This window comes from Nonomuraea sp. NPDC052129 (assembly GCF_040680095.1).
In the GTDB taxonomy this organism is placed as follows: domain Bacteria; phylum Actinomycetota; class Actinomycetes; order Streptosporangiales; family Streptosporangiaceae; genus Nonomuraea.
The window spans coordinates 1-56948 of the sequence record NZ_JBFAVX010000023.1 but is presented as its reverse complement, the minus strand read 5'-3'; the positions used below and the strand labels follow the sequence as shown (position 1 = coordinate 56948).

The 56948-nt window shown below is 68.7% G+C and carries 55 protein-coding genes and 1 tRNA gene (1 of these 56 running past the window's edge); 30 read left to right on the top strand and 26 right to left on the bottom strand.

Translation table 11 applies throughout. The annotated features are described in order from the left end of the window. Positions 1 to 979 carry the 3' end of a CDP-glycerol glycerophosphotransferase family protein gene (locus AB0L53_RS38115; RefSeq protein WP_364004871.1) on the top strand. The gene continues 1874 nt to the left of window position 1, outside the view, so the window shows 979 of its 2853 coding nt (coding positions 1875-2853); its start codon lies off the left edge, out of view; its stop codon occupies positions 977 to 979. Positions 980 to 1435: 456 nt separating this feature from the next. Here the strand turns inward: AB0L53_RS38115 and AB0L53_RS38110 are convergent, their stop codons facing one another. From AB0L53_RS38110 to AB0L53_RS38095, 4 genes are all read right to left on the bottom strand, one after another. Further along, on the bottom strand, positions 1436 to 3133 hold the full coding sequence (locus AB0L53_RS38110) for a transposase (RefSeq protein ID WP_364004868.1): 1698 nt from the start codon (positions 3131 to 3133) through the stop codon (positions 1436 to 1438). A gap of 114 nt (positions 3134 to 3247) precedes the next feature. Then, a complete protein-coding gene (locus tag AB0L53_RS38105; protein ID WP_364004865.1) occupies positions 3248 to 3625 on the bottom strand; it encodes a hypothetical protein in 378 nt (125 codons plus the stop codon). After that, positions 3622 to 4719 carry an XRE family transcriptional regulator gene (locus tag AB0L53_RS38100; RefSeq protein WP_364004862.1) on the bottom strand — a complete coding sequence of 366 codons (1098 nt, stop codon included), beginning with the start codon at positions 4717 to 4719 and terminating at the stop codon, positions 3622 to 3624. The genes AB0L53_RS38105 and AB0L53_RS38100 overlap by 4 nt, the downstream gene beginning before the upstream one ends. Positions 4720 to 4899: 180 nt before the next feature. Then, on the bottom strand, positions 4900 to 5562 hold the full coding sequence (locus AB0L53_RS38095; protein ID WP_364004859.1) for a class I SAM-dependent methyltransferase: 663 nt from the start codon (positions 5560 to 5562) through the stop codon (positions 4900 to 4902). A gap of 216 nt (positions 5563 to 5778) precedes the next feature. On the opposite strand from AB0L53_RS38095, the gene AB0L53_RS38090 reads away from it, so the two are divergent. Further along, positions 5779 to 9048: an ATP-dependent DNA helicase gene (locus AB0L53_RS38090; protein ID WP_364004856.1), complete on the top strand. Its 3270-nt coding sequence runs from the start codon at positions 5779 to 5781 to the stop codon at positions 9046 to 9048. Beyond that, entirely contained in the window at positions 9042 to 12296 is a 3255-nt protein-coding gene (locus AB0L53_RS38085; RefSeq protein ID WP_364004853.1) for an ATP-dependent DNA helicase, read from the top strand. The genes AB0L53_RS38090 and AB0L53_RS38085 overlap by 7 nt, the downstream gene beginning before the upstream one ends. Positions 12297 to 12450: 154 nt before the next feature. Here the strand turns inward: AB0L53_RS38085 and AB0L53_RS38080 are convergent, their stop codons facing one another. The 4 genes from AB0L53_RS38080 to AB0L53_RS38065 are packed head-to-tail and all read right to left on the bottom strand — an operon-like array spanning position 12451 to position 18019. Beyond that, entirely contained in the window at positions 12451 to 13560 is a 1110-nt protein-coding gene (locus tag AB0L53_RS38080; protein WP_364004850.1) for a type III PLP-dependent enzyme, read from the bottom strand. Continuing rightward, on the bottom strand, positions 13557 to 15266 hold the full coding sequence (locus AB0L53_RS38075; protein ID WP_364004847.1) for an IucA/IucC family protein: 1710 nt from the start codon (positions 15264 to 15266) through the stop codon (positions 13557 to 13559). The genes AB0L53_RS38080 and AB0L53_RS38075 overlap by 4 nt, the downstream gene beginning before the upstream one ends. Further along, complete coding sequence (locus tag AB0L53_RS38070) at positions 15267 to 16883, bottom strand: IucA/IucC family protein (protein WP_364004844.1); 1617 nt, start codon at positions 16881 to 16883, stop codon at positions 15267 to 15269. After that, entirely contained in the window at positions 16880 to 18019 is a 1140-nt protein-coding gene (locus tag AB0L53_RS38065) for a siderophore biosynthesis protein (RefSeq protein ID WP_364004841.1), read from the bottom strand. The genes AB0L53_RS38070 and AB0L53_RS38065 overlap by 4 nt, the downstream gene beginning before the upstream one ends. Before the next feature lie 136 nt (positions 18020 to 18155). On the opposite strand from AB0L53_RS38065, the gene nudC reads away from it, so the two are divergent. Then, entirely contained in the window at positions 18156 to 19130 is a 975-nt protein-coding gene (nudC, locus tag AB0L53_RS38060) for an NAD(+) diphosphatase (RefSeq protein ID WP_364004838.1), read from the top strand. A gap of 62 nt (positions 19131 to 19192) precedes the next feature. Continuing rightward, entirely contained in the window at positions 19193 to 19492 is a 300-nt protein-coding gene (locus tag AB0L53_RS38055) for a hypothetical protein (protein WP_364004835.1), read from the top strand. Positions 19493 to 19589: 97 nt separating this feature from the next. Here the strand turns inward: AB0L53_RS38055 and AB0L53_RS38050 are convergent, their stop codons facing one another. Next, entirely contained in the window at positions 19590 to 19838 is a 249-nt protein-coding gene (locus tag AB0L53_RS38050) for a glutaredoxin domain-containing protein (protein WP_357944454.1), read from the bottom strand. A gap of 65 nt (positions 19839 to 19903) precedes the next feature. Continuing rightward, positions 19904 to 20806, bottom strand: a complete 903-nt coding sequence (locus tag AB0L53_RS38045) for an alpha/beta hydrolase (RefSeq protein WP_364004831.1) — start codon at positions 20804 to 20806, stop codon at positions 19904 to 19906. Positions 20807 to 20958: 152 nt separating this feature from the next. On the opposite strand from AB0L53_RS38045, the gene AB0L53_RS38040 reads away from it, so the two are divergent. The 5 genes from AB0L53_RS38040 (at position 20959) to AB0L53_RS38020 (ending at position 25212) form a co-directional block, all read left to right on the top strand. Next, positions 20959 to 23040, top strand: a complete 2082-nt coding sequence (locus tag AB0L53_RS38040) for an ATP-dependent DNA helicase UvrD2 (RefSeq protein ID WP_364005204.1) — start codon at positions 20959 to 20961, stop codon at positions 23038 to 23040. Positions 23041 to 23330: 290 nt separating this feature from the next. After that, positions 23331 to 24215: an acyl-CoA thioesterase II gene (locus AB0L53_RS38035; RefSeq protein WP_364004828.1), complete on the top strand. Its 885-nt coding sequence runs from the start codon at positions 23331 to 23333 to the stop codon at positions 24213 to 24215. Positions 24216 to 24313: 98 nt separating this feature from the next. After that, on the top strand, positions 24314 to 24577 hold the full coding sequence (locus tag AB0L53_RS38030) for a hypothetical protein (RefSeq protein WP_364004825.1): 264 nt from the start codon (positions 24314 to 24316) through the stop codon (positions 24575 to 24577). Between the two features lie 126 nt (positions 24578 to 24703). Then, on the top strand, positions 24704 to 24973 hold the full coding sequence (locus AB0L53_RS38025) for a WhiB family transcriptional regulator (protein ID WP_364004822.1): 270 nt from the start codon (positions 24704 to 24706) through the stop codon (positions 24971 to 24973). A 44-nt stretch (positions 24974 to 25017) separates the two neighbouring features. After that, entirely contained in the window at positions 25018 to 25212 is a 195-nt protein-coding gene (locus tag AB0L53_RS38020; RefSeq protein WP_364004819.1) for a hypothetical protein, read from the top strand. A gap of 197 nt (positions 25213 to 25409) precedes the next feature. On the opposite strand, the gene AB0L53_RS38015 is transcribed toward AB0L53_RS38020, so the two are convergent. Beyond that, positions 25410 to 26219, bottom strand: a complete 810-nt coding sequence (locus AB0L53_RS38015) for a hypothetical protein (protein WP_364004816.1) — start codon at positions 26217 to 26219, stop codon at positions 25410 to 25412. A gap of 240 nt (positions 26220 to 26459) precedes the next feature. Further along, complete coding sequence (locus AB0L53_RS38010; RefSeq protein WP_364004814.1) at positions 26460 to 27059, bottom strand: hypothetical protein; 600 nt, start codon at positions 27057 to 27059, stop codon at positions 26460 to 26462. A 70-nt stretch (positions 27060 to 27129) separates the two neighbouring features. Here AB0L53_RS38010 and AB0L53_RS38005 point away from each other — a divergent pair, with 70 nt between their 5' ends. After that, positions 27130 to 27765 (top strand): TetR/AcrR family transcriptional regulator, encoded by a 636-nt coding sequence (locus AB0L53_RS38005; RefSeq protein ID WP_364004811.1) that lies wholly within the window; start codon positions 27130 to 27132, stop codon positions 27763 to 27765. 81 nt (positions 27766 to 27846) lie between these two features. Further along, a complete protein-coding gene (locus AB0L53_RS38000) occupies positions 27847 to 28476 on the top strand; it encodes an enolase C-terminal domain-like protein (protein WP_364005201.1) in 630 nt (209 codons plus the stop codon). A 186-nt stretch (positions 28477 to 28662) separates the two neighbouring features. Here the strand turns inward: AB0L53_RS38000 and AB0L53_RS37995 are convergent, their stop codons facing one another. Both AB0L53_RS37995 and AB0L53_RS37990 read right to left on the bottom strand, forming a co-directional pair. Then, the gene (locus AB0L53_RS37995; RefSeq protein ID WP_364004808.1) at positions 28663 to 30012 is read right to left on the bottom strand and encodes an AarF/UbiB family protein; all 1350 of its coding nucleotides are present in this window, start codon (positions 30010 to 30012) and stop codon (positions 28663 to 28665) included. A 46-nt stretch (positions 30013 to 30058) separates the two neighbouring features. Beyond that, on the bottom strand, positions 30059 to 31375 hold the full coding sequence (locus AB0L53_RS37990; protein ID WP_364004805.1) for a thiamine biosynthesis protein ThiF: 1317 nt from the start codon (positions 31373 to 31375) through the stop codon (positions 30059 to 30061). 286 nt (positions 31376 to 31661) lie between these two features. Between AB0L53_RS37990 and AB0L53_RS37985 the strand changes: the two genes are divergently transcribed. From AB0L53_RS37985 to AB0L53_RS37975, 3 genes are all read left to right on the top strand, one after another. Then, the gene (locus AB0L53_RS37985; RefSeq protein WP_364004803.1) at positions 31662 to 32468 is read left to right on the top strand and encodes an enoyl-CoA hydratase-related protein; all 807 of its coding nucleotides are present in this window, start codon (positions 31662 to 31664) and stop codon (positions 32466 to 32468) included. Positions 32469 to 32536: 68 nt separating this feature from the next. Further along, complete coding sequence (locus AB0L53_RS37980; RefSeq protein ID WP_225300554.1) at positions 32537 to 33052, top strand: M48 family metallopeptidase; 516 nt, start codon at positions 32537 to 32539, stop codon at positions 33050 to 33052. Then, positions 33049 to 33633 (top strand): DUF2064 domain-containing protein, encoded by a 585-nt coding sequence (locus AB0L53_RS37975; protein WP_364004800.1) that lies wholly within the window; start codon positions 33049 to 33051, stop codon positions 33631 to 33633. Before AB0L53_RS37980 ends, AB0L53_RS37975 begins: the two co-directional genes overlap by 4 nt. 22 nt (positions 33634 to 33655) lie before the next feature. Here AB0L53_RS37975 and AB0L53_RS37970 read toward each other — a convergent pair whose 3' ends face one another. The 3 genes from AB0L53_RS37970 to AB0L53_RS37960 are packed head-to-tail and all read right to left on the bottom strand — an operon-like array spanning position 33656 to position 36491. Continuing rightward, entirely contained in the window at positions 33656 to 34645 is a 990-nt protein-coding gene (locus AB0L53_RS37970) for an endonuclease/exonuclease/phosphatase family protein (protein ID WP_364004797.1), read from the bottom strand. A gap of 35 nt (positions 34646 to 34680) precedes the next feature. Then, a complete protein-coding gene (locus AB0L53_RS37965) occupies positions 34681 to 35241 on the bottom strand; it encodes an NUDIX domain-containing protein (RefSeq protein ID WP_364004794.1) in 561 nt (186 codons plus the stop codon). Next, positions 35238 to 36491: a zinc-dependent metalloprotease gene (locus AB0L53_RS37960; RefSeq protein ID WP_364004791.1), complete on the bottom strand. Its 1254-nt coding sequence runs from the start codon at positions 36489 to 36491 to the stop codon at positions 35238 to 35240. Before AB0L53_RS37960 ends, AB0L53_RS37965 begins: the two co-directional genes overlap by 4 nt. Before the next feature lie 79 nt (positions 36492 to 36570). Between AB0L53_RS37960 and AB0L53_RS37955 the strand changes: the two genes are divergently transcribed. From AB0L53_RS37955 to AB0L53_RS37910, 10 genes are all read left to right on the top strand, one after another. Next, positions 36571 to 37644: an NAD-dependent epimerase/dehydratase family protein gene (locus AB0L53_RS37955; protein ID WP_357944621.1), complete on the top strand. Its 1074-nt coding sequence runs from the start codon at positions 36571 to 36573 to the stop codon at positions 37642 to 37644. Between the two features lie 17 nt (positions 37645 to 37661). Beyond that, the gene (locus AB0L53_RS37950; protein ID WP_358551504.1) at positions 37662 to 38087 is read left to right on the top strand and encodes a molybdenum cofactor biosynthesis protein MoaE; all 426 of its coding nucleotides are present in this window, start codon (positions 37662 to 37664) and stop codon (positions 38085 to 38087) included. Between the two features lie 10 nt (positions 38088 to 38097). Continuing rightward, positions 38098 to 39144 carry a PDZ domain-containing protein gene (locus AB0L53_RS37945; RefSeq protein ID WP_364004788.1) on the top strand — a complete coding sequence of 349 codons (1047 nt, stop codon included), beginning with the start codon at positions 38098 to 38100 and terminating at the stop codon, positions 39142 to 39144. 132 nt (positions 39145 to 39276) lie between these two features. Further along, positions 39277 to 42237 carry a UPF0182 family protein gene (locus AB0L53_RS37940; protein WP_364004786.1) on the top strand — a complete coding sequence of 987 codons (2961 nt, stop codon included), beginning with the start codon at positions 39277 to 39279 and terminating at the stop codon, positions 42235 to 42237. Between the two features lie 54 nt (positions 42238 to 42291). Next, a tRNA-Met gene (locus AB0L53_RS37935) sits at positions 42292 to 42368 on the top strand. A gap of 328 nt (positions 42369 to 42696) precedes the next feature. After that, a complete protein-coding gene (locus tag AB0L53_RS37930; RefSeq protein WP_364005197.1) occupies positions 42697 to 42849 on the top strand; it encodes a pentapeptide repeat-containing protein in 153 nt (50 codons plus the stop codon). Positions 42850 to 43286: 437 nt separating this feature from the next. Beyond that, positions 43287 to 43739 carry a hypothetical protein gene (locus AB0L53_RS37925; protein WP_364004783.1) on the top strand — a complete coding sequence of 151 codons (453 nt, stop codon included), beginning with the start codon at positions 43287 to 43289 and terminating at the stop codon, positions 43737 to 43739. Positions 43740 to 43930: 191 nt separating this feature from the next. After that, positions 43931 to 44200 carry a hypothetical protein gene (locus AB0L53_RS37920; protein WP_364004780.1) on the top strand — a complete coding sequence of 90 codons (270 nt, stop codon included), beginning with the start codon at positions 43931 to 43933 and terminating at the stop codon, positions 44198 to 44200. Positions 44201 to 44341: 141 nt separating this feature from the next. Then, a complete protein-coding gene (locus AB0L53_RS37915) occupies positions 44342 to 44572 on the top strand; it encodes a hypothetical protein (protein ID WP_364004778.1) in 231 nt (76 codons plus the stop codon). A gap of 135 nt (positions 44573 to 44707) precedes the next feature. Beyond that, positions 44708 to 44911, top strand: coding sequence for a hypothetical protein (locus tag AB0L53_RS37910; protein WP_364004775.1), 204 nt, complete (start codon positions 44708 to 44710; stop codon positions 44909 to 44911). A 70-nt stretch (positions 44912 to 44981) separates the two neighbouring features. Here the strand turns inward: AB0L53_RS37910 and AB0L53_RS37905 are convergent, their stop codons facing one another. The 4 genes from AB0L53_RS37905 to AB0L53_RS37890 all read right to left on the bottom strand — a co-directional run bounded on the left by AB0L53_RS37905 (position 44982) and on the right by AB0L53_RS37890 (position 48073). After that, positions 44982 to 45458 (bottom strand): hypothetical protein, encoded by a 477-nt coding sequence (locus tag AB0L53_RS37905; protein WP_364004773.1) that lies wholly within the window; start codon positions 45456 to 45458, stop codon positions 44982 to 44984. 88 nt (positions 45459 to 45546) lie between these two features. Next, positions 45547 to 45954: a cupin domain-containing protein gene (locus tag AB0L53_RS37900; RefSeq protein WP_364004770.1), complete on the bottom strand. Its 408-nt coding sequence runs from the start codon at positions 45952 to 45954 to the stop codon at positions 45547 to 45549. Positions 45955 to 45988: 34 nt separating this feature from the next. Then, a complete protein-coding gene (locus AB0L53_RS37895) occupies positions 45989 to 47404 on the bottom strand; it encodes an FAD-binding oxidoreductase (RefSeq protein WP_364004767.1) in 1416 nt (471 codons plus the stop codon). A 93-nt stretch (positions 47405 to 47497) separates the two neighbouring features. Further along, positions 47498 to 48073, bottom strand: coding sequence for an XRE family transcriptional regulator (locus AB0L53_RS37890; RefSeq protein WP_364004764.1), 576 nt, complete (start codon positions 48071 to 48073; stop codon positions 47498 to 47500). A gap of 252 nt (positions 48074 to 48325) precedes the next feature. Here AB0L53_RS37890 and AB0L53_RS37885 point away from each other — a divergent pair, with 252 nt between their 5' ends. Then, the gene (locus AB0L53_RS37885) at positions 48326 to 48526 is read left to right on the top strand and encodes a hypothetical protein (RefSeq protein WP_364004761.1); all 201 of its coding nucleotides are present in this window, start codon (positions 48326 to 48328) and stop codon (positions 48524 to 48526) included. A 40-nt stretch (positions 48527 to 48566) separates the two neighbouring features. Further along, positions 48567 to 49214 (top strand): class I SAM-dependent methyltransferase, encoded by a 648-nt coding sequence (locus AB0L53_RS37880; protein ID WP_364004758.1) that lies wholly within the window; start codon positions 48567 to 48569, stop codon positions 49212 to 49214. 45 nt (positions 49215 to 49259) lie between these two features. On the opposite strand, the gene AB0L53_RS37875 is transcribed toward AB0L53_RS37880, so the two are convergent. Next, entirely contained in the window at positions 49260 to 50309 is a 1050-nt protein-coding gene (locus AB0L53_RS37875; RefSeq protein WP_364004755.1) for a cellulose binding domain-containing protein, read from the bottom strand. Between the two features lie 175 nt (positions 50310 to 50484). Between AB0L53_RS37875 and AB0L53_RS37870 the strand changes: the two genes are divergently transcribed. The 3 genes from AB0L53_RS37870 to AB0L53_RS37860 all read left to right on the top strand — a co-directional run bounded on the left by AB0L53_RS37870 (position 50485) and on the right by AB0L53_RS37860 (position 54236). Then, the gene (locus AB0L53_RS37870; RefSeq protein WP_364004752.1) at positions 50485 to 50952 is read left to right on the top strand and encodes a group II truncated hemoglobin; all 468 of its coding nucleotides are present in this window, start codon (positions 50485 to 50487) and stop codon (positions 50950 to 50952) included. A 62-nt stretch (positions 50953 to 51014) separates the two neighbouring features. Next, entirely contained in the window at positions 51015 to 53507 is a 2493-nt protein-coding gene (locus tag AB0L53_RS37865) for a DUF4118 domain-containing protein (RefSeq protein ID WP_364004749.1), read from the top strand. Between the two features lie 60 nt (positions 53508 to 53567). Continuing rightward, positions 53568 to 54236, top strand: a complete 669-nt coding sequence (locus AB0L53_RS37860; RefSeq protein WP_357944547.1) for a response regulator — start codon at positions 53568 to 53570, stop codon at positions 54234 to 54236. A gap of 3 nt (positions 54237 to 54239) precedes the next feature. Here the strand turns inward: AB0L53_RS37860 and AB0L53_RS37855 are convergent, their stop codons facing one another. The 4 genes from AB0L53_RS37855 to AB0L53_RS37840 all read right to left on the bottom strand — a co-directional run bounded on the left by AB0L53_RS37855 (position 54240) and on the right by AB0L53_RS37840 (position 56412). Continuing rightward, positions 54240 to 54461: a hypothetical protein gene (locus tag AB0L53_RS37855; protein WP_357944550.1), complete on the bottom strand. Its 222-nt coding sequence runs from the start codon at positions 54459 to 54461 to the stop codon at positions 54240 to 54242. A 5-nt stretch (positions 54462 to 54466) separates the two neighbouring features. Beyond that, positions 54467 to 54592 carry a hypothetical protein gene (locus AB0L53_RS37850; RefSeq protein WP_358551477.1) on the bottom strand — a complete coding sequence of 42 codons (126 nt, stop codon included), beginning with the start codon at positions 54590 to 54592 and terminating at the stop codon, positions 54467 to 54469. A 146-nt stretch (positions 54593 to 54738) separates the two neighbouring features. Next, the gene (locus AB0L53_RS37845; protein WP_364005194.1) at positions 54739 to 55572 is read right to left on the bottom strand and encodes a putative protein N(5)-glutamine methyltransferase; all 834 of its coding nucleotides are present in this window, start codon (positions 55570 to 55572) and stop codon (positions 54739 to 54741) included. 435 nt (positions 55573 to 56007) lie between these two features. After that, complete coding sequence (locus tag AB0L53_RS37840) at positions 56008 to 56412, bottom strand: hypothetical protein (RefSeq protein ID WP_364004744.1); 405 nt, start codon at positions 56410 to 56412, stop codon at positions 56008 to 56010. Between the last annotated feature and the right edge of the window lie 536 nt (positions 56413 to 56948).

Below are 56948 nucleotides of genomic sequence, written 5' to 3'. Positions count from 1 at the left end.
GGTGCGGCGGGGGGATGACCGCGAGCACATCTGGATCGTCAAGGACGGCGCGTTCACGCCGCCTCCGGGCACGACCTCGGTACGCGCCGGCAGCCGCGAGCACCACGCTGCGCTCGCCCGGTCCCGATTTATCGTGACAAATGCGTTCCTGCCGGTTTGGTTCCGCTCACGCGAGGACCAGGTCGTCCTGCAGACCTGGAACGGCACGCCGGCCAAGCGCATCGGCAACGACCAGCCGCACATGACCCGCGACCCCCGCCCGCCGATCTGGCACCGGCAGGCGGCCGAGGTACGCGGCTGGGACGTGCTGCTGTCGCAGTCGCCCTGGGCCACGCCGGTGCTGCGGCGCGCGTTCGGCTACCAGGGGGAGATCCTGGAGAGCGGGCTGCCGCGCAACGACGTGCTGACCTCGCCGGACCGCGACTCGCTGGCGGCCGCGGTCCGGGAGCGGCTGGGCCTGGTCGAGGGCAAGCGCGTGGTGCTGTACGCGCCGACGTGGCGAGACTATGACCGCAAGAACGCGATGGTGAAGCTCGACCTGGCGAAGGCCCGCGAGGCGCTGGGCGCCGACCACGAACTCCTGGTCAGAGCCCACCCCATGCAAGCCATGCCCGCCGTCCCCGACATCGCCCACGACGTCACGACTTATCCCGATATGGCGGATTTGCTGCTCGTGACGGACGTGCTGGTCACGGACTACTCCTCGGTCATGTTCGACTTCGCCGCCACCGGCCGCCCGATCGTCTTCTACGGGTATGACCTGGCGAAATACTCATCGAAGCGCGGTCTCTACATCGACCTCCCGGAGCAGGCCCCAGGGCCGGTGCTGTCGACGTCGGCGGAGGTGATCGACGCACTACGCTCGATCGACTCGGTGGCCGCGGCCCACGCGGACCGCTACGACGCCTTCCGCGCCACCTTCGCCCCTAGGGACGACGGCAAGGCAACCGCCCGAGTCGTGGACCACCTGTTCTCGTAGACAGCTGGCCACCCACCCGTCTGGGTGGGTGGCCGTCGAGAACCCAGGATCGGTCTCTATCGCGGCAGGTCGATTTGATACCGGATGAAGCCCCGGTTTGCGGCCGCCTTGTCGTAAAAGGCGCCGCGCGGTGGTGCTCGACTCGTGGGTGTTCCATTGACGTGCTCCTCGCCCTGAAGAGGCGAAGATTCCCGTGCTGCTTACGCAGCAGTCCATGCCGCGTAAGCAGCACGGGCTGTGGAACGGGACGCTTGACGCTTCACTGACCCGCCTACCGGCAAGTCTCCACGTCCTGTCACCGCCCGTCCGGCGGCCTCGTCGTACCGATGAATCCAGGAAGTGATCTCACGGCCAGCTTGGTTATCGCTTGCCAGTTCGATCACAGAAACCTTACCGTACGTGATTGGGACGTCGCAAACAGTTCCAATCGCTGCACGTTCGCGCCTCAGAGGTCACTCACGCGCGGGTCAACACCATCCCGCCTGAAGACGGGAGCACTGGCCCGCATCTCGGTAGACGCGATCGCAACCACGATCCCGGGCCCAGTCGACCACGCTCTCGATCAACGATGGCGTGGATGGTGCGCGCCCCGGTGGACCGGTGGGTGCGGGTAGCATGCTGGCCGAGCAGGCCACGGGAGACGATCCGCTCGGCCGCTGCCCAGTCCCGGTCACAGGACAGGCCGCAGGCCGGGCAGTAAGCCCACCTCCAGCCCCGCTCGCCGAGCCGGTCCGGGGCCGGGCAATGCTGGAGCACCGACGTGCCATCCCCGCACCGGGGGCAGTACCGGGAGGTCCCACGCGCCGCGACGGTGACCACCGCGATGGCGTACTTGGCCGCCAGATGCCGGATCGCCTCGACGATCCGCCCGCGCACCTGCCCCGACAGTCGCGCGTTCCAGCCCCCTCGGCGTCCGCGCGCCTCCAGGGTGGCCAGATCCTCCACATAGATGACCGTCGCCCCCGCGGCGCTGGCCTGATCGACCGCCCACCGCGCCGCCGACCAGGTCAGTGCCTTGTTCAGGTTGCGGATACGGGCGCACAGCCGCTCATGCTCAACACCGATGCGCTGGCAGGCCGTACGCAACGCGAGGTAGCGGGGATCAGCAGGCGTGATCCCAGCTAGGAGCCTTTGCAGGTGCCGGTGCTTGGCGGCCAGGTGTTCACGCTCGCCGCGCAGCCGGTGCAGCTTGGCCGACACACCGCTCGCATCGTAGACCAGCGGCCGCCCATCACTCATCACCCGGCCATCGGCCACATCGGCCAGACGCCCCGCCACGCCGACCAGCAACCCGTTGAGGCCCCAGTCGAACCCGCACCCGACCCGATGACCGGTAGCGGGCGCGAAGCCGACCGGGATCTGGAACGGCAGATCGACCCGCACCCGCCCCTTGACCACCCGCACCGTGGGAGCGCACAACGCCGCCTCCGCCGGCACCGTCGGCGGCAACGCCAACGGCAGCTCATGCCAGGCCCAGTCCCGACCGGACGCGGGGAATTCGACCAGGGGAAGCTTTACCCGCAGCCGGGCACTGTGGTGGCCGGTGCGCTCCAGGGTGAGCAGTTGCCGGTCGGCCGCCGCCAGCACCACCTGCGCCGCAACGTTCGGCGGCTCCTCCAACTCGGTCAGATCGGCCGGGAACGCGCCATGCTCGTCGCGATACGCGCGAACCTGCCGGGTCCGGTTCCGGATGTCCGCCGCGCTCACCCCGTCCGGCAGCAGCGCACGCAGCGCCTCCCACTCGGCGCCCGTACGCGCACCCGTATTCCGCGGCCAGGTGGCCACGATCGCCGCCACCAGACGGCGCCGATGCAACGCCAGCCGCAACAGACGGGCGGCCTGCTCCTGCGCGCACCGCATCACCCGATCACCGACGTACACGCCCGAGGGCGGGCTCACACCCCAGCCGAGCCTGCGCAGCGCCATCCAGCCCTTCGACGGCAACACCCGCCCGTCCAGCCCCACCCCGGACCCCAAAGCGTCCAGATCAGCCGCATTCCACCGGGCCACCACCAGACAGACGGTCACATCGCGTGCCAGACCGGTCAACCAGGCCACCCGCCGCACCAGCAGCGCCTGCGCGACGACCTCACCGCTCGCCTCCACCACCGCCGCATAGGCGGTGCAGGAGGCTGTCGCGGTGAGCCTACTCACCCACCGCCCCCATCAGGTCATGGGTGACCAGGCGGCATCGACACGTGTACCGCACGGTCTGGAGCCCAACCTGCACCCTGCCCACCCCTGCCACCACGATATGTGACTGTAACGCTACCAAGAGTTGACGTCTTTGGGTAGAACGCGTGAGCGATACGCATCCGCCGGATACCGATCCATCCCGCCGATCACGTTCCACCGGCACAGCACGAACGACGAGCCCAGAGCAGAATCCCAGGTTTTCATAGCGAATATGAAGAACGGTTCATACCCTGCCGTCCAGGGTCGCGCCGAGGCGTGCAAACGCGTGCAAACGCGTGTCCGCCTGGAATTCCCCATGCCCTGTCGTATCTCTTCGCGCGCCACATGAGTCGTGAGACAGGTGGAGCCCAGCAGTAGATCTCGCAGCACATCGAAACGTTCGGCGCGGCAGAAATGGCTGAGACAGGTTGCGTCGAACACCAAAGGGGGATCGGGCTCGTCGCCGTTCATGGCTCCAGGTCCGGGTAATCGCGGGCAGGAAGGTCGGCCGCCGAGACCTGGCCGCGCATCATCTCAACCGCGCGGGATGTCGTGATGAGCCCGTTCTTGAACGACTGCAGTACGGCGTGCGCGTAGCGCGGCGGCACGAGAACCGCCTCGAGGTCCGGCTGTGGAGCCCAATCGACTGCTTCCATCAGCTCCGCTCGCGTCGGATTGCGTTGACGCAGTGTCTTGGCGGTGTCCCTGTCGATGAGGCCGGCCTCGGTCGCCTGACGAAGGGTCAACGACCACGATGTGTGGTACTTCGCGGCGAAGGTGATCAACACATCCCGCTTCGTGGTCGGCCCGGCGGGGAGGCGCTCGGTGAACGCGTCGATCGGCAGCAGTAATTCCGCGGAGAAGGAATCTATGATCGACTCCCTTTCGGCGCGCGAGCTGTGGACACCGATGTCCGAGGAATATTCGTCGCCGATTATCAGATGCCCGAGTTCGTGGGCCGCCGTCGCGCGGCGGCGCCCCGGATCGCCGTTGCTGCTGACGACCGCCACGGCGATATCGTCTTCGACCAAGGAGGCTCCGTCACCGGGCGTCTCGACTATGGCCACCAGCTGTCCGAGTCGCTCGCATACGGCCATCATCGAGTCGATGGGATCAAGCCCGAGGTTGAGCCGCCCGCGTGCCCACGAGGCCGCAGAACGCGCGCCCAGAGTGTCCTCCACGGTCTCGGGATATCGCTCGATGCGTGGAGCGGCCAATTCTCCGAGTTCTATGAGCTGTTGGACGTCGGACAGCCAAGTGGATAGGGCGATCTCCAACCGGTAGGACTGTCGGGTGGCGTCGGTCACAGTGTCGTCGGCCAACTCCGTGCGACGGGATACGACCGTTGGGGGAGAGCTGAGAAAGTAGCTCAACGGGACCTTGAGGATGGCCGAAAGCTTGGCCAGTTCTAGCGCGTCGATCCGACGAACGCCTGTCTCGATCTTGGCGATCATTGTGCGGTCGAGATTCATGGCCGAAGCGATCTGCTCCTGGGACATGTCAGCCGCGAGCCGGCATTCGCGGACGCGGTCACCCACGCCTGTCCACTGTCCGCCATCCTTCATAGTGCGATAATCGCACGCACGGCCATCGCTCAGCAGATCGTTTGGAGACGTAGGGGTAATCGTTATCTCAAGAGCGCATTGTCCGGATCTGGCATATGTGCAGATCGCGCGGCTCTGGGGCGCTATGCGCTATGGGGTGGAGGTCTCCAGCTGCCGGGGGGGCTGGCCCCGGATCGAGAGCTACTTGCGCAGTTCGACAAGAAGAGACAAGGGCGTCTCCTTGATGTTGAACGTCTGGAAGTTCGTGTGGGCGACGATGGCCGTGAACTGCTTCTTGTCGTACGCCCGCCGGGGAAGGACCGAGCGGAGCACGTAGCGGATGATGGCGGCGTTGACCGGGCCGACGCCCATGCGGGCGACGTCCTCGTCGACCGCCTTCTTGGAGACGTCGCGGCGCAGATCGTTGATGTAGACGGAGCCGCCGGGGCGTAGGACGCGGTGCATCTCGCGTAAGGCGCCGACCGGGTCGGAGAAGTTCTTGAAGGCGGCGCAGCAGGCGATGAAGTCGAAGCTCTCGTCGTCGAACGGCATGGCCGCGGCGTTTCCGTGGCGGAAGTCGACCTGGACGCCTGCCTCGGCGGCCTTCTGGCGGGCGATCTGGACGAAGGAGGTGCTGACGTCGAGGCCGGTGACCTGGTAGTTGCCGGTTCGGGCAAGTTTGATGGCGAGGTAGCCAGGGCCGGGGGCCACCTCCAGGATGTCGCCGCCGGCCGGGGCGTACTCCAGCACCAATTGGGCCTGCTCCGCGAACCTCGTCCGGTCCTTGCCGGTGTTCTTCGCGTACCAGCGGGCGATCGTGCCTTCCATGCCGATGCCCTTGTAGCCCTTGTCGGTTCTGGTCATGGCCTGTCGTTCCTCTCTGCCGGGCACTGCCGTTGTGGTACAAGTCACGATATATCGCATTGGAAGCAAGTCAAGATATGTCGCGAAAGTCGGCATCGGGTCGGTGCGGCGTGTCGATGGGTGCGGTGACATTTACGCCGGTAGCGTTGGCCGATCGCGTGGTAGAGAGGTCAACTCGGCACGATCTACCCCTGTGGTCTGGTGGAATCTAGTGTTGTGAGTGCTCAGACCTGGCGGTTGGTGCGGCGTGGGAGCGGGGGACCTGTTGCGGCCCCTGTGCTCGATGAGCACCAGCGTGCCGTGGTTCAGCACCGGAGCGGGCCGCTGCTCGTGCTTGCCGGTCCCGGCACCGGCAAGACCACGACGATCGTCGAGAGCGTGGTCGACCGGATCGAGCGGCGCGGGGTGGATCCCGAACGCGTCCTCATCCTGACATATAGCCGCAAAGCGGCCGGTGAGCTGCGTGAACGGGTCACCGGGCGGTTGCGCCGCACGACCAGGACGCCGCTGGCGCTCACATTCCACAGTTACGCCTACGCGCTGCTGCGGCGGGAGGCGGTGCTGGCGGGTGAGACGCCCCCGCGGCTGCTCACCGGGCCCGAGCAACTGCTGGAGATCCGGCGGCTGCTGCACGGCGAGCTGGAGGACGGCGCGCGCGAGTGGCCGGTCGCGTTGCGCGAGCCGCTCAAGACGCGCGGGTTCGCGGAGGAGCTGCGCGACTTCCTGTCGCGCGCGGGCGAGCGCGGGCTCGGCGGCCCACGGCTGCAGGAGCTCGGCAGGCAGTACGGCAGGCCGGACTGGGTGGCGGCCGGCCGGTTCCTTGAGCGGTACGAAGTGCGGTTCGACCTCGATCCCGAACCGTCGCTCGACTACGCCGAGCTGATCAGGGCGGCGGCGGGCGTGCTCGCCGACCCGGAGGTGCGCCGCAGGGAGCGGGCGGCGCACGACGTGGTCTTCGTGGACGAATACCAGGACACCGACCCGGCGCAGGAGTTCCTGCTGCGGCAGCTGGCCGGTGACGGGCGTGACCTGATCGCGGTGGGCGATCCGGACCAGTCGATCTACGGGTTCCGGGGGGCCGATGTGCGGGGGATCCTGGGGTTCCCGCAGCGGTTCCCGGCCCGTGACGGGCGGGACGCGCCGGTGGTGGCGCTGCGGATGTGCCGCCGGAGCGGCGCCGAGCTGCTGGCGGCGTCCAGGCGGGTGGCCGATCGGCTGCCCGCGGCGCCGATGCCGGATGCCATGGCCGCCGGACGTCCCCACGGGCATCGCGAGTTGTTGTCGCTGCCCGAGATGGAGGACGGCGACGTACGCGTGCTGCTGGCCGACAGCACCAGCCAGGAGGCGGCCGTCGTCGCCGACACGCTCAGGCGGGCCCACCTGATCGACGGCGTGCCGTGGCATCGGATGGCGGTGCTCGTCCGGTCGGCGGCCCGTCAGGTGCCGTTGCTGCGGCGCGCGCTGGTCAGCGCGGGCGTGCCGACGATGGTTGCCGGTGACGAGGTGCCGATCGCGCAGGAGCCCGGTGTACGCCCGCTGCTGACGATGCTCAGGATCGCCCTCGACGCGGGCGAGCTCGACGAGGGCGTGGCCGAGGAACTGCTGACCGGGCCGCTCGGCGGCACCGACATGATCGGCGTACGGCGACTGCGTCGGGCACTGAAGATCGCCGAGAACGAGGCGCTGGCCGCCACGTCCGACAACAACCAGGCGCTGGCCGCCACGCCCGACAACAACGAGGCGGCGGGTGCCGAGTCCGAGAGCGAGCCCGCGAAAGAGGTCACGCAAGCGCGTACCTCTGGAGAGTTGCTGGTCGCGGCCGTCAAGGACGCGCGGGAGCTGACCCGGATCGAGCCCCACGTAGCCCTCCCCGCCGAACGCGTAGCCAAGCTGCTCGCCGCCGCCCGTCAGGCCGTGCGCGACCACGCCGGCGCCGAGGAGGTCCTGTGGGCCGTCTGGCACGAGAGCGGCCTGGCCGAGAGGTGGACCGAGCTCAGCCTGTCGGGCGGCGCCAGAGGGGCGCAGGCCGACCGGGATCTCGACGCCGTGGTCGCCCTGTTCGACCACGCCGCCAGGTTCGTGGACAGGATGCCCAAGGCGGGCCCCGAGGTGTTCCTGGACGATCTGGCCTCCCAGGAGATCCCGGGTGACACGCTGGCCGAGCGGGCGCCCGACGGTGACGCCGTGCGGGTGCTGACCGCCCACCGGTCCAAGGGGCTGGAGTGGGACGTGGTGGTGGTCGCGGGTGTGCAGGAGGGCGTCTGGCCCGATCTGCGGCTGCGCGGCACGCTGCTGGGCGTGGAGGATCTCGTCGAGCTGGTCGAGGGCGGCAAGCCCAACGCGGCGTCGCTGGCCTCCAAGCTGCTGGCCGAGGAGCGGCGGCTGTTCTACGTGGCCGTCACCCGTGCCCGGCGCAGGCTGGTCGTCACGGCCGTCGGCGGGGAGGACACCGACGAGCGGCCCTCGAGGTTCCTCAGCGAGCTCATGCCGGGGGCCGTCGAGGCCGCCACGGTGGACGACCGGGCACGGTGGCTGAACATGTCCGCGCTCGTGGCGGACCTCCGCAGCGCAGTGACCGATCCCACTAAATCGGGAAAAATCCGGCACAAGGCCGCCACCCAGCTCGCTCGCCTGGCCGCGGCCGGAGTCCAGGGCGCACACCCCAACGACTGGTACGCCCTCACCTCCATGACCGACGACCGCCCCCTGAGCTGGCCCGACGACATCGTCAGGATCTCGCCCTCGGCGGTCGAGAGCTTCACCAAGTGCGGCCTGAGATGGCTGCTGGAGACGGCCGTCGGCGCCGCCGGCACCAGCTCGGCCCAGGGCCTCGGCACCGTCATCCACGCGCTGGCCGTGCTCGCCGCCACCGACCTGCCCAGCGAGGACCTGCTCGGCAAACGCCTGGACGAGATCTGGAACGAGCTGGACTTCGGCGGCGTCTGGTTCAACCGCAAGCAGCGCCAGGTGGCCGAGCAGATGATCACCAAGTTCTGGCGCTGGCACCAGGAGAACCCACGCGAGCTCGTCGCCCTCGAAGAGGCGTTCACCGCCACGGTCTCCGACGGCGTGCAGATCAAGGGCCGCGTGGACCGCGTCGAGCGTGACTCGGAGAACCGCGCGGTGATCATCGACCTCAAGACCGGCAGCGCGAAGCCCAAGGCGGGCGAGCTCGACCGCCACCCCCAGCTGGGCGTCTACCAGCTGGCCGCGCTTCTGGGCGCGTTCGCCCGGCACGGCATGACCGAGCCGGGTGGCGCCGCGCTGGTCCAGGTCGGCAAGGCGGCGGGCAAGAACGACGCGCTGGAGCAGACGCAGGGCGCGCTGGCCGACGACAAGAACCCCGGCTGGGCCAAGGACCTGGTCGACACCGTGGCGATCGGCATGTCGGGCCCGTTCTTCCAGGCCAAGGTCAACGACGGCTGCCGCACCTGCGCGGCCAGGTCCAGCTGCCCCGTCAACGACAACGGGGGACAGGTGTGCTGAACCCGGTCGAGCTGGCCGAGAAGCTCGGCATCCTGCCCCCCACCTCCGAACAGTCCCGCGTCATCGAGGCCCCGCTCGAACCCATGGTCGTCATGGCCGGAGCGGGCTCGGGCAAGAGCGAGACCATGGCCGGGCGTGTCGTCTGGCTGGTGGCCAACGGCCTGGTCAAGCCCGAGAACGTGCTCGGCCTGACCTTCACCCGCAAGGCCGCCGCCGAGCTGGCCATCCGCGTCCGGGAACGGCTCAACGGCCTGGCCGAGGCCGGCCTGGTCGAGCCGGGCCTGCTCGACAACGAGCCGACCGTCTCCACCTACCATGCCTACGCCGCCCGCCTGGTCACCGACCACGCCCTGCGCGAGGCCCTCGAACCCACCATGCGCCTGGTCACGCCCGCCGTCTCGTGGCAGCTGGCGTCCAGGGTGGTGGCGATGTACGACGGGCCGATGGACAAGATCGAGCTCGGCCCGCCGTCCGTCACGGCCGCCGTCCTGGAGCTGGCCGGCGAGCTGTCCGAGCACCTGCGCACCGCCTCCGACGTGCGGCGGATCGGCGACTGGCTCGATGAGAGGTACGCCGCGCTGACCGGCCGGACGACCGTGGCCCAGCGCAAGCCGATCAACGTCCAGGCCGCGCGGAAGCAGCTCCTGCCCTTGGTCGAGCGGTACGAGCGGCTCAAGCGCGGCCGGGAGGTCATCGACTACGGCGACCAGATGTCGCTGGCCGCCAGGATCGCCGCCGGCCACCGGGAGGTGGGCGAGATCGAGCGGTCCCGCTTCTCCGTGGTGCTGCTCGACGAATACCAGGACACCAGCCACGCCCAGCTCGTACTGCTGCGATCCCTGTACGGCAACGGCCACCCGGTCACCGCGGTGGGCGATCCCTGCCAGTCCATCTACGGCTGGCGCGGCGCCTCGGCGGGCAACCTGCGGCGCTTCGCCCAGGATTTCAGGACGAGCACCGGCGACCTGGCCCCGGTACGCCAGCTCAGCGTCAGCTTCCGCAACGGCGACCGGGTCCTCGACGTCGCCGCTCGCGTCCAGCTGCCGCTGCGCATGGAGGCCCGTGAGGTGCCGGTCCTCGTCCCCGGCGCCAACCGCGTCGACCGGGGGCGCGTCACCTGTGCCTTCCATGAGACCGCGGAGGACGAGGCGAAGTGGATCGCCGACGGCATCTACAAGATCCTCGGCCAGGAGTTCGCGCCCGACGGCCTGCCCTGGGGCGAGAAGGAACGCAAGAAGACGCTCGCCGTACAACCCCAGGATGTGGCGATCCTCGCGCGTAAGCGGTCGCAGTTCCCCGCGCTGCGCAGAGCGCTCGAAGAGCGCGACATCCCGGTCGAAGTGGTCGGTCTCGGCGGGCTGCTGACCGTGCCCGAGGTCAACGACATCGTCGCCACGCTCAGAGTCCTGTACGACCCGACCGCCGGTGACGCCCTGGCCCGCCTGCTGGCCGGACCGCGCTGGCGGGTCGGGCCCGCCGACATGCGGGTGCTGGGCGAGTACGCCAGGGAGCTGACCCGCGAGGCCCGCGAGACGCGCCATGAGCAGGACCCACTGGACCAGGTCGTCGCCGACCTGGCGGAGGAGCGCGGCAGCCTGATCGACGCGCTCGACGAGCTGCCCGACAGGGAGGCGTGGCTGGAGGCGTTCTCGCCGCTGGCCAGGACCCGGCTTGTCGCGCTGGCGCAGGAGCTGCGGCAGCTCAGGGCGCACACCGCCCAGCCGCTCCCCGACCTGATCACGGAGGTGGAGCGGCGGCTGGGCCTCGACATAGAGGTGGCGGCCCGGGGCGGCACGGTCAGCGCCTTCGCCGCCAGGGCCGACCTCGACGCCTTCCAGGACGCGGCTGCCAGATTCGCCGGGGACGCGGAGGATCCGACGCTCGGCGCGTTCCTGGCCTATCTGCAGGCGGCCGAGACTGAGGAGTTCGGGCTCGAGGCCGGGCGGGTCGGCGAGAGCAACAGCGTCAAGCTGATGACCGTGCACGCCTCCAAGGGCCTGGAGTGGCCGATCGTGGTCGTGCCCGGACTGTCGCAGCTGGTCAGTTCGAAGGGCACGATCGCGACCGGCAGCATGTTCCCCGCGACGCCGGTCATGAACAGCCGCTGGACCGACAACCCACGCAAGCTCCCCTACCCGCTCCGTGGCGACGTCGCCGACCTGCCGCGCCTGACGGGGCTCACCAAGGAGGAGCTGGCCGCGTTCGACGAGGGCTGCCGTGACCGGGACCTGATGGAGGAACGGCGGCTGGCGTACGTGGCCGTCACCCGGGCCCATTACCACCTGATCGCCTCCGGCTACCGCTGGGGGAGCGCCTCCAAGCCGCTGGAGCCGTCGGACTTCCTGCTGGAGATCCGCGACACCAGCGACCGGGTCGCGTTCTGGGCGCCGGAGCTCGCCGCCGGCACGACCAACCCGCTGCTGGCCGAGCCCGCCGAGGCCGTGTGGCCGGTCACGCCGGAGGGCCTGCGCTATGAGTCGGTGCTGGACGGGGCGCGGCTGGTCGAGGACGCGCTGACGGGCACGCTCCCCCCCGCCGAGGACGAGCCGCTGCGCGCCTTCGAGGAGGAACGCGTCCGCGCCTGGGAACGCGACACCGACCTGCTGCTGCGCGAGCGCGAGCTGCACCGGCGGCGCGGCTCCACCACCGTCGAGCTGCCCTCGAAGCTGACCGTGTCGTCGCTGGTCACGCTGGCGGAGGACGCCCGCGAGCTGGCCCGCAGGATCCGCCGTCCCGTCCCGGTCAAGCCCGCGCCGCTGGCCCGTCGCGGCACGTCGTTCCACAAGTGGCTGGAGTCGCGCTGGGACCAGCAGCGCCTGCTCGACGACTTCGACCTGGACCTGGTGGACGAGCCGGAAGAGGCCGACGTACGGTTGGCGGAGCTGCAGGAACGCTTCGAGGAGAGCGAATGGGCCGGGCGCCGGCCGCTCGACCTGGAGGTACCGTTCGAGACCATGATCGCCGACCGGCTGGTGCGCGGCCGGATGGACGCCGTCTTCGAGCTGCCCGACGGCCGTTATGAGGTCGTCGACTGGAAGACCGGCGCGCCGCCGCGCGGCAAGGCCGCCCGCGCCGCCTCGGTGCAGCTGGCCGCCTACCGGCTGGCCTGGTCGCACCTGGCGGCGGTGCCGCTGGAGCGGGTGGGGGCGGCTTTCCACTATGTCCGGATGAACCAAACCGTCCGCCCGGTGAACCTGCTTGATGCCGACGGCCTGGTCGCGCTCATAGAGGCGGTTCCCGTCTCCTAGGGCCCGGCATCTTCCGCTCGCTCGGAGGGGGTCCCTTCCTAAGGGCCCCGGCTACGACGGGCCGTCTGCTGCTGCCTCCCCCGAAGGGGGTATCTCCAGAAGGACCCCCGCCACCACGGACCGTCACAGTGATCGAGACCGTCGTGTGACGGGCCTAGTCCCGCAGGTAGTGGAAGCCCGGCTTGGGGTGCATCAGGAAGTCGTGGTGGGAGATGTTCCAGGCATACGCCCCGGCCATTTCGAACACCACCGTGTCCCCCACCCGCCACGAAGTTCCGATTTTTCGGGCGAAGACGTCTTTCGGGGTGCACAGCTGGCCGACCACGGTCACCGCCTCGTCCGTCAGAGCAGGGCCGTCGCCTGTGGGCAGCACCGTGAAGGGCTGGTCGTGCCCCTTGGTGACCGGCGTACGCAGGTGGTGCGTGCCGCCCAGCACGATCGCGTACGCCTCACCGCGTACCCGCTTCACGTCCACGACCTTGGTGACGTAATAGCCGCAGTACGCGGTCAGCGCCCGCCCCGGCTCGATCCGCACCCGCTGCCCGGCCCGGCGCAGCGCCGCCAGCCCGGCGCCGTAGGCCGCCCAGTCGAACCGGGACTCCGGCGCGGCGTAGGAGACCGCCATGCCGCCGCCCAGGTTGACCTCGTCGTACTCGGTGTCCAGCAACGTCTCGGCCAGCCGCAGGAGACCCGGCGCGTCGAGGCCGCTGGCCAGGTGGCTGTGCAGGCCGCGCAGCCGTACGCGGTCGGTGAAGAGCGGCAGGCACTCGCGTACACCCGCCTCGTCCATGCCGAACGGCCCGCTCATCGTCAGCGCCGCGCCCTCGACCGGCAGGTCCGGGTTGAGCCGGAGCAGGACATCGGCCTCGCGGCCGGTGGCGAGCAGGCGGCGCAGCTCGTTGGGCGACTCGACGTGCAGGCGATGGCAGGGCAGGCGCAGCTCGGCGTCGGTCTTGCCGGGGCCGCCGAGGGCCAGCGGCTTGCCGGTCGTGCCAGGCGGGCCGGGGAGGCCGGGTTTGCCGGGGAAGAGGGCCGACACGTGGGCGTGTTCGCCGCCGGACGACACCTCGAAGCCGTCCACGTGCTCGGCCAGCGTCTTGAGCAGCTCGGTGTCGGGATTGGCCTTGACGGCGTAGTACAGCTCGACACCGGGCAGCGCCTGCCGTACCGCCGAGGCGTGGTCGTGCAGCGCGGGCAGGTCGTAGAGGTAGGCGGGCGCGTCACGGAGCCGCAGGGCGGCTTCGCGGACTCTCGTCGTGATCATGCGAGCGGGTTCGCGATCGGGACGTATCCGGCGGTCCGGTCGGCGGCCCTGGACCAGCGGACCGTCAGGTTCGCCTTGGCCGGGAGCGGCGCGCCGGCCAGCAGATCGGACAGCGGGAGCGGCCAGCCGAGCGCCCCGGCGTGGCGGGCGAGCACGTCCCGGGCGATCCGCCACAGCTCGCGCAGCAGCTCGTCGTCATCGCCCGCCAGCGTGGCGGCGATCTCGGTGAGATGGTTGACCAGCAGGCAGTAGACGACGCGGGCCCAGCCGCGCTCGGCGTCGTAGCTCAGGGCCTCGGCCACCTTCGCGGGTACGCCGTCGAGCGAGTGACGGCCGGTGACCAGCTTGGTGCCCTCCAGGTCGCGGAAGACCGCCTCGACGGGCAGCCCTGAGGGGTCCAGGCCGACGAGGACGTTCTGCAGGTGCGGTTCGAGGATCACCCCGTGCGTGAAGTACAGCTCCAGCACCGGCGGCGCCACCACCGAGACATAGGACGTCCACCACGCGAGCGGATCGCCCGCCGGTACCTCGATCGCGAGGGCCCCGGACAGGACCGGAGTAACCCCGGGGGAGCACACGGACCACGGGCTGGCCCGGACGATCACGCCGAGCCCTTCGAGCAAGCGGGTGCCGAGGGCGGCGGAGCGGTAGCCCGGCTCGGGCAGCCACCGGGTGCCCGGATGCGCGGCCGAGACCGCCTCGAACACCGGCGTCAGGCGCGAGGTCAGCTCCACCGCTCCGGCCAGCTCGTACCAGGCGTTCTTGCGTACGCAGTTGGTGATGCGGACGTCGAGACTGAACTTCAGGCACGATTCCGCCGCGGGCGCGTAGACGGTCCGCACCGATGAGGTCGGCACGGCCACCGGGCCGAGGCCCAGGTCGATCAGCTCGGTGCCGTATGAGGGGCGCAGCAGGTCCAGCTGCCACGGGTGAGCGGGCAGCAGCCGGTAGCCGGACGGCGCCTCGCCCAGCAGGTCGAGGGCCGAGGCGTCGCCTTCCTCGGCGAGCACGTCCGCGCGGACGCCGAGCAGCCGTACGGGGAACTCGGCGTGCGCCTCGGGCGCGAACCGCAGCCAGTCGGCGCCACCTCGCGACTTGGGGCTCGGGTGGAACCGGTGCCCGTAGACCAGCGCCTGCTCGGAGGCCAGCCACGGATCGGCGGGCGCCACGGCCTCGGCCCTGGCCGCCAGGATCGCGGCGACCGCGTCGCGGCTCGCGGCCACCTGCCCGGCGAACTCACCGTTGGCGGCCGACCCATTGGCGGCCGACCCATTGACTGCCGACCCATTGGATGCCAGCCCATTGGTTGCCGGGCCATCGAAGTCCGGGCTGGTGAAGTCCGGGCCATCGAAATCCGGCGCCGCCTGCCCGGTCAGGTCGGCCTCCGCCAGCCGTACCAGCTCGTCGGTCGTAAGAGGCCGCCAGGCACCACGATCCAGGCGCTCAGGCCGGCCGTCGAAGCGCAACGCCGCTCCGCCGTACGTTCGGACCCGCAGCAGCGTGCCCCCGACCCTCAGCAGCAGGTATGGCGGCGCGGGCCAGACCAGGCCGCGCGGCCCGGCCACCTCCCGCACACAGCACCGCAGCAGGGCGCCCAGCGTCGCCTCCTCCGCCAGCGAGGCCGGTGATGAGGCCGGTGCGGTCGGTGAGGTCGGCGGAACCGCCGAGACCTGGTTGGCGGGCGAGTCGAGGACCAGACCGTGCATTCAAGCTCTCCTCAGATAGTTGGGCCCGCTGGTGCCGTAGAACTTGTTGATGTCCCGCGCCCCGGAGCGTTCCTTGGCCACGAGAGTCCCCGCGGTGATCATCGACTTGCCGGTGAGCCTGGCCGCGTCGAGCGTCCTGGCGCGCAGCAGCCGGGCCATGGGGTCGTCGCCGTACTCGTCGAGCGCCTCGGTCAGCGTGTCGCGCAGCAGGGCGGCGGCCCGGTCGGGCGGCAGCGCCCCGAACACGACGGCCGCCGCCGCCAGGTGCAGCGTGATGGTCACGAACACGTCGGCCAGAGCGTGCGGGTCGTCCGTGAGCATCCGTTCGTCGGCGAACGCGGGCACCTCGACACCCGCCGCGGCGAGCCTCGAAGGGGACGCCAGCAGCCCGTCATTGTCCTTGACCAGCAGCTTCATCCGCCCGTCCTGGAACACCAGCGACAGGTTCTGCTGATGGGCCTCCAGCGCGACGCCGTAGCGTACGAACAGCCGTACGTTCCACCGCAGCAGGAGGCGCAGATAGCCGGGCAGTACGTCGCCCACCTCCTGGAGCACGCCAGGAGCGTTGAGCGCGGCGACGGGCACCATCCGCCCTTCCGGCAGCCTGCGCACCATCCAGGCGAGATACTCGTGCCCGGCGTGCGCGTAGGTCTGTTCGTCGGCGACCAGCACGTCAGGGTCGGCCAGGCGCCGCAGCAGCAGCTCGGCCTTGGCGCCGTCGTGCAGGGTGCCGGGCTTGATCGACCGCCGGTTGCGCGCTCCGAGGGTGCTGGTGGGCAGGGGCAGCTTGAGGTGGGTGCGCTCGTCGAGCTCCACGGTCCGCATCGACAGCGTGGGCCGCACGGTCAGCCACGGCTCGCCGAGCAGCCGCACCCCGTCGATCTTCCGTACCTCGTCGACGGTGAGCGGATGAACGGGAAACAGCACCTCGTCGGCCCGCACCTCGTGGATCGCGTGCGGACGTGCCTCGCGGATCGTGTGCGGACCGGCCTGAAACGACGCCTCGTGGGTCGTGTGCGGACCGGCCTGAAACGGCGTCCGCACGGTGGTGGAGCCCGGCGTCAGCAGGCGGCGCGGCACGGCCGCCCAGCGCAGCTCGAACGACGGCGCGAACTCGGGCGCGTACGCGGGCAGCGCGGCGGCGGGCACGCCCAGCCGCGCCCGGGAGGTCGGATAAACCGGATGGTCGACGAACGCCGCCAGCGACTCGTAGGACGGCCGCCGGGCGAGCACCTCGGCCCTGTGTACGTCGTGCAGCTCCAGCGCCGCCAGCGCCTGCGCGCACTCCTCGGCGAACGCCGCCACCCCCGGCGCGTCGGCCGGATCGGCCACCTCGGCCAGCGTGCCGAGCACCTCCGCCAGCCCCAGCCGCTCGTCGGGACCGACCACGAAGTCCTGGAACAGCATCCCGGGCACCAGCCGTACCCGGCGCCCGCCGGCCAGCTCCAGCTCCACGCCGTCACGGCTCCTGGCCACCCGCGCCGACAGCCCGCCGTAGTCCTCGCGCAGCAGCGCGTCCAGCACCCGCCTGGCCAAATACGCCTCGCGCGAGCTCATCCCACGGCTCGCGGCCTCCCGCGTACGCCTCTCACGATCCGCGGCCTCGCGCGAGCTCATCCCACGATCCATGGCTTGGCCGCCCGAAAGTCCTCGATGGCCGCGTCCACCCGCGCCCGGTCCGGACCGACGGCCCGGAGGACGCCGAGATAGTCGCGGTTCGTATGGGTCTGCTCGACGACGTCACCCACGGTCCGAAGCGGCCGGTGCCACAGTCGTACGCCTTGGGAGACCAGCTCCGCCGCCCCCGGCGCCGCCGTGATCGTCCCCGACCGGTCGGCGACCAGGCTGACCGCGCTGCCGTACCTGGACGTATCCGGCACGGCAGGCACGGCCTCACCCAGGTGTACCCGCAGGATCCACTCGAACACCGGCACCCCGAGCACGTCGGCCAGCAAAAAGTCGCAATGGTCGCCGATCACCCGATAGTTCACCTCGACGATGCGCGGCCCGGCCGGGGTGACGATGTATTCGGTGTGGCAGGCGCCGAACCCCACCCCGAGCGCCGCCAACGCCCCCAGAACGTGCTCGCGCGCTCCATCGGGCGGCGTCCAGTCCAGCCGCTCCTCGATGAAGTGCGGCAACGGCCCGAGCGTCGTACGGAATCCGCCGAGCACCCGTACCCTCTCGGCGTCCCCGAGGGTCTCCAGCGTGCGCAGCGGCCCCTCCAGGTATTCCTCCACGACCAGCGCCTCGCCAGGCCGCCGCTGCCTGACCTTCGCCACCGCTCCGGCCAGGTCCCGCTCGACCAGCAGCACGTCCTCGCTCGCGACCCCCTCGCGCGGCTTGACGACCAGCGGGTACGGCAGGTCGTCGGGCACGGGGTCGCCGGGCGCCAGTCGTACGGACGAGACCCGCTCGACCCCCGCCTCGGCGAGCCGGCGGCGCATCAGGAACTTGTTCTTGGCTGCCAGGCAGGCCCGCCAGTCCTTGCCGGGCAGCCCGAAGTAGGCCGCCGCCAGCGCGGTCTCCGCCTGTAGGTGGTCGGAGTTGGAGAAGATCGCGTCCGGCCGGCCGAGCTGCTCGATCGCGTCGATCACGGCCCGCGGATCCCGTACGTCGCACGCGATGGCACCGGGATGCCGCTCCGGCTGGTCAGTGAGAATCGTCACACGACAGCCCAGAGCCTCGGCGGCGGGCAGGAACCCATCGGTCACCGAATCGGTGGGTTTGAGCGCGGTCAGGTAGAGCCGCAACGCGAGATACCCCCGGAGAATCAGGTAAGCCTAACCTAACTCGCTGATCCTAGCCGTTGGGAGATCATCCCGGATACAAGACCCCACATTCGGTGGCGGTCATAGGATGACATGGGATTTGGGAAGGGTGGGGCCCGTGCAGACGAGGGTGGAAGAGCAACTCATCGGACCGCTGCTCCTCGCGCGCGGCACCATCGACAGGTCGTCCGCGCTGCGGGCGAACGCCGGTTGGCTGGAGCGTGCCTGGGCGGATCCGGCGACCAAGGTGCTGGTGATCGACGACGGCCGGACGCTGGTCAAGCGCGCCGGCGACGAGGTGCACGCGGTCCTCTACGCGCCATCGGAGGCGCCGGCGGGCGAGCGCTACCTGCTGGGAGTCGAGGACGGGACCGCCTACTTCGCGGTCGCCGCGCCGCTGCCCGGCTCGCGGGCCGGCGACGTCAACGGCCGCGTCACGATGCCGATGAGCCTGCGCGACACGGCCGAGGGCGAGCTGGTCGTCGCGGGCCTGCGCCAGGTGGGCGGCCTGCTGGGCGACCGCGACGCGGGGATGCTGGTCTACGCGGTGGCGCTGGAGGCATGGCACTCGACGCACGAGTTCTGCCCGCGCTGCGGCAGCCGTACGGACGTGCAGGCGGGCGGCCACATCCGGGTCTGCCCGCGTGACTCCAGCCAGCACTTCCCGCGCGTGGACCCGGCGGTGATCATGCTCATCCGCGACGAGGACGACCGCTGCCTGCTGGCCCGCGGCCCGCAGTGGCCGGAGGGGCGGCTGTCGATCCTGGCCGGGTTCGTGGAGCCGGGGGAATCGCTGGAGCACGCCGTGATCCGCGAGGTGGCCGAGGAAGTGGGCGTCACCGTCGTCGACCCCCGCTATCTCGGCAGCCAGCCGTGGCCGTTCCCACGCAGCCTGATGCTCGGCTTCTTCGCCCACGCCACCACGACGACCCTCACCCCCGACGCGGAGGAGATCGCCGAGGCCCGCTGGTTCTCCCGCGAGGAGCTGGTGGAGGCCCTGCGGTCGGGCGAGGTCCGCCTGCCGCCACCGGTCTCGATCGCCCGCCGCCTCATCGAGACCTGGTACGGGGGACCGCTTTCAGGGGACTGGTAAGCCATGGTCACGTAGCGTAAATTCGAAGACACCTTCGGTAGCGAAAGGCTATGCTCATGCCCATGGAAGAGACTCACATCCAGCAGCTCCTGGACCTCGAACGGCAGAAGCTGGCCATCCAAATCGCCGCCACGGAGGTGTGGATAGACGACAAGGTCAAGGCCTCCGAGGGCCGCATCATCAACGCGGTCACGGGCGCCATCACCAACGCGGTGGTGGAGCTCAAGGGCGACATCATGGACTTGCGATCCGAGCTCAAGGCCGACATTCAAGACGTCCGGACCGAGCTCCATGACGTCCGGACCGAGCTCAAGGCCGAGATGGTGCGCCTGGAGCACAAGATCGACAACCACCTGAACTAAAGGGGACCTGGGTGAAACTAGCACCCAGGTCCTCAGGACCATGCTAACCGCTTTGCTCGGGCTCCAGCCACCGCTGGGGCCCGAGCTCGTTAAAACCTCAGGCCGCCTCGAGAAGCGCCTTCACCTCGCGGGCCGACGGGTTGGTGCGGACCACCCGCCCAGCGGGCGTCTCGATCACCACGGTGGGCACCACTTGGTTGCCGTTGTTGACGCTCATCACGAACTCGGCGGCATCGGGGTTCCGCTCGATGTCGATCTCGTCGAAGCTGATCCCCTCACGGGTGAGCTGCGACTTGAGTCGCTTGCAGGGACCGCACCAGGTGGTGCTGTAGACCGTGAGCGCCATGTGGACATCCCTTCGAGGCGTAAAGCAGGCGGTCGGTGCAACAACCTGGACGCCCCAGGTAATCCCTAGCCGATGCGATCGGCGATCCACTCCTGCACCCGCTCGGCCACACCCATCTCGCGGTAGAGGGGCGCGCTGTGCGCGACGCCAGGCGAGGTGAAGATCGTCACAGGTACGCCGACCTGGCCGAGCATCTCCTTGAGCAGCTGGCTCTGCGCCGGCGGCACGAACTCGTCCGTGGAGTGCACGGTCAGCACCGGCGCGTCGTTGTGGCTGGCGTGCCAGGCCACCTCCATGCTGGCCCAGACGCGCGAGCACTTGCCCCTGGGCAGGCACCCACCGGCCAGCTTGATCGCCGAGGCGCGCAGCTTGCGCTTGTACGGGTCCGTGGAGGTCGCGCCGTCGGCGTACGCGCGCAGCGGCGAGATGATCGGCGAGAGCCCGACCACGCCCTTGAGCCCCCGCTGCCCGTCGCCGTACGTGCCGACCGCCGCGGCGATGTGCCCGCCCGCCGAGAAGCCCACCACGACATAGTTGTTCGGGTCGAACGACCAGCGCTCGGCGTGCTTGCGCGCCAGGGCGATCGAGGCAAGCGCGTCGATCCGCTGCGCGGGCCACGCCGCCTCGCCGGAGAGCCGGTAGTTGATGTTGAAGACCGTGTAGCCGAGATCAGCGTAACTACGGGCGATCTCGGTCATCTGTTTCTTGTCGCCGCTGGACCACCAGCCGCCGTGGATCAGGAAGACGCCGGGTCGCTTGGTACCGTCCGAGGTCCACCACACGTCCATGTCCTGGCGGCGGCGCGAGCCGTACGAGACGGTCTCGGTGGATAAACCGCTGAGCCCGTACGGGTCGGGGGACGTGGTCGACACGGGGCTCGGTGTCGGGTCCTTCGTCGCCTGCGCCGACATCGGTGTCAACGTGACGGCAGCGAGCGCGAGAACGCTCACGAGCACCGCAGTTCGCACGGCCTGCCCTTTCCCCCATGCAGTTGGTCGGGCCCCATTGTGGGGGAAGAGACCAGTTCTTTGCATCTTGGCACGATTCGGACGACGGGCGGCATGTTGCCAGAATGGAGCCCTTCACCGCCACTGGCTGGGAGGATTGACAGGTGACCAATGTGGACGATGTCCTGTCCGGCCTCGACCCGGAGCAGCGCGAGGTGGCCGAGGCCGTGCGTGGTCCCGTGTGCGTTCTGGCAGGTGCGGGCACGGGTAAGACCAGGGCGATCACCCACAGGATCGCTCATGCCGTACGCAGCGGGGTCGTCGACGCACCCAGCGTGCTGGCGGTGACGTTCACCACACGGGCGGCGGGGGAGCTCCGGCAGCGGTTGCGGGCGCTGGGGGCGCCGGGGGTGCAGGCGCGGACGTTCCATGCCGCGGCGCTGCGGCAGCTCACCTACTTCTGGCCGCGGGTCATCGGTGGCGAAGCGCCCTCGGTGATCGAATCCAAGCTGCCGATCCTGATCGAAGCCTGCCGCCAGATCCGGAAAAATCCGGATCGGTCCGAGCTGCGGGACATCGCGGCGGAGGTCGAGTGGGCCAAGGTCACCCAGGTCGGCCCCGAAGACTACGCCGCGGCCGCCGCCAAGTCCTCCAGGACGCCTCCGGTGCCCGCCGAGGAGGTGGCCCGGCTCTATGAGGCGTACGAGCGGATCAGGCGCGAGCGGCACCTGGTCGACTTCGAGACGATCCTGGAGCTGACCGCCGCGGTGATGACCGAGCACCAGGAGGTCGCCGCGCAGATCCGCCAGCAATACCGCTACTTCGTCGTCGACGAGTACCAGGACGTCAACCCCCTGCAGAAGCTCCTGCTCGACACCTGGCTCGGCGGTCGCGACGACCTGTGCGTGGTCGGCGACCCCAACCAGACCATTTACTCCTTCACCGGCGCCTCACCGCGCTACCTCACGGGCTTCGCCGTCGAGCACCCGAAGGCCGCCGTCGTCAAGCTGGTGCGCGACTACCGTTCCACCCCCCAGGTGGTGAACCTGGCCAATCTGGTCATCGCCAAGGGCCGCTCCCCGCACCGCCTCGAACTCGTCGCCCAGCGGCCCGACGGCCCCCGGCCGGTCTTCGCCGACTACGACGACGAGCCCGCCGAGGCCGCCGGAGTCGCCCGGGCGATCAGGAAGCTGCTCGACCAGGGGGTCCAGTCCCGCGAGATCGCCGTGCTGTTCCGCGTCAACTCCCAGTCGGCAGCGTACGAGGAGGCCCTGGCCAAGGCCGAGATCCCCTTCGTCCTGCGCGGCGCCGAGCGCTTCTTCGAACGCCCCGAAGTGCGGCACGCCGTCGTACTGATGCGCGGCGCCGCCAGGTCCGCCTCCGAGGAGCCGCTGGCCACGGAGGTCCATCACATCCTGGCGGGTGTCGGCCTGACGCCCACGGCGCCGGGCGGCGGCAAGGCCCGGGAGAAGTGGGAGTCCCTCAAGGCGCTGGCCGACCTCGCCGAGGACATGGCCGCCGAGGGCGCCGACCTGGCCGGATACGTCGCGGAGCTGGAGCGGCGCGCCTCCGAGCAGCACGCCCCGCCCGTGGAGGGCGTCACCCTGGCCTCCCTGCACGCCGCCAAGGGACTGGAGTGGGACGCGGTATTCCTGGTCGGCGTCACGGACGGGATGCTGCCCATCGTCTACGCGGAGACGCCGGAGCAGATCGAGGAGGAGCGGCGCCTGCTCTATGTGGGGGTGACGCGGGCGCGCGAGCACCTGTCGATCTCCTGGGCCCTGGCACGCGCGCCCGGCGGCCGCAAGGGACGCCGCCCGTCCCGATTCCTCGACGGCCTCACCGGCCGCCCCGCGCGCGCGGCTGGCGCTGGCATCGGCTCCGGCGCTGGCATCGGCTCCGGCGGCGGCATTGGTTCTGGTTCGGTTACACGTGAGCGGCGGTCGGTCGCCGTTACGGTCAGCTGCCGGGTGTGCGCCAAGACATTGGTGGCGGCCACGGAGCAGAAGCTGGGGCGGTGCGTCACGTGTCCGGCCGATTACGACGAGGCGCTGCTGGAGCGGCTCAAGGCGTGGCGCGCCGCCACCGCCAAAGAGGCCAAGCTGCCGCCGTACGTGGTGTTCACCGACGTGACACTGCAGGCCATCGCTGAGCGCGCGCCGGTCACCGAGCAGGACCTGCTGTCTATTACGGGCATCGGCCGCGTCAAACTCGACCGCTACGGAGATGCCGTGCTCGCGCTGTGCCGCGCGTGAGCTTTATACGGCTTTTTTGTACGGCAGGCACGGGAAGGCGCCAACCGCCGTGCGTGGCTGAGGGCCTTCCAGGGATACGGTTACCAGCTTCCCCGGCGGGCCGCCGTTACGTCGCGTCCCTTGGCCGTGTCCGTGGTCCGCTGCGGCCTTTCAGCCGGTTGCTCCATTCGCGTGGCGTACCGACCCCCGCCCGTTCTCTGGGGGAGATCCGCGGTAAAGGGGTGCCGGGTTGGTGGGAAGTGTGGGGGCACGCCAGACTTAGGGGCTAATGGTGGTTGGTAGGGGGATTCGTGAACGAGGCGTTGAAGGAATTGCTCGACCTGCTCGACCTGGAGCAGATCGAGCTCGACATCTTCCGTGGCCGTAGTCCGGAGGAGCGTATTCAGCGCGTCTTCGGCGGTCAGGTGGCCGCGCAGGCGCTCGTCGCCGCCGGCCGTACCGTGCCGTCCGACCGGAACGTGCACTCGCTGCACGCCTACTTCATTCGCCCCGGCGACCCGTCCATCCCGATCGTCTACAACGTCGAGCGGTTGCGTGACGGGCGGTCGTTCACCACGCGCAGGGTCCAGGCGATCCAGCACGGCAAGGCCATTTTCACCATGTCCGCGTCGTTCCACGTCTTCGAGGAGGGCGTCGAGCATCAGGCGTCCGTGATGCCGGTCGTACCTGATCCTGCGACGCTTCCGACCTTTCAGGAGCGGATGGCGGAGATCGTCGGCGACAACTCCGAATACAAGGAGTGGCTGTCTCGCCCGAGGCCGGTCGACGCGCGATATGCCTCGCCCTTGACGTGGGAGGCGCACCGCAACCCCGAGTTGCGCAGCGCCGAGACCAACGTGTGGTTCCGCTACGACGCGGATCTCCCTGACGATCCGCTGCTGCACGTGGTGCTGGCCGCCTACGCGTCCGACTTCACGCTGGTCGACACGATCTTGCTCGCGCACGGCATGGCGTGGGGCGCGTCCGATGTCATGGGGGCCTCGCTGGACCACGCGATGTGGTTTCATCGGCCGTTCAGGGCGGACGACTGGTTGCTCTACGCACATGAGTCCCCCTGGTCCGGAGGAGCGAGGGGGCTTGCGCGGGGTGAGATGTTCACTGCGTCCGGTGACCTCGTCGTCTCCGTCGTACAGGAGGCCATGATCCGCGTGACAAAGTCACAAAATCGCAGGTAGAAAATATGTTGCCGGGTCTCGGGTTCCCGGTTTAGGGTCATGGTCAAGCAAGTCGGACAGGCCCTGTCCGACGATCTCATGAGTGGAGGTGAGTCCCAGTGATCAGCATCAACATGTCGGCCACGCCGTGGCTCGCCTTCGCATGCCGTGACCTGGTGAGGCTCGCCGATGGGCCGGCCAAGCTACGGCACCAGAAGTCTGCCCGTCGCCAGGAGTCCACCGTGTTCGCGCGCGCCAACCATGGCGTGCCCGCTCCGAGTGCTCCCGTGTACGTCGCAGCCAGTGAATTGCCGATCCAGCAGAACACCAAGGGTGGACTGCGTGGTCCGCATCCCTGGAGGGATGTGCCGGTCATAACCTGACCGGCAAATAGCCTCCAGGCCGCGGATCCGCAGACAGGATCCGCGGCCTCTTTGTTTGTCCGTGATCCCCGACCACCCACGAGGTGCCCGAACAAGATCAAAAAGATCGATCAGAAGGAGAACGTGATGGGGGCGAAGACGATCATGGACCTGATCGACGAAGCCAAGATCCCCTGTCGTACCGACCCTGACCTGTGGTTCGCAGAGTCGCCGGAGGACGTGGAGTTCGCGAAGGCGCTCTGCGCCGGCTGCCCGATCCAGAAGGCCTGCCTGGCCCGCGCGCTCGAGCGCGAGGAGCCGTGGGGCGTCTGGGGCGGCGAACTGATCCTCCGGGGAGCCGTTGTTCCCCGCAAGCGGCCCCGCGGTCGTCCGCGGAAGCACCCGGTCGCTGCCTGACCCACAATCCCCCCGTCCCCATCGAGCAGAAAGCAGACAGACAGATGAACCCGTTCTCCACGAGGAGCCTCAAGGTGCCGTATCTCTACCATGAACTGGTAAACGACCGAATACAAACCCTCCACCGCGAAGCCGAGGAGCAGCGTCTCGCCGCCCGCATCCGTCGTGTGCAGCGCGCACGCCGCGATGTCGAGCGGGCGAACGAGCGCCTCAGCCGGGCTCTTGGCCAGGGGGTCTGACGCGGGAGGTCCTGCCGCCGGCGCAGGATCTCCCGTTGCGGGCTCTTAGTTGATCCAGCGGTTTTTCCACGCAGTTGATCTAGCCAGCCAAATGTTCCGTTGATCCACGCGGAGTGAGTGAGCGGCCGGGCGCATCCAGCGCCCGGCCGCTATTCGCGTTCAGGGGCCGACGCATCCGCAACCACTGATCGGGGTCGCTACGGTCGTCGGGTCCTTCGCGGCCGTTCCGACGTCGGCGAGCATCTTCGCGCATTCTTCGGGCGAGATGAACCGACCACGGGCGACAACGGCGTGGATCCGCCGGGTGCTGTCGATGTTGTCGAGCGGATTGGCGTCCAGCACCACGAGATCCGCCAGTTTTCCCTTTTGACAGTGCCGATCCTGTCGTCCAACCCGAGATATCGAGCCGGTTCGAGAGTGGCCGCCTGCAGCGCCCGCATCGGGGTGAGTCCGGCCCGGACCAACATGGTCAGCTCATCGTGCAGGCCGAAGCCGGGGAAGAGGGCGAAGACCTCGGACGCCTTGGCAGGGTGGTAGCTATCGGCGGCGCGCAGTTCCAGCGGGCCCATCTGCCGGAGCGGATCGACCGGATCAACCTTGACTTCCCGCATCGCTCGCAGCAATTCGGCCTCGCGGTCCGATGTCGCGAACAGCGTGCCCAATAAGTGCTCGAACGAGCGTTGTCCAGCGTTGCTCGCCCGCGTGAGGGCAACCATGTTGGGACAGTGCCCCGCGAACGGTATGCGCTGTCGCCGTGCCTCATCCACGACGGCCCGGTACAACGGCAGAGACAGCTGAGAGTAGACCTTGACGAAATCGGCGCCGTCCTCCTTTGACCGCCGTACCGCCGCTCGCGCCTCGTCCTCGGTCTTGACCTCGTGGAAGGGCAGGCCACGGCCATTCCAGAAGGAGGGTGATCCATCGATCAGCATGCCGCCGATCACCCATCGCGGACCGAGCAAGGTGCCGTTCTCGACCCGGTCCCGCCATTGATGGTGAACCGGCATCCCCGGGACCTTCGACGCCGGCGGCGGCGAGTTTGGGTGCGCCCGCAGAGGCGCCAACCGTTAATCCGGCGAGCAGCACGCTCCGGCGAGACATTCCATGGAACATGGCAACCACCTGGATGAGAGGAGCCGGCAATGCCTCCGGCCCTTCCCGTCATGGCCCCGATCGTCGTCCACGCTGACCCCCACGTTGAAGGTAAGGTCATCCCCACCTTCAACGGGCGGGCTTTTCCGGAAAATTCAAGCGGGCATTCGCCGTCCGGCGGGAAGTAGCGCCGGTTCCTCCTGGGCCGACCATAGACGGGCCGACATCCAGGCGATTCCCGCCGCGGCCACTGCCAGGCCGATCAGATAGACCGGGAGCGGGACCATGTTCCGCAGCGCCCCGGGGATCATGCCGGCCGCATAGAGCACGACCGCGAGGGCCGGCAGCGTGCCTGCTCGTAGGGCCGCCGCGCTGAAGGTCAGGACTCCCGCCAGCAGTACGACCGAAGTGGCGAGAAACGCCTGCCCGGTGCCTCCGGCCAGCAGTTCGTTCACCTTGGTTCCGCCCAGAAGGGGGAAGACGTAGTGCAAGGTGTACTCGATCGCGTAGGCGCCGGCCAGTCCCGCGGCGTTGAGCAGGTAGCCGATCAGGCCGAGGGTGCCGGCTGTATTGCGAATGAGCAGGTAGAGGCCGGTGATCGCGAGTAAGCCGGTTAACGCGCCGAATGGGGCGATGGCGTGGGTGAGCGTTGTTTCCGGAATCAGGCCCGCACGGCGGAAGACGTTGACCAGCAGCAGCACGGCACAGGCGAACCCGGCCGTCGCAGTGGCCCGGTTGAGAGCCGATGAACGCATGTCGGAGTCCCTTTCTCCGTAGGCGATAACGCTCGTTATCATGCGCGTTATAGCCCCTTAGAGTTAGAGGGTGCAGAGAGATGTAAGCGCCTCGAAAGAACTCGGCGAATTACGCGGCGACCTGCTGGACGCGGCCGTACGCGTTCTGCGCGAACAAGGGGCGCCGCATCTGACGCTCCGCCGCGTGGTCGAGGAGGCGCGGACGTCCACGATGGGCATCTACACGTGCTTCGGCGGACGGGCGGGACTGCTTGAGGCGATCTATCGGTACGGGTTCGACGTGCTACAAGAGGTGCTGCTGCGCTCGCTCGACGGTCAAGCGGAGCCGTTCGAGCGGATCATGGCGGTGGCCTACGGATACCGGGAGTTCGCGCTGGCCGATCCGGCGCTCTACGCGTTGATGTTCGAACGGCCGCTGCCTGACTTCGACCCCTCGCCGGAGCTACGGCAGGACGCCCTCGGGCGGACATTCAGCCTGCTCACCGAGACCATGGCGGGTTCAGAGGAGCCCACCCGGATGGCATACCTGGTGTGGACCACGATCCATGGCCTCGTCAGCATCGAGCTCACCTGCTCGCTGCGTAGTCCGCTGCCCGGTTGGTTTCTGGACTCGCGTGAGGAGGGCGCGCGTGTGCTGGCCGACGGGGTGAGCGCCCTGCTCAGAGGCATGCGCCAACCGGGAGGGGACCGACCCGCTGCTCGATAGGCCCTGATCGGGCCGCTGTTCGACCGGTCGTGATCGGTCCGCTGGTCAAGAAGCCGCACGCCTCCCCAAGCCGCCGCCGAGATCCGCTCGATCAGCCCGCCCGAGTGGGAGTACGCCTTCGACGCGCACGCCCGGATCTTCGAGCCGCGCCAGGCGATCCAACTCGGGAACGCGCTGGCCCCGTACGACCCGCTGTGGTTCGAGGAGCCCATCCGGCCGGAGTACATCCCCGCCTGGGGGCATTTGCGGGCCCAACTCGACGTGCCCCTGGCCACCGGCGAGTCCCTGTTCCTGCCGCAGGACTTCCTCGCTCTGCTGGCGGCGGGCGGGGCCGACATCGTCCAGCCGGACATCTGCGTGGTCGGCGGCCTGGCGCAGATGCGCAGGATCGCCGCGATCACCGAGGCCCACTTCGTGACCGTGGCCCCGCACAACCCGATGGGCCCGCTGGCGACGGCGGTGAACGTAGACTTCGCCGCCTCGCATCATGGGCTGAAGATGCTGGAGTACAAGCCCTGCGAGACGACCTGGTGCCCGGATCCGTACCTGCCGGTGGACGGTTATCTGGAGCTACGCCCGGATCGGCCCGGCCGAGGGGGAGATCGACGAGGCCGCGCTGAAGGCGGACGACTACGTCCACTGGGAGCGCGTCCTGCCCATCCGCCCCGACGGCTCGACCGGCTACGTGTGGCGAACCGCTCGCCGCCATGAGTGGCGAGCGGCCACATCCGGGCTCAACTGACCGGTTACCTGTGGCTGACTGCTCGCCATCGTGTACGGCGAGTGGCGGCATCCAGGCTCAGCACTGACCGGCTACGTGCGACCAGTCGCTCGCTGTCATGAACGGCGAGTGGCCACATTCGGGCTCAGCCAACCGTCGAGCGGTTACAGCCGGGCTCAGCTGACCGGCAGGGCCTCGTCGTCGGGGTCGTCGGCGAAGCCTGGGACCCAGCGGATCACTTCGTCTCGAAAGCGGGCCGTGGTGCCCAGTTGGCAGAGGACGCCGACGCCCGCCGCGTGCACCCGGTGGATGAGCACGTAGGAGACCGGCAGGTTGAGCTGGCGGACCACGTTGGTGGGGCGGAAGTCGGTGACACTGGCCGCCTGGGCCTGGAACCATTCGCGGCTGAAGGTGAACTCCTCGACCGCCGTCGGCTCGACGTAGGGGGAGAGGAACGAACGCAGGGCGTCGCCGTCCACCTCGATCTCAGGGCGGATGAAGCCCTCGGCGCGCAGGCCCGCGACCACGCTGTCCATGTCGCCCTGGTTGAAGATGCGGGTCAGCTGGCCGAAGGACCTGGGATAGCCGTCGGGCAGGCGGTTGACGGCGCCGAAGTCGAGGACACCCAGCTTGCCGTTGTCGAGTATGCGGAAGTTACCGGGGTGCGGGTCGGCGTGCAGCATGCCGACCCGGGCCGGTGAGCAGAACAGGAAGCGGACGAAGAGTAGCCCCGCGTGGTCACACTGCTCCTTGGTGCCGTCGGCGATGACCTGGGACAGGGGAGTGCCGTCCATCCACTCGGTGACCAGCACCATCTCGTTGGCGGCGACCACGTCGGGAACATGGAAGTCGGGGTCGTCCATGAAGCCCAGGGCGAAGGCGTGCTGGGCCTCGGCCTCGCGCAGGTAGTCGAGCTCCTCGGCGATGCGCTCGCGCAGCTCGGCCAGCACCGCCTTGATGTCGAGGCCGGGCATCAGCACGCCGAAGAGCTTGCCGAGCCGCGACAGCTGGGCGAAGTCGCCGAGCAGTGCCTTGCCCGCACCCGGATACTGGATCTTCACCGCCACGTCGCGGCCGTCATGCCAGACCGCCCGGTGCACCTGGCCGATCGAGGCGGCGGCGGTCGGCCGGTCGTCGAACGACTCGAAATAGTCGCGCCAATCGTCACCGAGCTGCTCGGTGAGCACTTTGTGGACCGTGGCCACGGGCAACGGCGGGGCCGATTCCTGCAGCTTGGTGAGCGTGGCGCGATAGGGCCCGACGATCTCCTGAGGCAGGGCCGCCTCGAAGATGGACAGTGCCTGCCCGACCTTCATCGCCCCGCCCTTGAGCTCGCCGAGGACCTTGAAGATCTGTTCGGCGGTGCGCTGCTGGATTTCCTGGGCGACGATCTCGGCCGGCTTGCCGCCGATCCGTTTGCCGAGCCCCAGGGCGGCGCGGCCGGCGTAGCCGAGTGGAAGAGTGGCCAGCTTGGCGGAACGCGTTACGGCGCGGCGCGGCAGATCGCTCACACTGAAGCGCGGCATCGTGGCTGAGACACCGCTTCCCCCCTTCGAGGTTCCCCGTACTGCGTCAGCCCATCGCTTGCGACTGACATGACCATTCTGGGCGATACGGATGGTTTCGCATACAACGACATTGCGGATGCTGGGTCCATGACCTGGTTTTCCACTGCCAATCAGGCATGACGTCCAATGTGCCGTTGGTCACAACAGGGTCGCGACCGTCGATGTAAGCGAGCGCGTGGCCCGTCGCGGCGGCCGCCACCAGCGTGGCCAGGGTCGCGTCGCAGGCGATCTCGCCAGGTGGGTAGCCGCCCAGTCGCGCGGTGACGATGGGCCACGCCGGGTCGGCGTCGCGGCGCGCCAGATCGAGGCAGTGCAGGCAGGCGGTCTCGCCGGGGAGGACGAGCGGTCCCACAGAGCCGTGGCCCTCGAAGACGGACACGAGCAGGTGGGGGATGGACAGGACGGTCAAGTCGTTGACCAGCACGCCGTCCAGCGGGGTGACCGGGGCCAGGATCACCAGGTCGGGACGGTCGGAGCCATCACCCAGGTGAGGGCCACCGGCCCGCGCGTCGGTCGACGGCATCGAGGGCGTGCCGGGAAGCGCGGTGCCGTCCGGCATCGGGGACGCCGTACGGGAACGCGACGCCGGTCCTGGAGCGGCCGTGCCTCGGGCGGCCGGGCTTGGAGCCGCAGGGTTTCGGGGCGCCGAGCCTTGGGACGCCGGTCCCGGTGCGGCCGTCCCTCGGGCGGCCGCGCCTCGGGCAGTTGGGCCTGGAGTCATCGGGCGTGGAGCAGCCGGACCCGCAAGTGTCGAGGTCGGCGGCAATGGGCCGCCGGAGGTGAGGCGGCGGGCGAGCGCCACCGCCCCGTCCTGGCGGCTCATGCCCAGCTCCGACCACGTCAGCCCACCCGGCGTGAGGTCGCACGGCCGGGTCGGCCCTTCGTCGAAGACGCGGATCGCCCCTATCCCGCACGCCGCCAGCAGCCCCACCACCTGCGCCCCCACCCGCCCGGCCCCGTAGACGCGCACCCGCGCCCGCCGCCGCCGAGTGAACGAGCCACCGCCCAGATCGAGGGCATCCAGGTCGGGAGCCAGGCGATCACGCTCCCCGAGAGATAGGCGAATGGGTGGGAGCGCCGCGTCCTCCAGCACTCCCTGCGCGGCGAGCCGATCCAGCACCGCCCGGCAGTCCGCCTCGGCCAGACCGGCGGCGGCCCCGTCACGCAGCACCTGGCCCAGGTCGCGGGTGCCGTCGAGCCCGGACACCCACCGGTGGACCGAACCCGTCACCAGGACGGCCCGCAGGGGATGCGTCCCCAGTTGCAAGGTCTGCTCGTCGCGGACGATCCGCCGGAGGGCGGGCTTAACACGTGGCCTCATGGCGGGCAAGACTGCCACCCCGAACCAAGATCCCGAGCGCCTTACGAGCCGCCTGTGGATAACTCTCCGCCACCCCCGAGTCCCATGCGCCTCGCCTGTGGATAACTCTCCGGCATCAGGGTCCCGCGGACCTTACGGCTGAGCCCTCTGCGGACAACTCTCTCCGTCACCAAGGTTCCGCGCGCCTTACGGCTGAGCCGCCCATGGGTAACCCTCCGCCACCAAGGCCCCGAGCGCCGAACAGTCGCACCTCCTGTGGACAACTCCTCGCCGTTACGCTCAGCCCATGAACGCCACGAACCCCACAACCCCCACGAACGAACTCCTGGTGGATCGCCGAGACGACGGAACCGTACTGATCACCCTCAACCGCCCCGACAGGCGCAACGCCATGACGGACGGCATGACCGACGAGTGGCGCGAGACCATGGCCACGCTGGCCGTCGACCCCGGCGTCCGCTGCGTGATCGTCACGGGGGCCGGCACCGCGTTCTCCTCCGGCGGCGACCTGTCCTGGCTGGGCGAACGCGGGGTGGAGACGGTGCCGAAGCTGCGTGACCGGATGCTCGCCTTCTACCGCACCTGGCTGGCCATCACCGAGCTGGAGGTGCCGACCATCGCCGCCGTCAACGGCCCGGCGGTAGGGGCGGGTCTGTGCGTGGCGCTGGCCTGCGATCTCGTGTACGCCGCCGACGACGCCAAGCTGCTGGCCCCGTTCACGAAGCTCGGTCTGCATCCCGGGATGGCGGCCACGTACCTGCTGCCGAGGAGGGCGGGCGCCCTCGGCAGGGAGATGCTGCTGACCGGCCGCACGGTCATGGGACCGGAAGCCGCCGCTAAAGGTCTTATAAATCAATCTTTCCCGAAAAATGACCTTATGTCGGAAGTAGAGGCCATCGCCCAGACCATCGCGCAGAACGCCCCGATTGCCACAAGACTCACCAAGGTCGCCCTGAACCAAGACCATCAACACCTGGACGCCGCTCTGCGCTGGGAGTCTCTCGCCCAGCCGGTGACCATGGCATCTGCCGACATGATCGAGGGACTGACCGCGCATCGGGAAAGGCGCATGCCCAAATTCACCGGGTCTTAATCATCTGACCAGCAGAAACAACCTCTTCCCCTCTGTGGAATTTCGCCAGTCTCGGCTAACGTGCATATGTGCCCCCCGAGACAGTCGAGGTCCGTCGCAGTTCTCGTCGCCGGCGTACGGTCTCCGCCTACCGCGACGGCGACAAGACGATCGTGCTCCTGCCCGCCTGGCTGAGCGGCGAAGACGCTGATGAATGGGTGAGCCGGATGCTCGATCGGCTTGCGGCCAAGGAGAACCGGCGAAGACCGACCGACGAGGCCCTCCTGGAGCGGGCCAAAGAGCTGTCGGCGAAGTATCTCCACGGCCGGGCCATGCCGGCCAGCGTGCGCTGGGTGGACAATCAGCAGCATCGATGGGGATCATGCACCCCGGAGAACGGCACGATCCGGATCTCGACCCGCCTCAAGGGTCTGCCTGAGTGGGTCATCAACTACGTGATCATCCACGAGCTCGTACATCTGCTCGTCCCCAGCCACGGCGCCAGGTTCTGGGCGCTGGTCGAACAATATCCCAAGGCGGAGCGGGCGCGCGGGTTCCTCGAAGGATTCTCCGCCGCCGCCCACACGGCACCGGAGGAGTGTTGACGCGCATAGCCGCGGTCCTCGTACGGCAGAGCATGGCGCAGGCCGCCCCCGAGGGCATGGATCCGGACGAGTTCCTGGAGGCCATGGCCGAGGACACCTATGAAATGGTCGCCGGACTCCAACTCGTCACCCCCGTCCTGGTCACCAGCGTCCCCGGCCTCGACGCGATCGTCTGGCCCGGCACCGAAGTGCTCACAATCGACGAGGACGAGCCGCTCAAGGCCATCATGAGCCGGTTCGACGGTGACCAGGCGGTGGTGATCGGCGCCGACGCGCCCGACCTGCCGCCCCTGCTGGTCGGCAAGCTCTTCCGCGAGCTAGGCCGCGCCCAGATCACGCTCTGTCCGGCCGAGGACGGCGGAGCCGTGGCGCTGGCCTGCGGATTGCCCATGCCCGAATGGGCCGACCCCGACCTCGACGACCCCGACCCGGTGACGACCCTGCGCGCCCAGGCGCCCGGCCGCCGCATGGTGGCCACCGGCCCCGGCTGGCACCGCCTGCGCACCCCCGAGGACCTCACCCGGCTCGACCTCGGCCTGGAGGGCTGGGACAACCTCAGGGCCCTGCTCAAGGCGTACTGAGCTCCACGAACCCAAGGCGAACTCAAGGCACGCTGAGCTCCGCGAACACCGCCCGATGGTCGGTGCGCGGCACGGTGTGCACGCTGACCTCCTTCACGCCCACGCGCTGGTCCACCAGCACATGGTCGATCGTGATGATCGGCGGCACCCGCTTGTTGGCCGGCCAGGTGGGGATCAGCCCCGCCCCGACCTGGGCGGCGGCGTCCTTGTAGCCGCGGGACAGCAGCCGGCGCATGGGCGTGTGGTCGAGCGTGGCGTTGAAGTCGCCCGCCAGGACGCGCACGGTGTCACCCGAAGCCGCGGGGAGCCCGTCCAGCGCCTCGATCCACTGCGTCACCTGGGGGCCGAGCGGCGGAAAGGGATGTACGTCCACGAATTCCACCGGCTTGCCGCCGGGCAGCGCGACCATCGCCGCGGGCATGTTGTGCCCGACGGGCGGCACCAGGTTGTAGATCGGCTTGAGCGGATGCTTGGAGTAGAGCCCACTGCCGCTCGCGGACCATGCATCTTGCAGCACCCGGTAGGGCATCAACCCGGACAGCCCGGCCGTGTCGAGCGCCTCGACGCCGTCGGGCGTGAGCTCCTGGGTGCTCAGCACGTCAGGCTCATAGCGGCGCACCAGGCCGAGGATCGTCTGCGGGTCGGCCCTGCCGAACAGCATGTTGATGGTGAGCACCCGGAACGGCCGGCCCGCCGTGGTGTCGGCCGTACCCAGGGCCCTTGGCAGGACGGCGAAGCCGAAAGCGGTCGTCGTGAGCAGGGCCACCGCGGTCGCGGCGCGCTTGCGGCTGCAAGCGGCGATTATCAGTGGGACGAGCGAGCCCGCGGCGGCGTACGGCGTGGCGGTCATGAGCTGGGTGGCCAGCGAGCCGCGTTCGAGCCCCGCCACCCTGGTCAGCGCCCAAGCCGCGAACGGCGTCAGGGCCAGCCAGGTCAGCGTGGTGCCGGTGAGCCTGCGCCGTCTGCGGGCGGGTGTGACGATCGTGCCGCCGACTGCGCTCTCGGTGTGCACATATCCCCCTCGGAACGGTAGGGCCCACGCGGACTCTAACCAAGCGCGCGTGAGTCCGCCGTCAGCGCCACGCGGCCGCGTGCGGCCAACCGCCGCGTCGCCTCGTCGGACAGCTCCGGGATCTCGTCGATCGGGAACCAGCGCAGGTCGAGAGACTCTTCGCTGATCACCGCCTCGGCGCCCGCCGGGGCCACGGCCGCGTACTCCACGTCGAGATGCCAGCTGTGCGGGGGATGGCACCAGACCTGGTGTTTGTCGAGGGCCAGCGGCCCGGGCAACAGCTCCAGATCGGGAATGCCCGACTCCTCCACCGCCTCGCGCAACGCGACGCCCGCGAGGGAGGTGTCGGAGATCTCACAATGTCCGCCCATCGGCAGCCACATACCGGCCTTCGGGTGCAGCGTCAGCAGCACTCGCGCGCCGTCGTGCGACAGCACCGCGGTCGTCGCCGTGAGATGACCCGGCACGCACTCGCGCAGCATCGCGTCGTCGTGCGTGCGCAGATGATCGAGGAACTCGGCGCGCAGCGACTCCTCGCCGGGCGTCGGCGCGGTCCAGTCGGAGAGCGCGGCCACCGCGTCCTGGCGCAGGCTCAACTCTGGTCGTCCTCGTCGGGCTTGGCCTCCAGCTTGGAGATGTCCCAGGCGGCCTCGCCGCGGACGAACGCCTCGGGGTCGTCGAGGTCTTCGGCGTGCGGCAGCAGGTCGGGGTGACCCCACAGCGCGTCGCGCCCGTCGACGCCGCGCGCCTCCTTCAGCGCCCGCCACAGCGCCGCCGCCTCGCGCAACCGCCGGGGCCGCAGCTCCAGGCCGACGAGCGTGCCGAAGGTCAGCTCGGCCGGACCGCCTGTCGCGCGGCGCCGGCGTACGGTCTCGGCCAGGGCGACGGCTGAGGGCAGCTTGCCCTCCGCGGCGTCGTCGACCACGGTCGCAACCCAGCCCTCGACCAGGGCGAGCATCGTCTCCAGGCGGGCCAGCGCGGCCTTCTGCCGTTCGGTCTCCTCAGGCTTGAGCAGCGCGCCGCCGCTCAACGCCTCCTGGATGGCCTCGGGGTTGTTGATGTCGAGCCCGCGGATCTGCTCTTCGAGCGCCGAGGTGTCGACCGTTATGCCCCTGGCGTATTCCTCGACGGCGCCGAGCAGGTTGGCCCGCAGCCACGGCACGTGCTGGAACAACCGGTGGTGCGCGGCCTCGCGCAGCGCCAGATAGAGCCGGATCTCGTCGGCGGGATTGTCGAGGCCCTGGCTGAACGACGCGACGCCGCCGGGCAGCAGCGCGGCCGTGTCGGACAGCGGCAGGCCGATGTCGGTGGTGCCGATCACCTCGCGGGCGAGCGAGCCGAGGGCCTGGCCGATCTGCTGGCCGACCATCATGCCGCCCATCTGCTTGAGCATGCCCATCAGCGGCCCGGCCATCTGCTGGGCCTCCGGAGGCATGCCCGCGCCGCCGAGTGCACCGCCCATGGTCTCGACCATGCGCGCGGCGATCGGCTCGCAGAGCGTGCGCCACACGGGGACGGTGTTCTCGATCCACTCGGACCGGCTCCACGCCTGCGGGTTGGACATGCCGCTGGGCAGCGTCGTCGCCTCGTTGAGCCACAGATCGGCCAGGCGCAGCGCCTCCACGATCTGGCGGCGCTCGCCTTCCATGACGCTCGGATCGCTCTCGGCGACCACGGCGTGGCGGGCGATGTTCTTGGCCATGTCCCAGTTGACAGGGCCGGAGCCCTGGGGCGCCGACAGCATGTCGGCGAACTGGCGCATCGCCTGAGCCATCTGCTCAGGGTTGCCGAACATGGCGAACGGGTTCTCGTTGGGGTCGTTTTCGCGACCTGGCAGGTCAGTCACCGCTCTACCTCGTGCAGGATGGAGGAGTCCACATCCGCCACGTTAGTCGTCCTACGGCGGATCAGTGCAAAGTGAGGACCTGGTGCCTACCTCGAAACGCCCGCGCCACCCCGTCGTCGCCGTCACCGGGGCCGCCTCGGGCATCGGCCGCGAGCTGCTCGCAAAGCTCGTATCCTCCGCGGATTTCCGCAGGGTGGTGGCCATTGACGAGGAACGCGGTGACGTCCAGGAAGCCACGTGGAGAGTGATCGACGTACGAGATCCGCTCTTGGCGAACCGCATCTCCGACATCGACGTCCTGGTCCACCTGGCCGGTGACTACGCCGTCGACTCCGATCCCGCCGAGCGGCGCGCGTACAATCTGCGAGCTGCGCAAACGGTGCTCACCGCCAGCGCCGCCGCGCGCGTCCGGCGCGTCGTGCTGGTCACGAGCGCGATGGTGTACGGCGCCGCGCCCGAGAACGACGTGCCCCTGCCCGAGGAGTCCCCGGTCGCGGCCGAACCCGACACGGGGGTCGTGGGCGACTATCTGGAGATCGAGGCGCTCGTACGCAGATCGTCGCGGAGCCACCCCGGCCTGGAGGTGACCGTGCTGAGGCCCGCGGCCGTGGTCGGCCCCGGCATCGACACGGTCATCACCCGCCACTTCGAGTCGCCGAGGCTGCTCACCGTCAAGGGTTGCTCGCCGCGCTGGCAGTTCTGCCACGTCGACGACCTGATCACGGCGCTGGAGCTGGCCGCGCGCGGCGTGGTGACGGGCGTGGCCGCAGTCGGCTCCGACGGCTGGCTGGAGCAGGAGCAGGTCGAGGAGCTGTCCGGATTGCGGCGCTTCGAGCTGCCGGCCGGCCTCACCTTCGGGACGGCGCAGCGCCTGCACCGGCTGGGCATCACCCCGGCGCCCGCGACGGACCTGCACTATGTCGTCTATCCGTGGGTCGTCGACTGCACGGCGCTGCGCGAGGCCGGGTGGAAGCCCGCCTGGACCAACGAGACCGTGTTCGAGCAGCTCCTGGAGCTGCGCGAGAACAGGACGACCGTGGTCGGCAGGCGGCTGCCGGTCAAGGAGGCCACGCTCACCGCCGCGGGCGCCACGGTGGCGGTCATCGGCACCGCCGCCATCGTCCGTCAGGTGCGCAAGAAGCGCCGCCTGTGACTATGTAGGCTCTGTTCGTGGACGTCATCCGGTTGCTCGGGATTCGCGAGACCTCGCTCTCGGTGGACGAGGTGCTGGCCGCTGTGGGGGACCACGCGGCAGGGGGCACCACACTCTTCGTCGGCACCGTACGCGAGCAGGACCACGGCAAGCCCGTGACCGGGCTCTCCTACTCGGCGCACCCCTCGGCCCTCGACTCGTTGCGGCAGGTGGCGGAGAAGGTGGCAGCCGATTTCCCGGTCACCGCCCTGGCCGCCGTGCACCGGGTCGGCGATCTGAAGCTCGGCGACATCGCCGTGATCGTCGCGGTCGCCTGCCCGCACCGGGGCGAGGCTTTCGAGGCGTCACGCAGGCTGATCGACGACCTCAAGTCCCAGGTGCCGATCTGGAAACACCAAATCTTCGCCGACGGGTCGGCCGAGTGGGTCGGCGCCTGCCAATAAGCTCGTCTTCATGTCGCGACGCGCCTTGACCCTGCTGGTTGCGGGTTTCCTCGTGCTAGCGCTCGGTGTCGCAGGGGCTTTCCTGCCCGTGCCGTACGTCGTACTGAGTCCTGGGCCGACCGAGAACACCATCGGCGAGGTCGACAAGAAGCCCGTGATCACGATCAGCGGGCATCAGACCTTTCCCACAAAGGGCGCGCTGCGCCTGGTCACGGTGGCTTACCAGGGTGGGCCGAGCAGCAGGATCGATCTGCTGACCGCGTTGCGCGGCTGGGTGGATCCGACCGTCGCGGTCGTCCCCGAGGAGACCATCTTCCCCAAGTCCCGCTCGCCCAAGGAGGTCGAGGAGGAGAACACGGTCGAGATGACCAACTCCCAGGACTTCGCCACCGCGGCCGCGCTGACCGAGCTCAAGATCCCCTTCGGCATGAAGGTCTCGGTCGCGTCCACGCAGAAGGGCAAGCCGGCCGACGGCAAGCTGAAGCAGGGCGACGAGATCAGCGAGGTCGACGGCAAGCCGGTAGTGAACGTCAAGACCGTCAGCGACGCCGTGAAGGCGCACAAGCCTGGCGACGCCGTGGCTTTCACCGTCACGAGGGGCAAGGACAAGAGCCAGGTCAGCGTGCCCACTGTGGCGGACAAGGATGGCCAGGCCGTCGTGGGCGTGATCATGCAGGAGAGCTACAAGTTCCCGTTCAAGGTCGACATCAACGTGGGTGACGTCGGCGGGCCGAGCGCGGGGCTGATGTTCTCGCTCGGCATCCTCGACAAGCTGACCCCCGGCGAGATCACCGGCGGCAAGGACATCGCCGGCACCGGCACCATCCAGGCGTCGGGAGAGGTCGGACCCATCGGCGGCATCGCCCAGAAGATGGTCGGCGCCCGCAAGTCCGGCGCGACCGTGTTCCTCACCCCTCCGGACAACTGCGCCGAGGCCATGAAGGCCGTCCCCGACGGGCTCCGCCTGGTGAAGGCCGAGACGCTGCACGCCGCGGTGGGCGCGCTTGACGCACTGCGCACCGGCAAGGGCGATGTGCCCGCTTGCGCTGCTGGATGAAACTTCTGGCGAATGCCATCCGTTAGCCGTACGGCTGGCACAGCGGTGTAGGTTGCCAGACACGGACCGTTTGTTCATCACGACGAGGGGTTGGCCTTGAGCTTCCGGACCCCAGGAGCCGGCGGCAGGGCAATGCGTTTGCCCCGCCGACCGCGACTGCTTCTTCCAGTTGCGATCGCGCTCGTGGCGATTGTGGCGCTATTTTTCCTATTTTCCGGTATTTATACCGATTATTTGTGGTTCGACACGGTCGACCCTGGAGTCGACTACACCTCGGTCTTCTCCGGCGTGTTGCTGACCGAGATCGTGCTGTTCCTGGTCGGAGCGGTGCTCATGGTCGGCATCGCCGGCGGCAACATGCTGCTGGCCTTCCGGATGCGGCCGATGTTCGGCCCGGCCATGTTCGGTGGCGGCAGCGGCGCCGACCGCTATCGGATGGCGCTCGACCCCCACCGCAAGCTGATCTTCATTGTCGGCATGGGCCTGCTCGCGCTCTTCGCGGGCTCGTCGTTCGCCGGGGAGTGGACGACCTGGCTGCAGTTCATCAACGGGGTGCCCTTCGGCACGAAGGATCCCCTGTTCGGGATGGACGTGTCGTTCTTCATGTTCGACTATCCGTTCATCCGGATGATCCTCAACTTCCTGTTCACCGCCGTAATCATCTCGATCATCCTGGCGGGGATCACGCACTACCTCTACGGCGGTTTCCGGCTGCAGTCACCCGGCGTGCACGCCTCCCGCGCGGCGCGTGCCCACCTGTCGGTGCTGCTTGGTGTGTTCGTGCTGCTCAAGGCCGTCGCCTACTGGATCGACCGCTTCGGGCTCGTCTTCTCCGACCGCGGCTTCGTCCACGGCGCCTCCTACACCGACGTCAACGCGGTGCTCCCGGCCAAGACCATCCTGGCCATCATCGCGCTGATCTGCGCCGCGCTGTTCTTCGCGGGTGTCATCCGGCCCGGCGGCATGCTGCCCGGCGTCTCCTTCGGCCTGCTCGTGCTCTCGGCCATCCTGATCGGCGGCGTCTACCCGGCGCTGGTCGAGCAGTTCCAGGTCAAGCCCAACCAGCAGCTCAAGGAGTCGGCTTTCATCCAGCGCAACATCGACGCCACGCGGGCGTCGTACAACGTCGACAAGACGGAGATCCTGCCCTACACGGCGGAGGCCGACCCGACCAAGGTCCAGACCGGCGGCGACGCCTCTGTGTCCGGCGTCCGGCTGCTCGACCCCGCGCTGGTCTCGGCGACCTATGAGCAGACCCAGCGCATCCGCGGTTTCTACGGCTTCTCCGCCCAGCTCGACGTCGACCGCTATCCCGATGCCAGCGGCAAGCAGGTCGACCACGTCGTCGGCGTACGCGAGCTGCTCGGGGCACCCGAGGGCCAGAACAACTGGATCAACAACGCCCTCGTCTACACCCACGGCTACGGCATTGTGGCGGCGCCCGGCAACGAGGTCGACTCCGGCGGCCTGCCCGACTACGACGCCAAGGACATGCCGGTCGTCGGCCCCCTGGTCAACACGACGAAGCTGAAGGAGCCGAGGGTCTACTTCGGTGAGAGCCCGGCGTCCAACGAATACGTCATCGCTGGCGGTAACCCGAACAACCCGCAGGAGCTCGACTACCCGGAAACGGGCGGCACCGAGCAGAAGAACACCACCTACACCGGCAAGAGCGGTGTCCCGGTCGGCTCGTTCCTCAACCGGCTGGTCTACGCGGCCAAGTACGGCGAGAAGAACATCCTGCTCTCGGGTGACGTCAACGACAACTCCAAGATCCTTTACGTGCGCAACCCGCGCGAACGGGTCCAGAAGGTCGCGCCGTTCCTGACCCTCGACGGCAACCCCTACCCGTCGATCGTCGACGGGCGGATCACCTGGATCATCGACGGTTACACGACCTCCAACGAATACCCCTACGCGCAGAGCGAGAGCCTGGGCGACATGACCCGCGACCGCAACACCGACCGCCGCGTGGTCGCCCAGCAGCCGCAGGACAAGGTCAACTACATCCGCAACTCGGTCAAGGCCACGGTCGACGCCTACGACGGCACGGTCACGCTGTACGCCTGGGACGACAAGGACCCGGTGCTCAAGACCTGGAGCAAGGCCTTCCCCGGCATCATCCAGCCGGAATCGAAGATGAGCGCCGACCTCAAGGCCCACGTCCGCTACCCGGAAGACCTCTTCAAGGTGCAGCGCTACACCCTGTCGCGCTACCACATCACCAACCCCGCGGCCTTCTACAGCGGCCAGGACTTCTGGAACATCCCGAGTGACCCGTCACAGGGCGACACGAACACCAAGCAGCCGCCCTACTACGTGACGACCACGATGCCCGACCAGAACCCGGCGCCGACGTTCTCGCTGACGACGACGTTCGTCCCGAAATCGGGGCCCAACCTGGCGGCCTTCATGGCGGTCGACTCGGTGGCCGGCCCTGACTACGGCAAGCTGCGCATCCTGCGCATGCCATCCAATACCCCCATTCCGGGCCCCGGACAGGCACAGAACGCCTTCCAGAGCCGATTCGCCGGCGAACTCAACCTGTTGGGCGTGGGTGCCTCGTCGGTCAGATACGGAAATCTGCTGACTCTGCCCTATGCCGGGGGGTTGGTGTACATCGAGCCGGTGTACATCCAGGTCGCCGCCGGTGGGGGGCAGGAGCCGTATCCGATCCTGCAGCGCGTACTGGTGTCGTTCGGCAGCAAGATCGGTGTTGCCCGGACCCTCGAGGACGCACTGAAACAGGTCTTCGGCGGAGAGCAGCAGCAGACGACGCCCAACAACGAGCAGGCCAAACCCAACCAGAACACCACAGCTCTGAAGTCGGCGATCGACAACGCACAGAGCGCCTACAACGACGCCCAGAAGGCCCTGCAGTCAAGCCCGCCCAACTGGGACGAGTACGGCAAGGCCCAGAAGCGGCTGCAAGACGCGCTGAAGGCGTTGGAGGGGCTGGGCGCTCTGCCGTCCACCGCCACCACCCCGACGCCGTCACCTACGGCTTCTCCGTCGGCGTCACCCACGGTGTCACCGTCGACCTCCGCCACCCCGACGCCCACCGCAACCCCCACGCCGACAGGCGGTACGTAGCCTCTTCGATTTGCGTCCACCCCGTGCCGCCTATAGTCTTTAGACACACACCGACGCGGGGTGGAGCAGTTCGGTAGCTCGCTGGGCTCATAACCCAGAGGTCGCAGGTTCAAATCCTGCCCCCGCTACCAAGTCGAAAAGGCCCTCCGGGATAATCCCGGAGGGCCTTTTCGCGTCTAGCCACAATGGGCCTCGCTTCGCTCGGGCTGTGTTATTTGGGGCGACGCACAACGGGCTTCGTCTGGTGCGCGTCGCGCTCTCGGAGCTCAGGCGCTGCTTCCAGTCGCGCCGGAGCCGCGACCCCTGAACGGCCTCCGCCTCGCTCCGGACGCCGTCCACAGGCGCGTCTGCAGCGCGCAAAGCCCCACCACCACCGCTTCGCGGGAGCGAGCGGCCATCTGTTGACCCGAGCCGATCGCTGCAATCACTCGACCGCCGTGCTTGCTCGCCCAGGAGCTCATGCTGGTGAGGGCTTTGCCACTCATACGTTTCCCGCACACTGACCTGCACAGCGCGGACCTACGCAACGTGGACCTGCGCGAGGTGAAATTGGGCAACGTGCTTCTGCGCGACGCGAGTCTTAGGGATGCGAACCTTCCTGAGTGGCGCTGACCTTAGAGGTGCGGACGCCAGCCGTGGTGCGTGCCGACCGTTGTACCTGGTGTTCATGCACTTGAAACGCTTTATCGTCACCGCCGGCACGGTCTTGATCCCGCTCGGCGCGGTGTCGGCCAGTCGCCGAACGTACCGGTCATGCACCCGGCCCGACGCCACACCGCACTTCGGGCACACTCCCTCATCGGCTCGGCATCGGGCATCACGCTCACCAACCCCGCGACCCGCTCCACGGCCTCGACCGCAATCCCCGCCCAATGCGGGAGCAGTTCCTCAACGCATCCCGGAACGCACTCCGTACACGATCAACTACCAGATCGTGCCACGTCCCAAGATCAGCGACAGAGCGGGGCTTCTTGTCCATGGCTCTGCACTTGAACCCCGCACGCCGCCACGAGCTCTCACGAACTGCTCCATTAGCGGCTAAATGCCCTATGAATGTCCTGCTGGCTACCTGGCGCCAAGCCTTCTTGGACAATAGCGTGAATGACGCATGGGTGACGAAAATCGTCGGCACCTCCAGAAATACGTCTGTCTTCAATGGCGTGGAACCGAATGGGCGGCCGCTCTCTGCTGGGCAAGCAGTGGTCGCCTATAACGCTTCCGCGCTTGACGTAGCCGGCCGTATGACGATGAAACGACTGGAAGGAAGCAGAGAAATGAAGCGAAACGTCACTGGAAGAATTGCCATTGCCGCGATCGGCGGCCTCTCGGCTCTACTGCTCTCCGTCAGTCCCGCACAGGCCAAGGAAACGGCGGGTCACTGGTACGGCCCCTATTCCACTCAGGGAATTTGCGAATACTGGAGGAACGGTGTGCAGGCAGGTGGGACACAGACCCATCCCTGCTTCGATGACCAGGGCTGGTACTTCTGGGCAGCGTCCTGAGTGATCAGTACTCCCAACGCCCATCGCTAGGCAGGCGGATTCCAAGAAGGTCCGTCCGGGGCACTGAGCCATCACCGCTGTTCCTTGTGCGTCACGGTGGCCAACCCGTCCTCCACCGGCAGGCCAAGGGGCACACACTCGAGGCATGATGATGCGGCGCATCGTCCGAGCTGCGGGCGCTGCAGGTGGCGTTGAGCGAGCTGGTGACCAAGTACGAGTGGGGCCATCTGCGGCGGCTCGCAGCGGAGGGGCCCGTGCCCGCGCAATTCCGGCAGGACAGGAAGCTGCAGATGGAGCTCGACCGGCTCGACGCCATGGGGTTCGTCGAGCCGGTCGACCCGCGAGGGCTGAACGCGATTCCGCAGGACTACGGGCACACCTACGAGGAGTTCGACCTCAAACGGTACGTCGCGATCATCGAAGCCGGCCGTGAGTACGTGCGGCTGCGTGAGCGACTCTGATCACGTCAGGCCGCCGGTTCAAATCCTGCCCCCGCCACCAGGCAAGAGGCCCTTCTGGATCTGAGCCGATGATGATCGCATACCCCCAACGGCAACGTCCCTCGGTGGTGGCGCTTCCTGGCAACACCGGGCGTCGTCGGCGTGGTCGGAATCGTCGCCGACACCATGCAGATCATCAGCTTCGACGTCGGCGACGTGTGGTTTCTCACCGAAGATCCGGAGCGTCCTCATCCCAGCGGGATAGGCGAGTGGGTTGCGGCTGTTTGGAACATACTGCTTCAGATAAGAGCACAAGCGCCTTGGTGGTTCATCGCCCTCATATCCGCTATGGGCATCGCCACGATGCTCGGCCCCGTGAAGGTCATCACGTAGTTGATTCGGATTCTTCGCACTCTTGCGCCGTGCATCGTCGTGGCATGCGTCATATGGCTACTGTGGCCGTGGATATCAGGGCCGGCGTGGAACTCCATTCTGGCCGATGGCATCGCCTGGGGTGTCATCGCCACTGTGCTCGCTATCGTCCTGACGATTGCCGCTGTGCTCATCGGTGGCGTTGGCGTTCTTCTGCTCGATGAATTCGCGGACTCCACGGGGGCGATGCTGGTGATCGGCCCTTCGGCGGTATTACTGGTCATGGCGATCAGGTGGGACTCGCTGCCACAATGGCTGACGATCGTGCAAATAGTCGCCGTTGTTCTGCTGATCATGTAAAGCGTCGTCGCGTATGTGCATGGCCGCTAGCGTGCGGCCGGCCCAGGCGATGAGAAGCACGTGCGGAGGGTTAATCGCCTGCCTCGCGCGTCTTACGGGCAAGGACTGCACAGTGTCCGAGACCTGCCAGGCCGCAAAACGTCGAACCGACCGAAACCTCGATCAAGAGCCACTGAGGCCAGGTCTGGACGGGGCCGCCGCCTTCGGGCACCCAGAGTACGAAGCTGAAGGTGGCGAGTCCGCAGAGTAGGAGTCCGGTGCTCAGGCGGCTGTATGCACGACGGGGGATCGACCGCCCTAATCGCCACAGGAGCATGGGTAGGGAGAACATCGCGAAAGTGCGCATCGCACCACCCACGAAGGTGCCCACGAGATGACCGAGCGGCGCTTGGAAGCCGCCGTGGTCGGCCCAGTCGTACTTCTTGGCCAGCCATGAGCCGGTCGCCAACATCAGCGTGAGAATCACGAAAAGGGCGAGGAACGCACCGATGGAATCGGGGAACGAATCGCTCCGTTTGCGATCATCGGTGGAAGGCGTGTCGCTCATGGTGCGCCCTTCGGGAAGGTAGCCGGCGCGGGTCTCGCCTGCCACTGTGGCCCCGCGGAACGCGCCGAGGCAACCCGAGCGGCTCTGATCAGGCCGGGCCACCGGTCGGCTGACGGCCGGTCCGGACGGTCACGTACGTCTTGCGGATCGTCTCGTGCACATCCCAGGTGCCCCGCCAGCCGTCCGGCAGCACGACCGTCGAGCCGGGCCCGAGCTCGACGACCCGGCCGTCCTCGCCGGTCAGCGTCGCCCGCCCCGCCAGGATCTGGCAGATCTCGTGAAAGCCGTCCCTGACCGCGGTGAACGAGCCGGGCTCGCACTCCCAGATACCCGTCTCGGCGTGCGAGTCGGCCCACACCTCCAGCGTGGACTCCGACTGGCCGGTCAGGCTGGTCGGCTTGGGTTCGGCGGCGGGCAGGGGGCCGACGGGGCGTGCGCCAGGTGGGAGAGCTGGGTCAAGAGCCGTCCTAACGTAGATCAGTGGCCTGAATCTCAACCGCCGAAACTCACGCGGCTGAGATTCACGAGGGTCAGCGGCCTGAGATGAGGTTGGCGAGGCGGGCGTAGGCCGAGGTCGTGGTGCCGCGGTCGTTCTCGTGCCGGTCCGCCGCCCTGAAGAGCGCGTAGATGAGCTGCACCCCCGTCCACCGCAGCGGCTCCGGCTCCCACTGCCTGACCTGGCGGCCCACCCAGGGCAGTGCCGTCAGCTCGGTGTCGCGGCGCAGCACCAGGTCGCGCAGCGTACGGCCGGCCAGGTTCGTGGTGGTGACGCCGCTGCCCACGTAACCGCCCGCCCAGCCGAGGCCGGTCGTGTGGTCCAGGTGCACCGTGGAGCACCAGTCGCGCGGCACGCCGAGCACGCCGCACCACGAGTGCTGGACGCGAGCGTCGGCCGCGGCGGGGAACAGCTTGACCAGCATTCGCCACAGCAGCGCCACCGTCTGCGCCTGGGTGGCGCCCCGGGAGTCGGTGCGCGATCCGTACCGGTACGGCACGCCGCGCCCGCCGATCGCGATCCGGTCGTCCGCGGTGCGCTGGGCGTAGATGTAGGCGTGCGCCTCGTCGCCGAGCAGCTCGTTGTCCGACCAGCCGATGTGCTTCCACACCTCGGCGGGCAGCGGCTCGGTGACGATCATGGAGCTGTTCATCGGCAGCCACTGCCGGTGCTGCCCGGCGAGGCTGGCGGTGAAGCCCTCGGTGGCGCGGATGACGTACTCGGCCGAGACGACGCCGCGCGAGGTGACGGCCGAGGCCATACCGCCCTGGCGAGGGCGGATCTCGGTCACCGTGGTGTTCTCGAAGATGTCCACGCCCAGCGCGGCGACCGTCGAGGCGAGTCCGACGGCCAGCTTGGCGGGCTGGATGCGGGCGCAGTGCGGCGAGTACGTGGCCTCCAGGGTCCCCGCCACCTGCAGACGTTCCTGCTGCTCGTCCCGGGACATCACCCTGAGGTCGTCCTCCCTGTACCCCCAGGTGCGCAACGAGGACAGCTCCTCGCGCAGGCGGCGCCGCTGGGCGGGGTTGGTCGCGACGTGCACCAGGCCGCCCTTGTGGATGTCGGCCTCGATGCCCTCCTGGCGGGTCACCTCGATGACCTCGTCGACCGACCGGAACATGGCGTGCTGCAGGTCGATCATCGCCTGGCGGCCTCGGGCCTTGGCGTACCGCTTGCGCGAGCCGGCGAACTCCGCCGACAGCCAGCCGCCGTTGCGCCCGGACGCGCCGAACCCGGCGAACTCCCGTTCCAGGATCGCGATCCGCAGGTCGGGCTGGGCCTTCTTGAGGTAGTACGCGGTCCACAGGCCGGTGTAGCCACCACCGACGATCACCACGTCGTACGAACGAGACCCGGGCAGCGCCGCCCGGCGGTCCGGCACGCCGATCTGCCGGTACCAGAAGGAGACGCCGCCGTTGGCGAAGTCCTCGGTCAGCGGGATGCCTTTCACGTGAGCACTGCCTTCACATCACTTTCGTCGGCCAGGAGTACGGAGTCGGACACACGCCAGGTGAGCGTGACCTCGTCACCGCGACGGGGTTGGTCACGCGGGTGTGGGCGGACTGATCGTCCAGAGGACCTCGGCTGTCTCGTCGGCGTCATTGACCACGCGGTGAGGCACCGACGTGCGGTACTCCACGCTGTCGCCGGCCACCAGGACGTGCGGGGCGGCCGAGTCGGCGGGGCCGAGCCAGAGGGTCACCTGGCCGCGCACGATGAGGAAGATCTCCTGGGAGTCGCCGTGGGTGTACGGCTCGTCCCCGGTGGAGGCGCCCGGGTCGAGCTCCCCGGCGTACACCTCCAGGTTCTGCAGGGGGCGCTGGGAGATCAGGTACTTGCGGGTGCCGGGTTGGGTGGGGAGCTCCGGGCGTTCGGCGCGGCGTAGGACCCGGTGCCCGACCTCGTCCTGCTCGTTGAACAGGTCAGCGACCGTGATCCCGAGAGCCCCGGCGATCCGCCGCAGCATCCCGATGCTCGCGCTGGTCTGTCCCCGCTCCAACTGGCTGATGAAGCTGGCGCTCGCCTTGGCCTCGGCGGCGAGTCCACGGACGGTCATCTGGCGCATGTTCCGGTAGGCCCGGATGCGTACACCTAAGTATTCGGTCTCCGACTCCGTCATCGAACCTCTTGATCGACTTGACTGAACAAGTTGTTAAGTGGCAATGAAGGGACCGTACATAGCATGCGAAGGCCCAACAAGGGGGCGTTAGATAACGAATCGGTCACTGGCGCGGTCGGCGTGGGATCAACATGGGGGTCTGTACGACCTTGTCGAGGCCGCTCGCGGCGAGGATCTTCACGCAGCATAATGACCGGTATAGACCCGATAGTTTCGCTGTCTTCCCCATCCACGACAGAAACGAGAAATGCCGTGAAAGCCTGGATCTTCCTAGTCCTCGGCGTTCTCCTGGTCCTGATGGGCGCCCTGTGGACGCTTCAGGGGCTGGGCGTCGTCGGTGGCAGCGTGATGAGCGGCGTTACTCTCTGGGCCATCATCGGCCCCATCGTCCTCATCGTCGGCGCTGTTGTCGCCTTCATCGGAATACGCCAGGTACGGCAGCCGCGCGGCTAATAACCCGCCGTTCAGGCATATTTCGAGGTATCAAGGGATCATGACGGCACGCTATGACGGTCTGTCCGAGTGGTACGACGACCTCATCGTCCCGAACCTCTCGGACGTGACCGAACTCCTGGGCCCAGGCGACGGGACGTGCCTGGACCTGGGCTGTGGCACCGGGCGCTACCTCGACGCGATCCGATCCACCGGCAGGACCGTCGTGGGGCTCGACCGGTCCGGCGACCAGTTGCGCCTTGCTCGCCGCCGGGATCCCGCGCCGCTGCTCCAGGGTGACGGGACGACGCTGCCGTTCGCCTCAGGGGTGTTCGGCACCGTCACCATGCTCTGGGTGTCCACGGACATCGGCGACTTCCCCGGACTGCTCGGGGAGGCGGCCCGGGTGCTCCGCCCAGGCGGGCTGCTGCTGTTCTACGGGGTCCACCCGTGCTTCAACGGCCCGCACATCGAGAACCGCGAGGACGGCGCGCTGATCATCCATCCCACGTACCACCTCAAGGGCTGGCATCAGCGCGGGTCCTGGTGGCGCCAGGGCGGGATCAGGGACCGGGTCGGGATGAGCCAGGTGCCGCTGCCGGACCTGATCAACGCCTTCATCGACGCCGGGCTCGCCATCGAGCGGGTGTACGAACCGGGCGAGCAGCCCATCCCTAGCATCCTGGCCATCAGGGCGTCCGCTCGCTGAAGGCGGTCGGCGGTCGGGCTCGGTCCGCGTGGGCACCCCGCGTGCTCAGGTGGGGGAGCACGTGGGGACGGGCGCGGTGTTGGTGCCGTTCCAGGATGCCAGGAAACCGAAGGTGGCCGAGGCTCCGGCGGCCAGAGTGCCGTTCCAGGCCACGTTCCGCACGCTCACGGCGGCTCCGCTCGCGCTGAGAGTGCCGCCCCAGATCTGGGTGATCTGCTGACCGTTGGCGAACGTCCAGCGGACCGTCCAGGCGTTCGTCGTCGCGGCCCCGGTGTTCTTGACCGTGACCTCACCCTGGAAGCCGCCCGTCCACTGCCCGACGTTCTTGAACGTCGCCGTGCAGCCGCCCCCCGGCGTGGGGGTCGGTGTGGGCGTCGGCGTCGGCGTGCTCCCGCCAGGGGTCAGGAAGTTGGCCAGCGCGGGGTACCAGCGGTCGGACATCTTCTGGTCGCCCGAGGCGTTCGGGTGCACTCCGTCGTAGGTGTCCGCGCTCGTGCTGAACCCCGTCCACTGGTCCACGACGACGATCGGCGACTGCTGGGTGGAGGTGGCGGCGGCCCAGGCGGGGATCGCGTTGTTGAAGGCGACGACGCGCTGCCCGCAGTCGGCGCAGTTGGCCGGGTTCATGGGGATGATCTTCGCGACCAGGATCTTCATCGCGGGGTTGCTCGCCCGCATCTGGTTCACCAGCGTGGTGAACGCGCTGAGGATCGTCGCGGGCGCGATGTTGCTCCACACGTCGTTGGTCCCGAAGTGCATGACCACGATGTCGGGCCTGGTGGCCGCCAGCCAGCCGGGGAGTTGGTTCTGGTTGGCCACGTTGGTCGCCAGGAAGCCCCCATGGCCCTCGTTGTCGCCGTCGTGCGCCACCGAGCAGCCCTGCGGCGGCAGGGTGCCGACGAAGTCGATGTCGGTGTAGCCGGTGCTCTGCAGCCTGTTCCACAGCAGGGCCCGCCAGCAGCCGGGTGAGCCGGTGATCGAGTCGCCGAGGGGCATGATCCTGATGGCGGCGGCGCCGGCCGGTGCGGTGGTCAGGAAGAGTACCGTTCCGATCAGGGTCAGCATCGCCACCAGCAAGGCGCTCGTCCTCGACATCGTCGGCTCCCGAAGATCGTGGGTCTGCCGAGAGCGTAGGAGCGCGGAGCGGCGGCGGGAAGGCGACCGGCTGGGGCGGGTCTCGCGACCTGCGGCGTTGCCTGTAACGGCGTGTAACTTTCAGGGCCATCGCCGTGGATTGACCACCTGATCCCCTTGGTGATTACATGATTACATGGATAACGAAGCAGTGCCGAGCCTCTACGAGTGGGCGGGCGGGGTGGCGGCGCTGGAGCGGCTCACCGAGGTGTTCTACCAGCACGTCAAGAAGGACGAGCTGATCGGGCCACTGTTCGCGCACATGGACCCCGGCCATCCCCGATACGTGGCGATGTGGCTCGGTGAGGTGTTCGGCGGCCCCGACCGCTACACGAAGGAGCGCGGCGGCTACCCCCACATGCTCTCCCAGCACCTCGGCAAGGCCATCACCGAGCCGCAGCGGCGCAGATGGGTCAACCTGCTCATGGACGCCGCCGACGAGGTCGGGCTGCCCGACGACCCCGAGTTCAGAGCCGCCTTCGCCGGCTACATCGAGTGGGGCACCCGGCTGGCGGTGCACAACTCCCAGCCCGGCGCGAAGCCCCCGACCAAGGCTCCGGTGCCCCACTGGGGCTGGGGCGTCGCGCCGCCGTACCAGCCGTAGACAGGCCGTCGCGTCCCTGGTCGTAGCCTGGAGGTCACAGACTTACCACCGGGGAGCGAGGCATGACACGCGGGCGGCTGCGCATCTACCTCGGCGCGGCCCCCGGCGTGGGCAAGACGTTCGCGATGCTCGCCGAGGCGGCCCGCGCCAGGGAACGCGGCCGCGACGTGGTCGTCGGCTTCGTCGAGACCCACGACCGCGCCCGTACGGCCGCCCTGCTCGACGGGCTGGAGACGATCCCCCGCAAAACGCTCGTCCACCGAGGCGCCACCTTCACCGAACTCGACGTGGCCGCCGTCATCGAACGCGCGCCGAAGGCCGCGCTGATCGACGAGCTGGCACACACCAACGTCCCGGGATCGAAGAACCCCAAACGCTGGCAGGACGTCGATGAGATCCTCGACGCGGGCATCGACGTCGTCTCCACCGTCAACATCCAGCACCTCGAATCGCTCAACGACGTGGTACGCCAGATCACCGGCGTCCCGCAGCGCGAGACCGTCCCCGACGAGGTGGTACGCCGGGCCGAACGCATCGAGCTCGTCGACATGTCCCCCGAGGCGCTGCGCCGCCGGATGGCGCACGGCAACGTCTACGCCCCGGACAAGGTCGACGCGGCCCTGTCCAACTACTTCCGCGTCGGCAACCTCACCGCGCTGCGCGAGCTGGCCCTGCTCTGGGTCGCCGGCAAGGTGGACGACCAGCTCATCCGCTACCGGGCGGACCATGGCATAGCGGGCACCTGGGAAGCCCGAGAACGGGTCGTCGTCGCGCTCACCGGGGGCCCCGAGGGCGACACGCTGATCAGGCGGGCCGCCAGGATCGCCGCCAGGTCCAAGAGCGTCGACCTGCTGGCCGTACACGTGACCAGGCCCGACGGTCCGGCGTCCGACGGCGAGCCGGCGACGCTTGTACGCCGTCGCGCGCTCGTCGAGAGCCTGGGCGGCACCTATCACCAGGTCGTGGGCGACGACGTCCCGCGCGCGCTGCTGGAGTTCGCCCGCGGCGCGAACGCGACGCAGCTCGTGCTCGGCGCGTCCAGGCGGGGCCGGTTCGCGCAGATCCTGTCCCGCGGCGTGGGCGTCACGGCGACCGCCTTGTCCGGCTCGATCGACGTCCATCTTGTGCCCCATGAGGCGGTTCGGGGTGTAGGCGGTCCCGCCCGCTCGCCGGCCGCGCTGAACCGGGACCGGCGGATCGCCGGCTGGGCGCTGGCGCTGCTCGCGGTGCCGCTGCTCACGGCTGTCATGCTGACGTTCGCGGAGCGGCTCACACTGCCGAGCGAGATCCTGCTCTTCCTGCTGCTGGTGGTCGCCGTCGCGCTGGTGGGCGGCAGGTGGCCGGCGCTGACGGCGGCGGTGCTCGGCTTCGCGCTGCTGAACTGGTTCTTCACGCCCCCGCTCCACACGCTGACGATCTCCGCGCCGGAGAACCTGTTCGCGCTGTCCACCTTCGTGCTGGTCGCCGCGATGGTCAGCACGGTCGTCGACCAGGCGGCCCGCCGCAGCAGGGAGGCCGCCCGCTCGCGCGCCGACGCCGAGGTGCTGTCCACGCTGGCCGGCCACGTCCTGCGCGGTGACGCGGCGCTGCCGTCTTTGCTGGCCCGGCTCAAGGAGGTGTACGGCCTGGACTCCGTCACGCTGCTGGAGCGCGACGGCGACTCATGGCATGTCGTGGCCACGGCCGGGGGACCGCCGTCCACCTCGCCGGGCCATGCCGACACCGACGTGCCCATCGACGACGACCTGGTACTCGCCGTACGGGGGAGGCTGCTCGACGCGGCCGACCGGCAGGTGCTCGAGGCGTTCGCGGCGGAGTCGGCGGTGGCCCTGCGGCAGGAACGCCTGCGTGCGGAGGCCGACCGGGCCAGACCGCTGGCAGAGGCCGACAGGATGCGCACCGCCCTGCTCGCGGCAGTCAGCCACGACCTGCGCAATCCGCTCGCGGCGGCCAGGGCCGCGGTCGACGGCCTGCGCGGCACAGAGGTCGACTGGACCCCCGAGGACCGCGAAGAACTGCTGGCCACGGCCGGTGAGTCGCTCATCAAGCTCGACCGGCTGGTTTCGAACCTCCTCGACATGAGCCGCCTGCAGGCGGGCGTGCTCGGCGTCACGCTGGAACCGCTGGCCGTCGAGGACGTGGTTCCCCAGGCGATCGCCGAGCTCGGACCGCTGCGCTCGCGCGTCCGTGACGGGTTCACTGGCGAGGTGCCGGAGTTCATGGCCGACGCGGCGCTGCTGGAGCGGGTGCTGGTGAACCTGATGTCCAACGCCGTCCGCTTCAGCCCGCCCGGCGGCCAGGTGATGATCTCCGCGAGCGCGTACGGCGAGCATGTCGAGATCCGCGTCATGGACCGGGGTCCCGGGATTCCGCCGATGGCGCAGGAGCGGGTGTTCCTGCCGTTCCAGCGGTTGGGCGATCGGCAGGGCGTGGGGCTGGGGCTCGGGTTGGCGCTGTCCCGGGGACTGACGGAGGCCATGGGCGGCACGCTCACCCCGGAGGAGACGCCCGGAGGAGGCTTGACCATGACCGTCTCGTTGCGGAGGGCTTCTTGAGTGTGACCGTCTCGCTGTGGAGGGCTCCTTGACCACGACCGTCTCCTTGAGGAGGACTCCTTGACCCGTGTGCTCGTGGTGGACGACGAACCGCAGATCCTGCGGGCGTTGCGCATCAACCTGGTCGCCAGGCACTATGAGGTGGCCGTCGCGCCGGACGGCACCGCCGCCCTGCGCCAAGCCGCCGACTGGCATCCTGACCTGGTCATTCTGGACCTAGGACTGCCGGACCTCGACGGGGTGGACGTCATCCAGGGGCTGCGCGGCTGGACGAGCGTGCCGATCATCGTGCTCTCGGGCCGGACGGGAAGCCCCGACAAGGTGGACGCCCTCGACGCGGGGGCCGACGACTACGTGACCAAGCCGTTCGGGATCGACGAGCTGCTCGCGCGGATCCGCGCGGTGACGCGCCGCACCGGAACGGCCGCCGACGAGCCCGCGACGGTGCGGGTGGGGGAGCACGTGATCGATTTCGCCACGAAGACGGTCTCGGGCGGGGTTCGGCTCACGCCCACGGAATGGCACTTCCTGGAGCTGCTGGCCCGGAACCCCGGCAAGTTGATCAGCCAGCGGCAGTTGCTCAACGAGGTGTGGGGGAGTTCGTACGTGAAGGAGACCCACTATCTGCGGCAGTACATGGCGCAACTGCGCCGCAAGCTGGAACGCGACCCGGGACATCCCGTGCACCTGCTGACAGAGCCCGGAATGGGCTATCGCTTCCAGCCGTAGTCCCTACTCCTGCTCGAAGAAGAAGGAGTCCTCCAGCGGATCGGCGAAGGCGTCGGACTCACGATCGTCCTCCTCGTTCACCCATCTGGAGATGCTCCGCGCGGCCTCGTCATCGATCTCGAGGATCCTGTGCCGTTGCGGGAGTCTGTCCAGGTACATAGCGGTGGCGGAGAGCTGTACGTCATCCCCCATGTCATGACTGATTTCGTAGAGTTGATCGCTCATGAGACTCACGCCTTGGTGATCATCAGGGTTGTCTTGCGTACAGCCCAAGCGGCCAGCGCGGCACCGAAGACCAGTTGGCCGACGCGCACCCAGAGGGCTGGGGTGTCTTCAACGTAAATGACGACACCCATCCATATGAGGCTGAAACCGCCGACTAGGGCGATTGCTGCCCAGTTGAACCATCGCTGCCACATATGCGCAGTCTTGCAGCCGATCGGCCAAGGCTGGGTAAGTGAGCGGTCGTCTTCTGGTCACCTGGGCAGCGTGCGCGTGCTGACTATTTGGTAGGTCTAGTGCCGATGACGACGGTGGCGTACCGGTCCTCGGAGCCGGCCACGCGCGGGGTCAGCCCGGCGGCGGCCATGTCCTCGGCCGTCCGCGACGCCTGGCGCTCGCTCGTCTCGACCAGTAGATGACCACCCGGCGCCAGCCACGCCGACGCCTCCGCGATCACCCGCCGCACGACGTCGAGCCCGTCGGCGCCACCGTCGAGCGCCACCAGCGGCTCGTGGACGCGGGCCTCCGAGGGCAGCAGCCGGATCGCCTCGGTGGGCACGTAGGGAGGGCTGGCGATCAGGATGTCGACGCGACCGCGCAGCGTGGCGGGCAAGGGCTCGTAGAGGTCCCCCTCGTACACGTGACCGCCGATGGGGGCCAGATTGCGGCGCGCGCACCGTACGGCGGCGGGGTGCAGGTCCGCGGCGTGCAACTCGACCCCTTCTCTGTTTCTGTTCAGGGCTGCTTTTCCGTGGAGGGTCGCGGACAGCGCGGCGCCCATCGCGCCCGTGCCACAGCACAGATCGAGGATGACGGTGGGGGAGGGACCGCTCGGCGCGGCGGCCGCGGCCTGGTCGATGAGGAACTCGGTACGGCGGCGCGGCACGAACACCTCGGGATCCACCGCGATCCGCAGCCCACAGAACTCCGCCCACCCGAGAACATGCTCAAGAGGCAGCCCGGCGACCCGCTGGTCGACCATGGTGGCGAGCTCGTCCGGCGTCCTCGCCGTCGAGATGAGCAACTCCGCCTCGTCCTCGGCGAATACACAGCCGGCGGCCCGGAGCCTGGTGATGATGGCGGACGGGGGGACAGGTGACGGAAAAACCGACATGAGCGCCTTTCGGAAAGCCAATGAGCGCTCCCTCGGTCACCTATGTCAGGTGGACCGCACGATCACGAGGCGGGAGCACCCAGCCTGCTGCAGCGTTAATGGGTCTCACCTCCTTGATCGGGTCCATCGCTGGGGACGGCAACATTACCTGACGTCCTGTTCGGCACGCGAGCGGCCTCTTCGTCTGGGTTCCGAGAGCCGTTCGAGCTTCGCCAGGTCTGTCGAGCCTCGTCAGGTCTGTCGGGATCCTTCAGGCCCGTCAGGTCTGTCGGGCCGTGGGGCCCTCCAGGTCCCTGCCAGGTCCATGGGACCCATGGGATCCCTAGGACCAATGGGCCCCGTGGGGTCGGTCAGGTTCGTGGGGGTTCCGCGAACTTGACCGGCGGCTCAGTGGCTCAGCGGCCAAGCGGCTTCGCGGAGTCGCGGAGTCGCGGCTCAGCGGGGGAGCGTGCGAGCGGTGCCGACGCAGCGGCGCAGTCGCATGCCCCTCGGCCGGACCTGAATCGGCTGCTGCTGCTCCAGACAGGCCAGCAGGGCGGCCGCCGCCTGCGCGTCGGACAGGATGCGCTGCACGGCCTCCCCGTCCTCGGGAAGCTGACCGCGTTCGGCGAGCTCGTGCTTGATGAAGGCCAGCGGATCGGGCGCGCCCACCGTCTCGGCGGCCACCGTGGCCCGGGCGGCGGTGAGCAGGCGCAAGTAGTACGTCCGCAGGACGGCCTCGCGCATGCGCGCGTGCTCGAGGTCGTCGATCAGTGTCCGGGCGACTCGGAGGAGGTCTCCAGCATGAGTCGCGTCGTCGGCCAGGAAGGCGCGGATGTCATCGAACTCCGAGCGGGTCATTGCGGACACCTCCGAGGGCGCAGATTGCTCGTACATACTTCGTACACACCCCCGATTGCGGATGACTTGCTTTCGGCTTGTCTCCGCCATGTCACCCTCCCGCCGTGGATCCGGTCGGCGACTCGGCGGGTTTGAGCATCTTGAGGGCAGGGAAGGACCTCATGATTACCTGTACGGCACGAAGCAGGCGTGGACGGCTGCTAGAGTTGCTCAGGCAGGGCGGCCAAGGGTTCATGGAACCAAGGCAGTGCCCGGCACATCCCACTTCTTCCTGGTTCGTCCGGTTGATTCGCATCTGTCCGGATGGTCTGGTAAGTTAGAGGGGTTGTCCCGGAAACGGGGCGGTCTTTATTCCAGCAGGTCGGAGCGGGTCGGGTCAATTTGACACCGGGCCGGGCGACTGAAAAGATAAAGACACAACGAAAACAGAAAACGAAATGTGCGCCTCTCGCAGGTTGGGGAGTACGCGTCCGTTTCTTGAGAACTCAACAGTGTGTTAAAAGCCAGTGCATGATGCACAACCCCGTCATGTCTGC

Excerpts from the sequence above, each read along its gene's own strand:
- AB0L53_RS38105 (WP_364004865.1), bottom strand. The coding sequence starts at position 3,625 with ATGAACGGCGACGAGCCCGATCCCCCTTTGGTGTTCGACGCAACCTGT.
- AB0L53_RS38100 (WP_364004862.1), bottom strand. The coding sequence starts at position 4,719 with ATGAAGGATGGCGGACAGTGGACAGGCGTGGGTGACCGCGTCCGCGAA.
- AB0L53_RS38095 (WP_364004859.1), bottom strand. The coding sequence starts at position 5,562 with ATGACCAGAACCGACAAGGGCTACAAGGGCATCGGCATGGAAGGCACG.
- AB0L53_RS38080 (WP_364004850.1), bottom strand. The coding sequence starts at position 13,560 with ATGATCACGACGAGAGTCCGCGAAGCCGCCCTGCGGCTCCGTGACGCG.
- AB0L53_RS38075 (WP_364004847.1), bottom strand. The coding sequence starts at position 15,266 with ATGCACGGTCTGGTCCTCGACTCGCCCGCCAACCAGGTCTCGGCGGTT.
- AB0L53_RS38070 (WP_364004844.1), bottom strand. The coding sequence starts at position 16,883 with ATGAGCTCGCGCGAGGCCGCGGATCGTGAGAGGCGTACGCGGGAGGCC.
- AB0L53_RS38055 (WP_364004835.1), top strand. The coding sequence starts at position 19,193 with ATGGAAGAGACTCACATCCAGCAGCTCCTGGACCTCGAACGGCAGAAG.
- AB0L53_RS38050 (WP_357944454.1), bottom strand. The coding sequence starts at position 19,838 with ATGGCGCTCACGGTCTACAGCACCACCTGGTGCGGTCCCTGCAAGCGA.
- AB0L53_RS38025 (WP_364004822.1), top strand. The coding sequence starts at position 24,704 with ATGGGGGCGAAGACGATCATGGACCTGATCGACGAAGCCAAGATCCCC.
- AB0L53_RS38020 (WP_364004819.1), top strand. The coding sequence starts at position 25,018 with ATGAACCCGTTCTCCACGAGGAGCCTCAAGGTGCCGTATCTCTACCAT.
- AB0L53_RS38015 (WP_364004816.1), bottom strand. The coding sequence starts at position 26,219 with ATGCCGGTTCACCATCAATGGCGGGACCGGGTCGAGAACGGCACCTTG.
- AB0L53_RS38010 (WP_364004814.1), bottom strand. The coding sequence starts at position 27,059 with ATGCGTTCATCGGCTCTCAACCGGGCCACTGCGACGGCCGGGTTCGCC.
- AB0L53_RS37995 (WP_364004808.1), bottom strand. The coding sequence starts at position 30,012 with ATGCCGCGCTTCAGTGTGAGCGATCTGCCGCGCCGCGCCGTAACGCGT.
- AB0L53_RS37990 (WP_364004805.1), bottom strand. The coding sequence starts at position 31,375 with ATGAGGCCACGTGTTAAGCCCGCCCTCCGGCGGATCGTCCGCGACGAG.
- AB0L53_RS37985 (WP_364004803.1), top strand. The coding sequence starts at position 31,662 with ATGAACGCCACGAACCCCACAACCCCCACGAACGAACTCCTGGTGGAT.
- AB0L53_RS37945 (WP_364004788.1), top strand. The coding sequence starts at position 38,098 with ATGTCGCGACGCGCCTTGACCCTGCTGGTTGCGGGTTTCCTCGTGCTA.
- AB0L53_RS37940 (WP_364004786.1), top strand. The coding sequence starts at position 39,277 with ATGCGTTTGCCCCGCCGACCGCGACTGCTTCTTCCAGTTGCGATCGCG.
- AB0L53_RS37930 (WP_364005197.1), top strand. The coding sequence starts at position 42,697 with ATGCTGGTGAGGGCTTTGCCACTCATACGTTTCCCGCACACTGACCTG.
- AB0L53_RS37925 (WP_364004783.1), top strand. The coding sequence starts at position 43,287 with ATGAATGTCCTGCTGGCTACCTGGCGCCAAGCCTTCTTGGACAATAGC.
- AB0L53_RS37905 (WP_364004773.1), bottom strand. The coding sequence starts at position 45,458 with ATGAGCGACACGCCTTCCACCGATGATCGCAAACGGAGCGATTCGTTC.
- AB0L53_RS37890 (WP_364004764.1), bottom strand. The coding sequence starts at position 48,073 with ATGACGGAGTCGGAGACCGAATACTTAGGTGTACGCATCCGGGCCTAC.
- AB0L53_RS37880 (WP_364004758.1), top strand. The coding sequence starts at position 48,567 with ATGACGGCACGCTATGACGGTCTGTCCGAGTGGTACGACGACCTCATC.
- AB0L53_RS37875 (WP_364004755.1), bottom strand. The coding sequence starts at position 50,309 with ATGTCGAGGACGAGCGCCTTGCTGGTGGCGATGCTGACCCTGATCGGA.
- AB0L53_RS37870 (WP_364004752.1), top strand. The coding sequence starts at position 50,485 with ATGGATAACGAAGCAGTGCCGAGCCTCTACGAGTGGGCGGGCGGGGTG.
- AB0L53_RS37865 (WP_364004749.1), top strand. The coding sequence starts at position 51,015 with ATGACACGCGGGCGGCTGCGCATCTACCTCGGCGCGGCCCCCGGCGTG.
- AB0L53_RS37855 (WP_357944550.1), bottom strand. The coding sequence starts at position 54,461 with ATGAGCGATCAACTCTACGAAATCAGTCATGACATGGGGGATGACGTA.
- AB0L53_RS37850 (WP_358551477.1), bottom strand. The coding sequence starts at position 54,592 with ATGGGTGTCGTCATTTACGTTGAAGACACCCCAGCCCTCTGGGTGCGC.
- AB0L53_RS37845 (WP_364005194.1), bottom strand. The coding sequence starts at position 55,572 with ATGTCGGTTTTTCCGTCACCTGTCCCCCCGTCCGCCATCATCACCAGG.
- AB0L53_RS37840 (WP_364004744.1), bottom strand. The coding sequence starts at position 56,412 with ATGACCCGCTCGGAGTTCGATGACATCCGCGCCTTCCTGGCCGACGAC.